The 56,907-nt window shown below is 64.2% G+C and carries 53 protein-coding genes, 1 tRNA gene and 3 pseudogenes (1 of these 57 running past the window's edge); 35 read left to right on the top strand and 22 right to left on the bottom strand.

From position 1 onward, the window contains the following. The first annotated feature begins 184 nt into the window (after positions 1-184). The 5 genes from PGN25_06220 (at position 185) to PGN25_06240 (ending at position 6,675) form a co-directional block, all read left to right on the top strand. Positions 185-922: a c-type cytochrome gene (locus tag PGN25_06220; GenBank protein MEH3117199.1), complete on the top strand. Its 738-nt coding sequence runs from the start codon at positions 185-187 to the stop codon at positions 920-922. A 173-nt stretch (positions 923-1,095) separates the two neighbouring features. Next, positions 1,096-3,009, top strand: a complete 1,914-nt coding sequence (locus tag PGN25_06225) for an extracellular solute-binding protein (protein MEH3117200.1) — start codon at positions 1,096-1,098, stop codon at positions 3,007-3,009. Then, positions 3,006-4,868: an extracellular solute-binding protein gene (locus tag PGN25_06230; protein MEH3117201.1), complete on the top strand. Its 1,863-nt coding sequence runs from the start codon at positions 3,006-3,008 to the stop codon at positions 4,866-4,868. Before PGN25_06225 ends, PGN25_06230 begins: the two co-directional genes overlap by 4 nt. Before the next feature lie 129 nt (positions 4,869-4,997). Next, positions 4,998-6,101, top strand: a complete 1,104-nt coding sequence (locus tag PGN25_06235; protein MEH3117202.1) for a microcin C ABC transporter permease YejB — start codon at positions 4,998-5,000, stop codon at positions 6,099-6,101. Positions 6,102-6,171: 70 nt separating this feature from the next. After that, the gene (locus tag PGN25_06240; protein MEH3117203.1) at positions 6,172-6,675 is read left to right on the top strand and encodes an N-acetyltransferase; all 504 of its coding nucleotides are present in this window, start codon (positions 6,172-6,174) and stop codon (positions 6,673-6,675) included. A 58-nt stretch (positions 6,676-6,733) separates the two neighbouring features. Here PGN25_06240 and bla read toward each other — a convergent pair whose 3' ends face one another. Next, on the bottom strand, positions 6,734-7,591 hold the full coding sequence (gene bla, locus PGN25_06245) for a class A beta-lactamase (protein ID MEH3117204.1): 858 nt from the start codon (positions 7,589-7,591) through the stop codon (positions 6,734-6,736). A 93-nt stretch (positions 7,592-7,684) separates the two neighbouring features. Between bla and PGN25_06250 the strand changes: the two genes are divergently transcribed. The 4 genes from PGN25_06250 to PGN25_06265 all read left to right on the top strand — a co-directional run bounded on the left by PGN25_06250 (position 7,685) and on the right by PGN25_06265 (position 11,410). After that, positions 7,685-9,217, top strand: a complete 1,533-nt coding sequence (locus tag PGN25_06250) for an AMP-binding protein (GenBank protein ID MEH3117205.1) — start codon at positions 7,685-7,687, stop codon at positions 9,215-9,217. 64 nt (positions 9,218-9,281) lie between these two features. Continuing rightward, positions 9,282-10,064, top strand: coding sequence for a glycosyltransferase family 2 protein (locus tag PGN25_06255; protein MEH3117206.1), 783 nt, complete (start codon positions 9,282-9,284; stop codon positions 10,062-10,064). Positions 10,065-10,099: 35 nt separating this feature from the next. Further along, a tRNA-Ser gene (locus PGN25_06260) sits at positions 10,100-10,192 on the top strand. Between the two features lie 264 nt (positions 10,193-10,456). Continuing rightward, complete coding sequence (locus PGN25_06265; GenBank protein MEH3117207.1) at positions 10,457-11,410, top strand: hypothetical protein; 954 nt, start codon at positions 10,457-10,459, stop codon at positions 11,408-11,410. Here PGN25_06265 and PGN25_06270 read toward each other — a convergent pair. After that, positions 11,378-11,803: a hypothetical protein gene (locus tag PGN25_06270; GenBank protein MEH3117208.1), complete on the bottom strand. Its 426-nt coding sequence runs from the start codon at positions 11,801-11,803 to the stop codon at positions 11,378-11,380. The genes PGN25_06265 and PGN25_06270 overlap by 33 nt on opposite strands. An 81-nt stretch (positions 11,804-11,884) precedes the next feature. On the opposite strand from PGN25_06270, the gene PGN25_06275 reads away from it, so the two are divergent. From PGN25_06275 to PGN25_06285, 3 genes are read left to right on the top strand one after another with little or no spacing between them, the layout of a single operon-like run. Beyond that, positions 11,885-12,274, top strand: coding sequence for a transposase (locus PGN25_06275; GenBank protein ID MEH3117209.1), 390 nt, complete (start codon positions 11,885-11,887; stop codon positions 12,272-12,274). Then, a complete protein-coding gene (tnpB, locus tag PGN25_06280; GenBank protein MEH3117210.1) occupies positions 12,271-12,618 on the top strand; it encodes an IS66 family insertion sequence element accessory protein TnpB in 348 nt (115 codons plus the stop codon). Before PGN25_06275 ends, tnpB begins: the two co-directional genes overlap by 4 nt. Before the next feature lie 45 nt (positions 12,619-12,663). After that, entirely contained in the window at positions 12,664-13,998 is a 1,335-nt protein-coding gene (locus tag PGN25_06285; protein MEH3117211.1) for an IS66 family transposase, read from the top strand. Here the strand turns inward: PGN25_06285 and PGN25_06290 are convergent. Continuing rightward, entirely contained in the window at positions 13,908-14,903 is a 996-nt protein-coding gene (locus PGN25_06290) for an IS481 family transposase (GenBank protein MEH3117212.1), read from the bottom strand. The two genes, PGN25_06285 and PGN25_06290, sit on opposite strands and share 91 nt — an antisense overlap. A 138-nt stretch (positions 14,904-15,041) precedes the next feature. Here PGN25_06290 and PGN25_06295 point away from each other — a divergent pair. The 4 genes and pseudogenes from PGN25_06295 to PGN25_06310 all read left to right on the top strand — a co-directional run bounded on the left by PGN25_06295 (position 15,042) and on the right by PGN25_06310 (position 17,055). Further along, positions 15,042-15,825 (top strand): annotated as a pseudogene (locus PGN25_06295) (IS5 family transposase). 134 nt (positions 15,826-15,959) lie between these two features. Continuing rightward, on the top strand, positions 15,960-16,313 hold the full coding sequence (locus tag PGN25_06300) for a DUF6516 family protein (GenBank protein ID MEH3117213.1): 354 nt from the start codon (positions 15,960-15,962) through the stop codon (positions 16,311-16,313). Next, on the top strand, positions 16,310-16,699 hold the full coding sequence (locus PGN25_06305) for a transcriptional regulator (GenBank protein MEH3117214.1): 390 nt from the start codon (positions 16,310-16,312) through the stop codon (positions 16,697-16,699). The genes PGN25_06300 and PGN25_06305 overlap by 4 nt, the downstream gene beginning before the upstream one ends. Before the next feature lie 2 nt (positions 16,700-16,701). Beyond that, positions 16,702-17,055: pseudogene (locus PGN25_06310) on the top strand (recombinase family protein). Here the strand turns inward: PGN25_06310 and PGN25_06315 are convergent. The 7 genes and pseudogenes from PGN25_06315 to traA all read right to left on the bottom strand — a co-directional run bounded on the left by PGN25_06315 (position 17,042) and on the right by traA (position 24,844). Beyond that, positions 17,042-18,679 carry a recombinase family protein gene (locus PGN25_06315; GenBank protein MEH3117215.1) on the bottom strand — a complete coding sequence of 546 codons (1,638 nt, stop codon included), beginning with the start codon at positions 18,677-18,679 and terminating at the stop codon, positions 17,042-17,044. The pseudogene PGN25_06310 and the gene PGN25_06315 overlap by 14 nt on opposite strands. An 18-nt stretch (positions 18,680-18,697) precedes the next feature. Further along, positions 18,698-19,192 carry a GNAT family N-acetyltransferase gene (locus PGN25_06320; protein ID MEH3117216.1) on the bottom strand — a complete coding sequence of 165 codons (495 nt, stop codon included), beginning with the start codon at positions 19,190-19,192 and terminating at the stop codon, positions 18,698-18,700. After that, positions 19,189-19,479: a DUF1778 domain-containing protein gene (locus tag PGN25_06325; GenBank protein MEH3117217.1), complete on the bottom strand. Its 291-nt coding sequence runs from the start codon at positions 19,477-19,479 to the stop codon at positions 19,189-19,191. Before PGN25_06325 ends, PGN25_06320 begins: the two co-directional genes overlap by 4 nt. A 43-nt stretch (positions 19,480-19,522) precedes the next feature. Next, the gene (locus PGN25_06330; GenBank protein ID MEH3117218.1) at positions 19,523-19,759 is read right to left on the bottom strand and encodes a hypothetical protein; all 237 of its coding nucleotides are present in this window, start codon (positions 19,757-19,759) and stop codon (positions 19,523-19,525) included. Next, complete coding sequence (locus tag PGN25_06335; protein MEH3117219.1) at positions 19,746-20,024, bottom strand: AlpA family phage regulatory protein; 279 nt, start codon at positions 20,022-20,024, stop codon at positions 19,746-19,748. Before PGN25_06335 ends, PGN25_06330 begins: the two co-directional genes overlap by 14 nt. Positions 20,025-20,290: 266 nt before the next feature. After that, the gene (locus PGN25_06340) at positions 20,291-21,709 is read right to left on the bottom strand and encodes a hypothetical protein (GenBank protein ID MEH3117220.1); all 1,419 of its coding nucleotides are present in this window, start codon (positions 21,707-21,709) and stop codon (positions 20,291-20,293) included. 132 nt (positions 21,710-21,841) lie between these two features. Then, a pseudogene (traA, locus tag PGN25_06345) lies at positions 21,842-24,844 on the bottom strand (Ti-type conjugative transfer relaxase TraA). A 170-nt stretch (positions 24,845-25,014) separates the two neighbouring features. Between traA and PGN25_06350 the strand changes: the two are divergent. The 7 genes from PGN25_06350 (at position 25,015) to PGN25_06380 (ending at position 34,200) form a co-directional block, all read left to right on the top strand. Beyond that, positions 25,015-25,341, top strand: a complete 327-nt coding sequence (locus PGN25_06350) for a conjugal transfer protein TraD (protein MEH3117221.1) — start codon at positions 25,015-25,017, stop codon at positions 25,339-25,341. 1 nt (position 25,342) lies between these two features. Further along, the gene (locus PGN25_06355) at positions 25,343-25,612 is read left to right on the top strand and encodes a conjugal transfer protein TraD (protein ID MEH3117222.1); all 270 of its coding nucleotides are present in this window, start codon (positions 25,343-25,345) and stop codon (positions 25,610-25,612) included. 230 nt (positions 25,613-25,842) lie between these two features. Continuing rightward, a complete protein-coding gene (locus PGN25_06360; protein MEH3117223.1) occupies positions 25,843-26,553 on the top strand; it encodes a hypothetical protein in 711 nt (236 codons plus the stop codon). Between the two features lie 71 nt (positions 26,554-26,624). Then, positions 26,625-27,833, top strand: a complete 1,209-nt coding sequence (locus tag PGN25_06365) for an XRE family transcriptional regulator (protein ID MEH3117224.1) — start codon at positions 26,625-26,627, stop codon at positions 27,831-27,833. 131 nt (positions 27,834-27,964) lie between these two features. Continuing rightward, positions 27,965-30,658: a DNA methyltransferase gene (locus PGN25_06370; GenBank protein MEH3117225.1), complete on the top strand. Its 2,694-nt coding sequence runs from the start codon at positions 27,965-27,967 to the stop codon at positions 30,656-30,658. Beyond that, entirely contained in the window at positions 30,658-33,792 is a 3,135-nt protein-coding gene (locus tag PGN25_06375; GenBank protein ID MEH3117226.1) for a DEAD/DEAH box helicase family protein, read from the top strand. The genes PGN25_06370 and PGN25_06375 overlap by 1 nt, the downstream gene beginning before the upstream one ends. Positions 33,793-33,915: 123 nt before the next feature. Continuing rightward, positions 33,916-34,200 (top strand): conjugal transfer protein TraD, encoded by a 285-nt coding sequence (locus PGN25_06380; protein ID MEH3117227.1) that lies wholly within the window; start codon positions 33,916-33,918, stop codon positions 34,198-34,200. Positions 34,201-34,479: 279 nt separating this feature from the next. On the opposite strand, the gene PGN25_06385 is transcribed toward PGN25_06380, so the two are convergent. Continuing rightward, a complete protein-coding gene (locus tag PGN25_06385; protein ID MEH3117228.1) occupies positions 34,480-34,941 on the bottom strand; it encodes a MarR family winged helix-turn-helix transcriptional regulator in 462 nt (153 codons plus the stop codon). Between the two features lie 121 nt (positions 34,942-35,062). On the opposite strand from PGN25_06385, the gene PGN25_06390 reads away from it, so the two are divergent. The 4 genes from PGN25_06390 (at position 35,063) to PGN25_06405 (ending at position 38,514) form a co-directional block, all read left to right on the top strand. Next, positions 35,063-36,256 (top strand): MFS transporter, encoded by a 1,194-nt coding sequence (locus PGN25_06390; protein MEH3117229.1) that lies wholly within the window; start codon positions 35,063-35,065, stop codon positions 36,254-36,256. A gap of 106 nt (positions 36,257-36,362) precedes the next feature. Further along, positions 36,363-36,611 (top strand): DUF6499 domain-containing protein, encoded by a 249-nt coding sequence (locus PGN25_06395; GenBank protein MEH3117230.1) that lies wholly within the window; start codon positions 36,363-36,365, stop codon positions 36,609-36,611. Positions 36,612-36,639: 28 nt separating this feature from the next. After that, complete coding sequence (locus PGN25_06400) at positions 36,640-37,173, top strand: DUF2285 domain-containing protein (GenBank protein ID MEH3117231.1); 534 nt, start codon at positions 36,640-36,642, stop codon at positions 37,171-37,173. Positions 37,174-37,206: 33 nt separating this feature from the next. Next, positions 37,207-38,514 carry a recombinase family protein gene (locus PGN25_06405; protein MEH3117232.1) on the top strand — a complete coding sequence of 436 codons (1,308 nt, stop codon included), beginning with the start codon at positions 37,207-37,209 and terminating at the stop codon, positions 38,512-38,514. A 209-nt stretch (positions 38,515-38,723) separates the two neighbouring features. Here the strand turns inward: PGN25_06405 and PGN25_06410 are convergent, their stop codons facing one another. The 5 genes from PGN25_06410 to PGN25_06430 all read right to left on the bottom strand — a co-directional run bounded on the left by PGN25_06410 (position 38,724) and on the right by PGN25_06430 (position 42,560). After that, the gene (locus PGN25_06410) at positions 38,724-39,686 is read right to left on the bottom strand and encodes a hypothetical protein (GenBank protein ID MEH3117233.1); all 963 of its coding nucleotides are present in this window, start codon (positions 39,684-39,686) and stop codon (positions 38,724-38,726) included. Positions 39,687-39,779: 93 nt separating this feature from the next. After that, on the bottom strand, positions 39,780-40,310 hold the full coding sequence (locus PGN25_06415; GenBank protein ID MEH3117234.1) for a hypothetical protein: 531 nt from the start codon (positions 40,308-40,310) through the stop codon (positions 39,780-39,782). Further along, positions 40,280-40,702 (bottom strand): hypothetical protein, encoded by a 423-nt coding sequence (locus PGN25_06420; protein ID MEH3117235.1) that lies wholly within the window; start codon positions 40,700-40,702, stop codon positions 40,280-40,282. The genes PGN25_06415 and PGN25_06420 overlap by 31 nt, the downstream gene beginning before the upstream one ends. Further along, positions 40,699-42,183: an integrase gene (locus PGN25_06425; GenBank protein MEH3117236.1), complete on the bottom strand. Its 1,485-nt coding sequence runs from the start codon at positions 42,181-42,183 to the stop codon at positions 40,699-40,701. Before PGN25_06425 ends, PGN25_06420 begins: the two co-directional genes overlap by 4 nt. A 53-nt stretch (positions 42,184-42,236) precedes the next feature. After that, a complete protein-coding gene (locus PGN25_06430) occupies positions 42,237-42,560 on the bottom strand; it encodes a homeobox domain-containing protein (GenBank protein MEH3117237.1) in 324 nt (107 codons plus the stop codon). A 130-nt stretch (positions 42,561-42,690) separates the two neighbouring features. On the opposite strand from PGN25_06430, the gene PGN25_06435 reads away from it, so the two are divergent. The 3 genes from PGN25_06435 to PGN25_06445 are packed head-to-tail and all read left to right on the top strand — an operon-like array spanning position 42,691 to position 46,030. Beyond that, positions 42,691-44,262 (top strand): recombinase family protein, encoded by a 1,572-nt coding sequence (locus tag PGN25_06435; GenBank protein ID MEH3117238.1) that lies wholly within the window; start codon positions 42,691-42,693, stop codon positions 44,260-44,262. Next, entirely contained in the window at positions 44,259-45,137 is an 879-nt protein-coding gene (locus tag PGN25_06440; protein MEH3117239.1) for a ParB N-terminal domain-containing protein, read from the top strand. The genes PGN25_06435 and PGN25_06440 overlap by 4 nt, the downstream gene beginning before the upstream one ends. Further along, entirely contained in the window at positions 45,137-46,030 is an 894-nt protein-coding gene (locus PGN25_06445; GenBank protein MEH3117240.1) for a ParB N-terminal domain-containing protein, read from the top strand. Before PGN25_06440 ends, PGN25_06445 begins: the two co-directional genes overlap by 1 nt. Before the next feature lie 96 nt (positions 46,031-46,126). Here the strand turns inward: PGN25_06445 and PGN25_06450 are convergent, their stop codons facing one another. From PGN25_06450 to PGN25_06475, 6 genes are all read right to left on the bottom strand, one after another. Continuing rightward, positions 46,127-49,009, bottom strand: coding sequence for a type I restriction endonuclease subunit R (locus tag PGN25_06450; GenBank protein ID MEH3117241.1), 2,883 nt, complete (start codon positions 49,007-49,009; stop codon positions 46,127-46,129). Then, the gene (locus PGN25_06455; GenBank protein MEH3117242.1) at positions 48,993-49,685 is read right to left on the bottom strand and encodes an abortive infection family protein; all 693 of its coding nucleotides are present in this window, start codon (positions 49,683-49,685) and stop codon (positions 48,993-48,995) included. Before PGN25_06455 ends, PGN25_06450 begins: the two co-directional genes overlap by 17 nt. 14 nt (positions 49,686-49,699) lie before the next feature. Then, the gene (locus PGN25_06460) at positions 49,700-50,935 is read right to left on the bottom strand and encodes a restriction endonuclease subunit S (protein ID MEH3117243.1); all 1,236 of its coding nucleotides are present in this window, start codon (positions 50,933-50,935) and stop codon (positions 49,700-49,702) included. Continuing rightward, complete coding sequence (locus PGN25_06465) at positions 50,932-52,518, bottom strand: type I restriction-modification system subunit M (protein MEH3117244.1); 1,587 nt, start codon at positions 52,516-52,518, stop codon at positions 50,932-50,934. The genes PGN25_06460 and PGN25_06465 overlap by 4 nt, the downstream gene beginning before the upstream one ends. Positions 52,519-52,683: 165 nt before the next feature. Beyond that, the gene (locus tag PGN25_06470) at positions 52,684-53,007 is read right to left on the bottom strand and encodes a transcriptional regulator (GenBank protein ID MEH3117245.1); all 324 of its coding nucleotides are present in this window, start codon (positions 53,005-53,007) and stop codon (positions 52,684-52,686) included. 4 nt (positions 53,008-53,011) lie between these two features. Further along, positions 53,012-53,350, bottom strand: coding sequence for a type II toxin-antitoxin system RelE/ParE family toxin (locus PGN25_06475; GenBank protein MEH3117246.1), 339 nt, complete (start codon positions 53,348-53,350; stop codon positions 53,012-53,014). A gap of 284 nt (positions 53,351-53,634) precedes the next feature. Between PGN25_06475 and PGN25_06480 the strand changes: the two genes are divergently transcribed. The 5 genes from PGN25_06480 to PGN25_06500 form a co-directional block, all read left to right on the top strand. After that, the gene (locus tag PGN25_06480; protein ID MEH3117247.1) at positions 53,635-54,303 is read left to right on the top strand and encodes a DNA methyltransferase; all 669 of its coding nucleotides are present in this window, start codon (positions 53,635-53,637) and stop codon (positions 54,301-54,303) included. Between the two features lie 274 nt (positions 54,304-54,577). Next, positions 54,578-54,832 carry a DUF6499 domain-containing protein gene (locus PGN25_06485; GenBank protein MEH3117248.1) on the top strand — a complete coding sequence of 85 codons (255 nt, stop codon included), beginning with the start codon at positions 54,578-54,580 and terminating at the stop codon, positions 54,830-54,832. A gap of 100 nt (positions 54,833-54,932) precedes the next feature. Next, the gene (locus PGN25_06490; GenBank protein ID MEH3117249.1) at positions 54,933-55,373 is read left to right on the top strand and encodes a DUF2285 domain-containing protein; all 441 of its coding nucleotides are present in this window, start codon (positions 54,933-54,935) and stop codon (positions 55,371-55,373) included. 135 nt (positions 55,374-55,508) lie between these two features. After that, complete coding sequence (locus PGN25_06495) at positions 55,509-55,778, top strand: helix-turn-helix domain-containing protein (GenBank protein MEH3117250.1); 270 nt, start codon at positions 55,509-55,511, stop codon at positions 55,776-55,778. Beyond that, positions 55,779-56,907 carry the 5' portion of a replication initiator protein A gene (locus PGN25_06500; GenBank protein ID MEH3117251.1) on the top strand. 41 nt of this gene lie beyond the right edge of the window, so 1,129 of the gene's 1,170 nt are visible here — the first part of the coding sequence; it begins with the start codon at positions 55,779-55,781; its stop codon lies beyond the right edge, outside the window. It abuts the gene before it with no gap.

A 56,907-nucleotide genomic window follows, 5' to 3' on the forward strand; every position in this document is an offset into this window, starting at 1 on the left:
CCATCCCCCGCGCACGTCCAAGCTGTGCGGAAAGGCGCTCTGCGACAGCGCGCTGCGCGTGGGGACCATTGTCAAGGTCGGCCCCGAGCGGCTAATCACCCTTGAAATCCTCCAAAGTCCGGCGTCTGCCCGTCGGGCCCCCATCCGCCGGGTCCTGATCCCCCGCGCGCCGGAGCTGTCGAGCATGGATTCCTTCGAGCTGAACAAGGTCGCCGGCGCGGTTCTCGGCGCACTGCTGTTCGCGGTCGGGTCGGGCTTCGTGGCGGAGCTGATCTATCACCCCAAGCCCGCCGGAAGCGCCGGCTACCCGCTGCCGGAGCCCGAGCCGAAGGGCGCCGGGGCCGAGGCGGCCGCGCCGAAGGCCGAACCCATCGCCGTGCGTCTGGCCAGCGCCGATGCCGACAAGGGCAAGGGCGGCACCAAGGCCTGCCAAGCCTGCCACAGCTTCGAGAAGGGCGGCCCGAACAAGATCGGCCCCGACCTGTGGGAGATCGTCGAGCGCCAGAAGGCGCATCACGAGGGCTTCGACTACTCCGCCGGTCTCAAGGAGAAGGGCGGCACCTGGACCTACGAGGATCTCGACCACTTCCTCGAAAACCCGAAGGGCTACGTGAAGGGCACGAAGATGGCGTTCGCCGGCATCGGCTCCCCGACCGAGCGCGCCAACGTCATCGCCTATCTGCGCACCCTCTCCGACAGCCCGAAGCCGCTGCCGGCCGTCGAGAAGAAGGAAGAGAAGGCGGAGGGTGGCAAGCCCGCCGATACGAAGCCGCCCGAGAGGCCGGTGGAGAGCGCGACCGGCGACAAGACCCCCGAGGCGAAGCCCTCGGGCGACATCCCGACCAAGGCGGACCCCGGCTCCGAGACCCCGCCGGCCACCGAGCCGCCGGCCAAGGCCGATCCCGAGGCGCCCAAGCCGTAGGCCGAAGCGTCGGACGAAGCGTCGGGAAAGCCGGGCCCGCGAAGCCCGGCCTTTTTCCCGATCGATCCGCCGGTCCCGTCCCCTGCGCGCTCGCGGCGGGTTGGCGCCGGACCCGGGCCTGTCCTAGAACGGCGCCCGACGTCCTCTTCACGGGATCGGGAGACCGCGCCGACGTGACAGACAATGCCGTGATCGCACGCCGCAGCTTCCTCGCCGGAGCGCTCGTCGTCCTCGGACTGCGCGGGACCGCCTCCGCTCAGGAACCGGCGGAATCCGCCTCGAAGGTCTCGGCACAGGAGGCACCCGACACGTGGCGCCACGCGCTGACCCTGCTCGGCGAGCCGAAATACGGCCCGGACTTCCCGCATTTCGAGTATGCCGATCCGAAGGCGCCGGTCGGCGGCCTCGTCCGGCTCGGGGCCCAGGGCGGCTTCGACAACCTCAACTTCATCGTCAACGGCCTGAAAGGCGATCTCGAAGGCGGGATCATCCAGATCTACGACACGCTGATGGAGGATTCGGGCGACGAGCCGTTCTCCTCCTACGGGCTGCTCGCCGAAGGCGTGCGGATCGCCGCCGACGGCAAGTCCGTGACCTATCGCCTGCGGGCGAACGCGCGCTGGCACGACGGCAAGCCGGTCACCGTCGAGGACGTGATCTGGTCCTTCGACACGCTGAAGGCCAACAGCCCGTTCTACGCCGCCTACTATCACAGCGTGACGGGGGCCGAGCCCGGCGCGGAGCGCGAGGTCATCTTCCGTTTCGCCGAGGCCGGCAATCGCGAGCTGCCTCAGGTCCTCGGCCAGATGCAGGTTGTGCCCAAGCACTGGTGGACCGGCACGGCCAAGGACGGAAAGCCGCGCAGCGCGACGGAGACGACCCTCGAAATCCCGCTCGGCTCCGGCCCCTACCGCCTCGTCAAGATCGATGCCGGGCGCTCGGCCACCTACGAGCGCGTCGCCGATTACTGGGGCAGGGATCTGCCGGTGAATCGGGGCCGAAACAATTTCGGCACGATCCGCAACGAGTACTTTCGCGACGGGTCGGTGCTTCTGGAGGCGCTGAAGGGCGACCTCTACGACTTCCGCACCGAGAACATCGCCCGGAACTGGGCCACGGCCTACGACGACTTCCCCGCCGTGAAGGAAGGCCGCCTCGTCAAGGAGGAGTTTCCCGGCCGCGGCACCGGCATCATGCAGGCCTTCGTGTTCAACCTGCGCCGGGACAAGTTCAAGGACGAGCGGGTGCGCTGCGCCTTCAACCTCGCCCTGAACTTCGAGGAGATGAACCGGCAGCTCTTCTACAGCCAGTACAGCCGGATCGACTCCTACTTCTACGGCTCGGAACTCGCCTCGTCCGGCCTGCCCGAGGGTGTGGAACGGGTCATCCTGGAGAGCGTGAAGGACAAGCTGCCCGAACGCGTCTTCACCGAGCCCTACACCAACCCCGTCAACGACACCCCGGAAGCCGTGCGGGCCAACCTGCGCAAGGCGGTCGGCCTGCTGCGCGAGGCCGGCTACGAACTCAAGGGCGGAAAGATGGTCGCGAAGGCGACCGGCGAGCCTCTGACGGTCGAGTTCCTCGAATTCCAGAACGTGTTCGAGCGGGTCATCCTGCCCTTCGCCGCGCAGCTCAAGCTGATCGGCATCGAGAGTTCGATCCGGGTGATCGATCAGGCGCAGTACCAGAACCGCCTGCGCGGGTTCGACTTCGACGTCACCACCGCGAACTGGCCGGAATCGCTCTCGCCAGGCAACGAGCAGCGCGAGTTCTGGGGCTCGGCCGCCGCCGACAAGCCGGGCTCGCGCAACATCGCCGGCATCAAGGATGCGGGCATCGACGCACTGATCGAGAAGGTCGTCTTCGCCGAGGATCGCGAGACCCTGGTCGCCGCGACCCGCGCCCTCGACCGTGCCCTGCTCGCCCACAATTTCGTGGTGCCGCAATGGTCCTCGCCGGTGACGCGGACGATTCGCTGGAACCGCTTCGGCCGCCCGGCCGTGCTGCCGAAATACGGCGCCTCCGGCTTCCCCACCACGTGGTGGTACGACGAGGCCCTGGCGGCGCAGACGGGGGCGCCCCGTTGAGCCCGGGCGCGACGCGCCGGGGCATCGTCCTCGGCACCGGGGCGCTGGCCGTCGCGAGCGCCCTGCCCGGTCCTTCGCGCGCCGAGAGCGCCCGCACGAGCCACGGCCTGTCGAGCTTCGGCGAGCTGAAATACGGGCCGGACTTCCACAACTTCGACTACGTGAACCCGATGGCGCCGCGCGGCGGGCGCTTCTCGACGCAGCTCGTCCAGACCTTCGGCAATCAGGCCTTCGACACCTTCGACACGCTCAACCCCTACGTCTTCCGCGGCAACGGCGCGGCGGGCATCAATCTCACCTTCGACAGCCTGATGGTGCGCGCGCTCGACGAGCCCGACGCGCTCTACGGCCTCGTCGCCCGCTCGGTGGAAATCTCTCCCGACGGCCTGACCTATCGCTTCGCGCTGCGCCCGCAGGCGCATTTCCACGACGGCTCGCGCCTGAGCGCGCGGGACGCCGCCTTTTCCCTCGGCATCCTCAGGGAGAAGGGCCACCCGACGATCGCGCAGGTCATCCGCGACCTCGCCGAGGCGACGGCCGATGGCGACGACACCCTCGTCGTCCGCTTCGCGCCGGGGCGGAGCCGCGACCTTCCGCTGATCGTGGCTGGGCTGCCGATCTTTTCCGCCACGTTCTTCGAGGGCCGCGATTTCGAGGCCCAGACCCTCAAGCCGCTCCTCGGCTCCGGCCCCTATCGGGTCGGGCGGATCGAGATCGGCCGCTTCATCGAACTGGAGCGCGTGGCCGACTACTGGGCCGCGGACCTGTCGGCGATGGTCGGCCAGAACAACTTCGGGCAACTCCGCTACGAGTATTTTCGCGACCGGCAGGTCGCCTTCGAGGCGTTCAAGGGCGGGGCCTACGCCTACCGCCAGGAATTCACCTCGCGGATCTGGGCGACGGGCTACGACTTCCCCGCCGTGCGCGAGGGCCACGTGAAGCGCGAGACCCTGCCCGACGCCTCGCCCGCCAGCATCCAGGGCTGGTTCCTCAACACCCGCCGCGAGGTGTTCGAGGACGCCCGCGTGCGCGAGGCGATCGGCCTGTGCTTCGACTTCCCCTGGACCAACCGCACGGCGATGTTCGGGGCCTACAGCCGCACGGTCTCGTTCTTCCAGAAGACCGACCTGATGGCGACGGGCAAGCCCTCGGCCGAGGAACTCGCCCTGCTCGAACCGTTCGGCGGCCGGGTTCCGGCGGAGGTGTTCGGCGAGGCCTGGACCCCGCCGGTTCCCGACGGCTCCGGCCAGGACCGGGCGCTCCTCGCTCGCGCGGTGGCCCTGCTCAAGGAGGCGGGCTGCACCCGCGAGGGCGGCGTGGCGCGGCTGCCGAGCGGCAAGCCGATCGAGTTCGAGTTCCTCGACTCGGACCCGGTCTGGGAGCCGATCGTCCAGCCCTTCATCCGCAATCTCGGACTGATCGGGATCAAGGCGCGCCAGCGGGCGGTCGATGCCGCGCAGTATCAGGCGCGGGTGCGGGACTTCGACTTCGACGTCACCTCCCGTGCATCGTCGGGCGACGCCACGCCCGGACCGGAGCTGCGCGAGGCCTACGGCGCCCGCTCGGCGGCCATCCCCGGCTCGAACAACCTCGCCGGCATCGCGGACCCGGTGGTCGACGCCCTGCTCGACCGGATCGCCGGCGCAGATTCCCGCGCCGGCCTCACGACGGCCTGCCGCGCCCTCGACCGGGTGCTGCGCGCCGGCCGATACTGGATTCCGATGTGGTACTCCCCCGACTACCGCCTCGCGGCCTGGGACATGTTCGGCCGCCCGGCGAGGCTGCCCACATACGGGCTCGGCGTGCCCGGCACGTGGTGGTACGACGAGGACAAGGCGCGCCGGATCGGCCGGGGCTGAGAACGCGAAACCCGTCGGCGACGATCTCGAATCACCGCCGACGGCCCGCGCGACGGCGCGGCGGCGGTCGTCCGCCGGGCGCATGGAGCCCGGCCATCGGTCGGGGTCCATGCAACGTGGTGCAAGAACATGCTCGCCTACATCCTGCGGCGCCTCGCACTGATGATCCCGACGATCTTCGGGATCATGCTGATCACCTTCGCCATCATCCAGTTCGCCCCCGGCGGCCCGGTGGAGCGTGTGCTGGCGCAGTTGCAAGGCCAGCAGGAAGGCTCGCTCTCGCGCATCACCGGCGGCCAGGGCGATCTCGGCGGCGGCGCGGCCCGCAGCGGCGGCGGCAGCGAGAACGCGAAGTATCGCGGTGCGCAGGGGCTCGACCCGGCCTTCATCAAGAAGCTCGAAGCGCAGTTCGGCTTCGACAAGCCGGCCTACAAGCGCTTCGGCAAGATGCTGTGGGACTACCTGCGCTTCGATTTCGGCCGCAGCTACTTTCGCGACGTCTCGGTCTTGGACCTGATCAAGGAGAAGCTCCCGGTCTCGATCTCGCTCGGCCTGTGGATGACGCTGATCTCCTACGCGATCTCGATCCCGCTCGGCATCCGCAAGGCGGTCGCCGACGGCTCGCGCTTCGATGTCTGGACCTCGGCCGTCGTCATCGTCGGCTATGCGATCCCGAGCTTCCTGTTCGGCATCCTGCTGGTGATCCTGTTCGCAGGCGGCTCCTTCGTGCAGATCTTCCCGCTACGCGGCCTCACCTCCGAGAACTTCGATTCCCTGAGCCTGTGGGGCAGGATCGTCGATTACGCATGGCACATGACGCTGCCGCTCGCCGCCCTGGTGCTCGGCGCCTTCGCCACCTCGACCCTGCTCACCAAGAACTCGTTCCTCGACGAGATCCGCAAGCAGTACGTCGTCACCGCCCGGATGAAGGGCCTGACCGAGCGGCGCGTGCTCTACGGCCACGTCTTCCGCAACGCGATGCTGATCGTCATCGCCGGCTTTCCCGGCGCCTTCATCACCGCCTTCTTCACCGGTTCGCTGCTGATCGAGACGATCTTCTCGCTCGACGGACTCGGCCTGCTGTCGTTCTCCTCCATCGTCGGCCGCGACTACCCGGTGGTGTTCGCCACGCTCTACATCTTCTCGCTGCTCGGACTCGCGGTGAACCTGCTCTCCGATCTCACCTACACCTGGATCGATCCGCGCATCGACTTCTCGGCGCGCGCGGCCTGACGCCGGGATCGTTTGCCGGGTGCGGAACGGACTGCTATCGGCGCGCACCCGCCGCCTGCCGGACGCTCCCGTGACCGCCCTCTCCCTCGTCATCCGCCCCGAACATCCGGACGACGCCCCGGCCATCGAGCGGCTGCACGCCCGCGCCTTCGGCCCCGGCCGCTTCGCCCGCACGGCCTACCGCCTGCGCGAGGGCACGGCGCCCTTGCCCGAACTCTGCCTGACGGCCCTGGTCGGAACCTATCTCGTCGGCTCGGTCCGCATCGGCCCGGCGCAAGCCGAGGGCGGGACGCTTCTCGTGCTCGGTCCGCTCACCGTCGATCCGAGCTTCTCGGACCGCGGCATCGGCACCGGCCTGATGCGGGCGAGCCTCGACGCCGCCCGTGCGGCCGGTCACGGCCTCGTCGTCCTCGTCGGCGACGCGCCGTATTACCGCCGCTTCGGCTTCCAGCCGGTGCCCGCCGGCCGGCTCGTCCTGCCGGGACCGGTCGATCCGGCCCGCTTCCTCTGGCTCGAACTCGCGGAAGGAGCGAGCGCCGGCCTCTCCGGCACGGTCCGGCCTTTACGCGCGTAGCGGGCGCGAGAGCATCGTCTTTCCAGACAAGCCGGCAGCCACCTTTCGGGACGAGGCCCTAGGCCGAAACGGCGCGGCCCACGGCGGCGATGGCGGCGTTCCGCTCCTCGAGCGAACGGTCCGATTCCGTGAGGTAGACCGCCACCACGAGCGGGGCAGCTCTCACCGGCCAGATGACGGCGATGTCGTTGGCGGTGCCCCGATCCCCCGTGCCGGTCTTGTCGCCGATCCGCCAGCCGGCCGGTAGGCCGGCGCGCAGCCGCGCCCCGCCCGTGCGGTTGTCGATCATCCAATCGGCGAGCCGCGACCGCGACGCCGCCGACAGGCCGTCGCCGAGAACGAGGCGCCGCAGCACCCCGGCCATCGCCGCCGGGCTCGTCGTGTCGCGCGCATCCCCTGGCCTCGCTTCGTTGAGATCCGGTTCGATCCGGTCGAGCCGCGTCACGGCATCGCCGAGACCGCGGATATAGGCCGTCAATCCCTCCGGCCCACCGATGGCGGCGAGCAGCAGATTGCCCGCGGTGTTGTCGCTGCGGGTGATGGCAGCCTCGCACAGCTCTGCCAGCGTCATTCCGGCACCGCCGACCCTCCGCTCCGTGACCGGCGAGTAAGGCACCAGCATCGGAGTCTCGAAGACCACCCGCCGTTCCAGCCTGTCGGACCCGGAATCGATCCGCGCCAGAACGGCGGCCGCGGCCAGAACCTTGAAGGTGCTGCACATCGGGAAGCGCTCGTGCTCACGGTGGCCGACGAGCCGGTCCGAAGCCGTATCGAGCACGGCGACGCCGAGCCGTCCGCCTGTCCGCGCCTCGATCCCCGCGAAGCCCGCGGCCGAAACCGCTTCGGCCCGGGCCCTTCCCGACAGGCCGGCAAGCGCCAAGAGTCCGCTCGCCGTGACCTGACGTCTGGTGACCATGCCGCGTCTCCTATCGGTGCGTTCCGCGCTTGACGGTCGAGAAGGGGAGGCCGACACCGGAGGCAAACGCCAAGCCGACCGGGGACACGCTCCGTGCCGACCACCGACGACCGTCGTCCCCCTCCCCGTTTCAACGCGGCGCATCACTGTCTGGCGGAGAATGCCCGGCTTCGCGGCGACAAGACGGCGCTGGTCATGGTCGGCGATCACGGGGCCGTCAGCCGCCTGACCTACGCCGAGGCCGACCGTGCGGTGCGCGGCATCGCGGCGGGCCTGCTCGGCCTCGGGCTGAAGCCCGGGGACCGGGTGATGGTCCGCATGGGGAACGAGGCCGATTACGTGCTCGTCTATTTCGGTGCGCTCGCCGCCGGCCTCGTCGCCCTGCCCTCCTCGCCGCAATTGACCGCGGACGAAGCCGCCTTCCTGATGGACAATGCCGGCGTCGCCGCCGTGGTCACCGGCGAAGGTTTTTCGGAGGCCGCCGGCACGGGCCCCGCCATCCGGCTCGACTCCGAAGCGATCGCGGCGATGAAGGCGGGCGCGCCGCTCGCCGACTACGCCGATACCGCCGCCGACGACCCGGCCACCCTGGTCTACACCTCCGGCACCACGAGCCGCCCCAAGGGCGTGCTTCATGCCCACCGCGCCGTCTGGGGCCGGCGGCCGATGCACGCGCACTGGTTGGGCCTGACCGAAGCGGACGTGGTGCTGCATGCCGGAACCATGAACTGGACCTACACGCTCGGCGTCGGCATCACCGACCCCTGGGCCCGCGGCGCGACCGCGGTGCTCTACAACGGCCCGCGCGACCGCGGGATCTGGCCCCGCCTCATCGCCGAGCACGGCGCGACGATCTTCGCCGCGGTGCCGAGCGTCTACCGCCAGATCCTCAAATACGCCGACTTCGCGCGGCACGACCTCTCGCGCCTGCGCCACGGCGTCACCGCGGGCGAGGCGCTCTCCGCCGACCTCCACGCCGCCTGGACCGCGGCCACGGGCAAGCCGCTCTACGAGGCCCTCGGCATGAGCGAGATCTCGACCTACGTGTCGAGCGGCCCCACCATCCCCGTTCGTCCCGGCTCGCCGGGCCGGCCACAGCCGGGCCGGCGCGTCGCGATCCTGCCGGTCGAGGGGCCGCCCGAACCGCTGCCGGCCGGCGCGACGGGCCTGCTCGCGATCCACCGCTCCGACCCCGCCCTGATGCTCGGCTACTGGCGGCGGCCCGAGGAGGAAGCGGCCGTGCTGCGCGGCGAATGGTTCGCCGGCGGCGACCTCGCCAGTCTCGACGCCGAGGGCTACCTCTGGTTCCACGGCCGCAACGACGATCTGATGAACGCCATGGGCTACCGGGTCTCGCCGGTCGAGGTGGAGGGCGTGCTGGCGGCCCATCCCGACATCGCCGAGGCCGGCGTGGCGGAACTGGCCGTGCGCGCCGACCTGCGGGTCATCGCCGCCTTCGTGGTGCTGCGTCCCGGCGCACGGCCCGACGCGGACAGGCTGATCGCCTGGTGCAACGCGCGTCTGGCCGCCTACAAGGCGCCGCGGGCGATCCGCTTCCTCGAAGCGCTGCCGCGCACGGCCAACGGCAAGGTGCAGCGCAAGCGCCTCCCGGACATCGCCGGGTAGCGCCCCGCGCTTGTTCGCCATGCGCCCCGTCGCTACAGCGGGCAGCCCGTTCGTCGCGAAATCCATGTCTCCGCTGCCGCTCTCCGTCTTCATCATCGTCAAGAACGAGGCCGACCGTCTCGGCGCGACGCTTGCCGCGGTGCGCGACCTCGCCGACGACATCGTCGTCGTCGATTCCGGTTCGACCGACGGAACGCAGGATCTCGCCGCCTCTCTCGGTGCCCGGGTGATCCACAACGATTGGCCGGGCTACGGCCGGCAGAAGCGCTTCGCCGAAGGCCAGTGCCGCCACGATTGGGTCCTGAACCTCGACGCCGACGAGGTGATCCCCCCGGATCTGGCCGAGCGGATCCGCGCCGTCTTCGCTCGCGGCGAGCCGGCGCACGCCGCGTGGCGCATCGCCATCGCCGAGATCTTCCCCGGCGAGACGCGGCCCCACCCCTGGGCCTACGTGCTGACGCCGGTGCGGCTCTACCGGAAGAGCCTGAGCACCTACTCGACCTCGCCGGTGCACGACCGTGTCGTGCTGGGCCCCGGCGTCACGGCAGGCCGGATCAGGGGGCGCATCCACCATTTCTCGGTGCGCTCGCTCGGCGACCAGCTCGACAAGCTCAACCGCTACTCCGACCAGCAGGCCGACGACCTCGAAGCCCGCGGCGTGACGATCCCGTCCTGGCGCCTGTTCGTGGAGTTGCCGGGCAACTTCCTGAAGGCCTATTTCGGCCGCCGCCACTTCGTGCGCGGCGCCTACGGCTTCCTGACGGCGATGAACTACGCCATCTCGCGCCATCTGCGCGTGGCCAAGCATTACGAGCGCCGCACGGCAACCCCGCGCAGACCGGGTTGACCCGCCCCGCCGGAGCTTCTACAGCCGAGCGGCGAGGAGACGTGGCCGAGAGGCTGAAGGCACTCGTTTGCTAAATGAGCATACCCCTAATAAGGGTATCGAGGGTTCGAATCCCTCCGTCTCCGCCACTCGCTTTTCGTCGAAAATAGCCGTTCTTTTTCAAAGGCTTGCCGACGACCGCAAATCGATATGCCCCCGATTTGTACCCGCAAGGATGGGCGTTCGATTTCTTGGGGACGGTGCCCGTGCCAGCGACCGGTGCGTAAGACCCACATCGTAAGCCTTGGCTGAGTCGTCGATTGCGGTTCGCTTCCAGCCGAAGGTGCGGGTGATCCTCTGGATGTTCGGCAGGCCACCCTGTCATGCGGCAGGGGCGAGCAAGGAGCCACGTCATGACGCTCAGCATGCCCAAGGCTCGCCTTGTCATGCATGGCATTGTCAGGTCGACCATCGTCACCGCGAAGGACTACGAGCCCAAGAGCGGCCAAGCGCTAAGATGCCTCGATCTTCGGTGCGGTGCCCGTCTCGGACATGTGCAGGCCCATCCACGTAACGGTCGCGATACGAACGCATACTTCCGCCGCGCTCAAGGCTCGGAGCACTCGCCGACGTGTCGTTTCAACGTTGATGGAACGGTCAGGCGTCTGGTTGCGGGCTCGCAAAGCCTCGATAAGTACGCAGGCATCCTCGGAGCCTCTCCGGATGGGCATTCAATCGTCCGCTTGAACATCCTGTTCGATGCGTTGAACGGCCGGATACTTCGCTACCATCCGGACGGAGAGGCCATACCCGGCGACAGAATTGGTGCCGAGTTCGTGACTGGGGACAGGCAACTCTTGCCCTACCTGCGGAGAGCCAGGGCCATCGTTGCCCTTATCGCTCGGCTTGGGGGCGCCGATGAACTACGCGATAACCTCAGGATCAGGTACGAGGGGCACGATTTCCGGTGGGATGATTTCTTTTACGGCCCGGGCGAACTGGATCGGCTGTTTCGGTACCTTCGGCAACGCCACGAGAACGGGCAAGCTCGACATCCAGTAGCCGTTGTCGTTGACCCTCTGACATCATCAGGACGCCTTGAGCGCAATAAAGATATCTTTGTCGGATGTAAATATAAGTCAATCGAAGCATTAACGCAGGGCGACCTCCGCATCTCACCCCTCCTTATATGCAAAAGGCAGTCGCTTGCACAGGATCTCTCTGAGCGCGGCGCCCATCTTGTCTGTGGCATTCCGCGACCAAAGTTGGATGCTTTCGAACTGTTTCCTGGCCGCGGTGAAATTGAAAACGCAAAGATTTACATCATCATCTTTTCACGCAACCAATATGCGCGATGGTCTCATTGAACTGGGAGCGAGGTCTGTAGCACCGTGCTCAATGTCCTCGGGGGTCGGTTCAAAACTGGATGGAAGCAAGATTGCTGTACGTCTGACGCACTCGAAATTCGGTCCGGAAGAGATCATTCCGAGGAGGAACAACCAACCGATGGAAGCGTCCGGCCAAGACTGCGTTTGTTCAAATAAATCTTCATCCCAGTACAAACAGAGATGACCCTCTATCTCGATAAGAACGTCGGAATGGTCCACGAAGAGGCGCTTATTCCTCACAAGGATGGAACGTCCCGTCGCGGCGTATGCCAAAGCCGCTTCGCGTGATGAGAAGACGCCGATAGAGAGGGCGAGCATGTATTTGCCACTACGCCATTCGGTACCGGCTGCAAAGCGGTCCGTGGTACTCATGGCGTACGCATCCGGCGAAGGCCACCTTGTGAGCTGGCCCGTTGAGGCTGAGGTCATAGGAGTAATCCTAGGACCTTGAGCATGACCCAGGCGGGTATCGAACTGGTGAGAGCCGAGCGGCGTCGACGCTGGACGCGGGCGGAGAAGGAGCGGTTGGTTGCCGCTTCGTTTGAACCGGGTGTGTCGACCTCGGATGTCGCCCGCCGGGCCGGTCTCCACGTCAGTCAGCTGTTCCGCTGGCGCAAGTTGCTGTGCGAGCGTGTCGGTGCTCCCACGCCAGCGCTAGTCCCCGTCGTGATCGCTCCCACGCCCGCCGCGATGACGGTCGAGCCTGGTCGAGAGCCCAACCGCGGCCGTCGCTCCGGCGGGGTGATCGAGATCGATCTCGGCAGAGGCCGGCGCGTTCGGGTCGGCTCCGACGTCGATGCCGCGGCGCTTCGGCGGGTGCTCGACGCCCTGGAGGGCCGATGATCCCGCTGCCGGCCAACGTGCGGGTTTGGCTGGCCACTGGCCACACCGACATGCGCAAAGGCTTTTCCAGTTTGGGCCTGATCGTCCAGGAGACGCTCAAGCGCGATCCCCATGGCGGGCATCTGTTCGTGTTCCGCGGACGGCGCGGCGACCTGATCAAGGTGATCTGGCACGATGGCCAGGGCGCGTGTCTCTACACAAAGCGGCTCGACCGCGGCCGTTTCCTGTGGCCCTCGGTGGCGGATGGAGCCGTGACGATCTCGACGGCGCAACTCGGCTACCTGCTCTCGGGTATCGACTGGCGGATGCCGCAGGAGAGCTGGCGTCCGAGCGCTCTCGGCTGAGGATAACGCGTTACAGCGCTTGAAGAATATGCTCTTCTCTCAAGCGTGCCGAACGCGCCCGAGCCCCCGCCGCTTCCCACGGATCTTGCCGCCGCCCACGCCATGATCCTGGCCGAGCGGGCGGCCCGGCTTGCCTCGGAGATCGCGGTCGAACGGCTGAAGCTGGAGGTCGCCCGGCTGCGGCGAGAACGGTTCGGGACCTCCTCGGAGCGCAGCGCCCGGATCGACCAGCTCGAACTCGTCCTGGAGGATCTGGAGGAGACGCTGGCCGAGACCCAAGCGCAGGCGGCCGCCGAGCCCGAAGCACTCTCCGGTGCGGCTTCCTCGCGGCGCAAGCCCGCCCGCCGGCCTCTGCCCGAGCACCTGCCGCGCGAGCGCGTCGTCCATCCCGGCCCGACGACCTGCGCGTGTTGCGGCGGAACGCGCCTTCGTCACCTCGGCGAGGACGTCACCGAGACCCTGGAGCGGATCCCGGCGCGCTGGGTCGTGATCCAGCACGTACGCGAGCGCTTCTCGTGCAGCGACTGCGAGACGATCGCGCAGGCTCCGGCCCCGTTCCATCCGATCCCGCGCGGACGAGCGGGCCCGAACCTCCTCGCCGAGGTGATGATGGCCAAGTTCGGCCTGCACCTGCCGCTGCATCGCCAGAGCCAGCGCTTCGCCCACGAGGGCGTACCGATCGACGTCTCGACGCTGGCCGGCTGGGTCGGAGCGGTGACGACCGCCCTGTCGCCCCTGGTCACCCGGATCGAGGCCCATGTTCGAGGGGCTGAGCGCCTGCATCTCGACGACACGCCCGTACCGGTCCTGGCCAAGGGCAAGACCCGCACGGGGCGGCTCTGGACGGTGGTGCGTGACGACCGACCCTTCGGCGGTCCCGAGCCGCCGGCTGTGGCCTACTTCTACTCCCCCGACCGCTCTGGCGCGCATGCCGAGACCTGGCTGGGCGATTTCCACGGCATCGTGCAGGCGGATGCCTTCTCCGGGTTCGGTCGGCTGTACGAGCCCGGTCGCAAACCAGGCCCGCTCCGCGAGGCGGCTTGCTGGGCGCATGCCCGGCGCAAGTTCTTCGAGCTGGCTGACCTGAGGAAGGCTCCGATCGCCATCGAAGCGGTGGCGCGGATCGACGCGATCTTCGCGCTCGAGCGCACCATCATTGGCCTCGGACCGGACGACCGCCGTGCGCATCGAAGCGCCCGCTCGGCCGCCCTCGTCGCCGAGTTGAAGGCGTGGCTGCTGGCCAACCGTGCCAAGCTCTCGGCCAAGGCTCCGGTGGCGCAAGCGATCGACTACATCTTGTTTGGTCCCGGCATTTGGTGGAGCGGGTTTGACCTGAAGCGGCCGGGCTCAGCGGACCATGCCTTGCAGATGGCTTCGTAGGGCGTGAGGCCGCGCAGGGTCTTCAAACGGCGTGCGAAGTTGTAGGCGCTGACAAAGTCGGCCAAGTGCGCACGGAGTTGCGCGTGGCTGTCGTAATGGTAGCGCTTGACCGTCGCGTCCTTGATCGTGCGGTTCATCCGCTCGACCTGACCGTTCGTCCAGGGGTGGCGCGGTTTGGTCAGCCGATGGTCGATATCGTTGCGGGCGCAGGCAAGTTCGAAGCTGTGGGCTCGGAAGGTCTCGCCGGCTACAATCGCCTCCTTGATGACGGAAGCGGCCGAGGCGACGTTGCCGGGCGTGGTGAAGTGGGTGCCGTTGTCGGTGAGCACCGTGTGCACCTTGTAAGGCACGGCCTCGATGAGATGGCGGAGGAAGTCACCTGCGACCCGCCGCGTGGCCTTCTCGTGGAGCTCAACGAAGGCGAACTTGGTCGTGCGGTCGATAGCGACGAGCAGGTAGAGTCGCCCTTCGGCTGTGTGAACCTCGGCCAGATCGATGTGGAAATAGCCGAGCGGGCAGGTCTTGAAGCGTGACCGCTTGGGCTTGTCACCGTCGACCTCCGGCAGTCGGCTGATGCCGTGGCGCTGCAGGCACCGATGCAGCGACGAACGGGTCAGGTGCGGGATCGTCGCCTGGAGCGCGTAGAGGCAGTCGTCCAACGGCAGGAGCGTATGGCGGCGAAAGGCGACGACGACCGCCTCGTCCTCCTGTGACAGCACCGTCGAGCGGGGATCCTTCGGACCCGTGCGCTGATCGGCGACCGAGGTCCGCTGCCGCCACTTGGCGACCGTCTTCCGGTTGATCCCGTAGCGCTTCGAGAGCGCCCTCAGGCTCGCTTGACTATGCTGGATCGCTCGACGGACTGCCTCCGTCGTGGTGGCGCTGCCGTGAAGAACTTGGCCCATAGCGCGTCCCTCCACTCCAACGTGAAGAGTGCACCATCAAACCCTGGGATCAAACAGCTAGGTCGCGGTGAGGAATGTAAGGGAGTCAGTCTGGGGCAAGTTTGGAATGGGAGGGTTGGCCGATTGAGGAGATCGGCGATGTCAGTTGAGGTAGACGCGCTTCGGGACGATCAGTGGGAGCGCGTGAAGGGCTTCGTGCCCGGCGGGACGAAAGGGAAGCGTGGTCCCCGCACGGACAACCGGCGGTTCCTCGATGCGCTGCTGTGGATGGCCCGCTCAGGCGGGCGCTGGAAGGACTTGCCGAAGCGTTTGGGCGACTACCCGACGGTGAAGCGGCGCTACTACGATTGGATCGCGCGCGGCGTTCTGGATCAGATGCTGGCGGACTTGGCGCGCGAAGCCGATCTGGAATGGCTGATGATCGACTCGACCATCGTGCGCGCGCATCAGCACGCGGCTGGCGCGCGCAGGGAACTGGCGCGCGCAGGGAAAAAGGGGGCCGGATGCCCAGGGCCTGGGTCGGTCGCGCGGCGGGCTGAGTACCAAGATCCATGCGGCCGGCGATGCACTGGGCAACCCGGTGCGCCTGCTTGCCAGTCCGGGCCAGCGCAACGACATCACGCTCGCTCACGATCTGATCGCGGGCTTCGAACCTGACGCTGTTCTGGGCGACAAGGGCTACGATGCCGATCCCCTGGCGGAGGCGATCGAGGCGAGCGGAGCCGAGGCGGTCATCCCGCCCAAGCGCAACCGCAAGAGCCCGCGCGCCTACGACCGCGACCTGTACAAGGAGCGCAACAAGATCGAGCGCTTCTTCAACAAGCTCAAGCAGTTCCGCCGCGTCGCCACCCGTTACGACAAGCTGCTCGTCAACTTCATGGGCTTCGTCAAACTCGCCGCCATCGCCATCTGGCTCAGATAGTTAATTCCTCACCACACTCTAGAAATCTTCGAGCGGTATTTCGGCGACGTGCTCGACCGGCTGTTTGGCCCCACCGACGCCGATCCCGACAATCAGGGCTTGCCACCGTTAACATCAGATGGTAACAGTAAGTCATGAGCGAGGATCGTGACCCGAGCCTCGACACGCTTCTGGACCTCGACGGTCAGGTGCTCGTTGTCGATCCCGAGGGCGGCCATTGGGTGAAGTTCATCATCACCCGCGTTCCGGCATCGCCGGAGAAGCCGCACGGCCTCGATTACTCGCTCACGCTTCACGGGCCTTCGGGCGAACGGCTGGTTGGCTTCGATAACGCCCACCCGGTCGGTCGGGGCAGACGTGGCGAGCCGATGGATCATAGGCACCGCCTCCAGACCGTGAAGCCCTACGCCTACGAGGATGCGGCCACGCTGCTGGCCGACTTCTGGCAGGCGGTGGACGCGGTGTTGAAGGAGCGAGGCGTAACATGACCACCTTGAAAGTCGGGATAGCCGGCTACGACGAGATGAAGGCCCGCACCATGCGGATCGCGCGCGGCGAAGAAAAGCCGGCGGCGGACGATCCGAAGGTGTGGTTCACATCCATGGAATCCTTCGCGCAGCTCCTTTCGAGCGGGAACCGCGAGCTGCTGCGCGTCATCGACGAGCAGTCACCCGGATCGCTGGAAGAACTGTCGCGGATCACAGGGCGGGCAAAGCCCAGCCTGTCCCGAACCCTCAAAAAGATGGCGAGCTACGGCCTGATCCGCATGGACCCCGGCGAGGGCCAGAAGGTCGTTCCCAAAGTGCTGCATGACCGCGTGGAGCTGGAATTGCCGCTGATAGAACGCCGCACGGCGAAAAGAGGCCGGTCGTGAATATGCAAAGTCCCCATGTCGCGCTGCGCGCCGCGCTCTACCTGCGCGTCTCCACGACGCGGCAGGCCGAGCATGACGTCTCGATCCCCGACCAGCGCAAGCAGGGCGAAGCCTATTGCGCGTCGCGCGGCTATCAGCTTGTCGAAACCTTCGTGGAAGCCGACGCGTCCGCCACCAATGACCGCCGCCCCGAGTTTCAACGGATGATCGAGGCCGGCACGTCCAAGCCCGCGCCCTTCGATGTGGTTGTGGTCCATTCGTTCAGCCGCTTCTTCCGCGATCACTTCGAGCTGGAGTTCAACGTCAGGAAGCTCGCCAAGAACGGCGTCAAGCTGGTCTCCATCACGCACAAGATGCCACTGGCGGCATAACTTTGCTGGGGCGCTTGGCCTCCTTCGTGGTGGCGAAGGCGAGGATGCCCATGAGTTCGCCGCGCAGCTCGGCATGGACCTCGCCGCGCTTCGGGCCGGGCGTCAGCACGATCTCGCCGATGAGCGAGCGCAGCGCCTCGGCCGCCTCCCGGCCGCCATCCCGGTCGTTCAGCACCTCGGTGAACCGCTCCACGTTCCGGCGATAGAGGTCGGCGACATTGGGATGCACGTCGGGAACGTCTGACGGGGCCTGCACCCTGCGGGCGGCGATCTCCGCCTTGTCGCGTTCGAGTTCGTCCATGCGCGCCTTCATCGACGGCTGATACAGTCCATCCTCGATCGCCGCCATGATGCCGGCAATCGCCTTGTCGATCTTGGCGAGCGCCTTGTGATCGGCTTCCGCCTGCGCCCGCCTGTCACGGTTCATCCGGTTCGTTTCCTCCGCATAGGCGCGCACGGCTGCCGCGACCGCCTCGGACGACACCAGCTTCTCCTTCAGGCCCGCCAGCACGCGCGCCTCGATGTCGTCGCGCCGGATGGTGCGGCCGTTGTCGCAGACGCCCTTGCGCAGGTGATTGCGGCAGGCGTAGCGGCCGGTCATCACCATGCTGATCCTCCCGCCGCAGCAGCCGCAGGTGAGCAGGCCGGACAGAAGCGTGACGGGACGGTTGGTGAGATGCAGCCTTTTGGCGCGTTCCTCGCGGCTGGCGGCGGCGTGCGGGACGTAGAGGGCGGAGATGCCGCGCTGGCGTTCCCGCACCGCCTGCCACAGCGCATCGTCCACGATCCGCAGGTGCGGCGCTTGCGTCCTGATCCATGCGCTTTCCGGATTGACGCGGGAGACGCGCGTTCCGGTCTCCGGGTTCTTGACGAAGCGCTGCCGGTTCCAGACCAGCACCCCGGCATAGAGTTCGTTGTTGAGGATGCCGGTGCCGGCGGCGGCGTTGCCGCGAATGGTGGCGTCGATCCACGGGCGGTTCCGAAGTCCGGGAACGCCCTCGCGGTTCAACTGGAAGGCGATCTCCTTCGGGCTTCGGCCGCCGGCGTAGTCGCGGAAGATGCGCCGTACGATCTCGGTTTCTTCCTCGACGATGGCGCGCTCGCCCCGGATCGGCTCGCCGCTGGCGTCGAGCTGGTGGATCACGCGATAGCCGTAGGCGGCCCGGCCGCTGCCGCTCTTGCCCGCCTCCACCCGCCCGCGCTGGCCGCGATGCACCTTCATGGCGAGGTCTTTCAGGAACAAAGCGTTCATGGTGCCCTTGAGACCGACGTGAAGCTCGTTGATCTCGCCTTCGGACAGGGTGACGATGGAGACACCTGCGAAGCGCAGGCGCTTGAACACGGCGGCCACGTCCTCCTGATCGCGGCTGATCCGGTCCAGCGCCTCCGACAACACGATATCGAAGCGGCCCGCCTGCGCGTCGGCGAGCAGCGCTTGAATGCCCGCCCGGACCATCGACGCCCCGGAGACCGCCCGGTCGGAATAGGTCTCCACCACGGTCCAGCCCTCGCGCGCCGCCCGCTCGCGGCACTGGCGCAACTGGTCCTCGATCGAGGCGTCACGCTGGTTCTCGGAGGAATAACGGGCGTAAAGGGCAACGCGGGGCATGGTGGCGTCCTTCCGGTGCTAGAGGGTCTTCAAGTCCTTGATGAGCGCGAACAGGTGGAGCGGGTCGGACGGCGACGGCTGGAAGTCGAACCGCTCGTAGAAGGACCGCGCCGCTTCGTTCTTGGCATGGACGACGAGAGCGCGGATGCCGGCGATGTCGGCCGCTTGAAGCGTGCGCAGGACGGCGTCGCGCAACAGGCCTGCGCCGATCCGCTTGCCCTGCCAGGTCTCGGCGACCGCGAGCCGAGCCAGCAGCATGACCGGGACGGGATGGCGCGCCAGTCCCTTGGCCAGCCGCTCGGGCGCATCCTCGTGACGGACCTCGCCGACGACGAGCGTGTAGAACCCCACGACGGCGTCGTCATCCGCGACGCCGACATAGGTCTGCGAGGCGTTCGCCATCTGGCTGGGCAGGGCGAAGCGGACGAGGAAGTGGTTCAGCGCGTCCTCACCGCAATCGAACGTCTCGACGGCGTGACGGCGATGCAGCTTCTCGATCCGCAAGCCCGTCACCGGCGCGCATCGTCCGAAAAGACGCTCGGCTCGCTCAAGAGCTTGCGCAGGCGCGGCAGGTCGCGCGGCGGCGCGTCGAGGGCTGCGGCGAAGGCGCCCCACCGATCCGGAGGAAGCTGGAAGACGCGGCGGTCGGCAAGGGCTTCCTCGGCGCGCCCGAGGGCGCTTTCCAGCACGAACTCGCTCAATGATCGGCGCTGCGCCTGTGCGGCGGCGACGAGGGTGTGCTTGGCCTCTGGCGTGATGCGAAGGTCGAGCTTTTCGGTGCGGTTGGTGCGCGTGGCCATGATGGAGCCTCCTGAACGCACTCTAGTAAGATGGCTGACATTGTCAAGACATTTTGTCGCTGTCATCCAACGGGTTGCCAGAGCGCGGCGCGTTGGCGTTGGCGGCCGCGATGCGTGCGGCGAAGTCCTCGCGCGCCATGCGCCTGCCGATCAGCCGGGCGACCATGAGGACGACATCATCGACCCTGCGGAGCGTCTCAGGGCCGGGACTGCCTGCGTCACCGTTGTCGTTGGCCGCGACGAGAGACTTTTCCTCACCGGGCGGGTTAGCCGGCGTCACGGATGCGAGCCTTCCTGCCGGGATCGTCATTGTCGTTGGAGGGCCGCCATGCGGCAGGGTTTGCGACCCAGCGGGCGATCTCGGATGCGTGCCAGCCCGCACCGGCGATCGTGATCTTGAGCTGGGCGGGGAACGTGCCTTCCCTGATCTTCCGGTAGATGGTGGATCGGGACAGTCCGGTCAGCGATCTGACGGTGTCCATTCGGACGATACGTCTGGTTCGCGCATAGCTCTGCTGCCTCCTGCTGGCTGTTTCCGAGAAGATCAGAGGCAGTCAGAGAGCAGGCTTGCCGTTCTGCAAGAGGTATTTGATGCCCATAGGGCTATAGCGAAGAGACGGCGGCGAAAGGGATGGTTCGAGCATAAACGCCAGCAATAAAGAGGCCCGCGCCCTGCTCGCAGAACTTTCGAGGCGACCAGAGATTCGCAGTGGCACCGGCTTGGATTTATGGCGTGTCTCGCGGATGCGCCGAAGAATTCTACTGGCTCTGATCGTCAGCGATGACGTAATCGACCTATGCGGCGACTGACCTACGGCCCGGCCCGAAATGTGCGCTCGGGAACGAACATGCCGTAGCGATGGGCTTGCCATGAGAATGCTGCCGCGATTTCGTCACCCGTGCATCCCAGTGCGCGCAGAACGTGATATCGCCCCAAGGCGGTGAGATAGCTCAAATACGTCACCATCTCGTGAGCGACATTGCTGGAAAGTTGCAGACCCTGACCATGCGGCAACAGGTTTCGAATGTCGCGAATACGTCGCAAATTCGGATTGCCACGGAAATCGTCATCGCTCCAAAACTGATGGAGGCGTTCAAGACGTTTCAGCAACGAGTAGCTATTGCGCGCGCCGCCACGCAACCGCTCGAACAGCGCACGATCCGCCTCTGAGCCATGTTGCTGAACGACCCGTGCGAGGCTCTGCATGCTGTCGCGGAAATCCGGGTCGGCTCCGCTGCCGAACTGACGGCCGTCGAAGTCTTCCAGGCAACCGATCAGCTCACCATAGCCTTGGGTCAGTGAAAGCTCCTGATCCTCGACGCTTTGAATGACGTTCGCCAAGTAGATGAGTTCGTCGCTGCCGCCGACAACCCGGTTAAGCAGTGCCTCCAGCGAGATCGCCGAGCGGCCTTCGACGGTCAACCGCTGGGATGCGCGTGGCGAAACAGATTTGTTCCTTCCTTTGCGAGCAGGAAGATACCAGAACTCCGCGACGACCTCGCGCGGTTCATCGTTCCACATGCGCGTCCGCGTCGTCGGTAACTGGTAGACAGGGGCCTCTGTTCGGGCACCGATCATGAACTCGAACAGAACGGAAATCCGCCACGTCAGACGGGTGATTGCCTCGTAATCGACCGGCTCGGGAAAGCGCAGGCGCAAAACGGTATATTCGTGCAGCGTCATTGCTTCGCCCTGCGGGGCGCGGGTCGCGCTCGTCACGACGGCTTCGGTTCCGTCTTGCAAGCGAAACGTGCGTTGTCTCGGCGGTTCGACAGCGACGGACAAGGACGGCAAGCCGGCATTTTCGGACCGCGACCAGTCGTGATCGACGAGACGCGGATTGATCCAGGCGTTGATCGCAGGATGCTCGACGACGAGACCGGTGAACATTCGCTCATCGATGTCTTCAAGGAAGACGTTCTTCAGCACCGCATTGACGACGAAGCGATAGGACGCGCGCATCGCGGGCGCATCTACGCTCGCGGTGAACCCGCCGACCGTCTGAATCCAGGGATGGATCAGCGTGGTAGGCCGCTGGTAGTCCAACCAACCCGTCATCGTCCGAGCGTGAAACGTCGGATCGCCAAAGCTATCTGCATCGCCGGCGAAGCGCGCCGTCGTGAGATAGATGCCGTTCTCAAGATCGAAGCTGAGCCGGCCGGGCCAGTGATCGTCATCGCTATGGTTTGCGCGAATCGCAAACCATTCTTCGAAATTATCGAGTTTCATCGAACACCAACGTCTTGGGCAGAGAACTGGAACTTTTGCCTTGAGGAACTCCGGTAAGAATATAAAGCTACAAGGTCTGACGTCGGCGAAACACGGCACCGCGACGGGTAAATCAGTCAGCTATCGGTTTGTTCAGAGGCCCAAGCCCCGTCCTCTCCCCATGTCGATGCCGGCGTGGAAGGCGATCTCGTCGCCGAGACGACGGCCTGATTCGAAGGCGACGCCGAGTTCGCGCTTGCGGTTCGCAAGGAGGGACTCAAGCTGCGGATCGCGTTTCAGGCCGTTCGCCATGTCGCCCATCGCGCGCCGCGTGGATTTGTAGCCGGAAGTGTCGCCGTCCTCATACTGACGCTGGCTGGTCTGGCCGAGCTTCTGCCAGCGCTCCACGAAACGGTCGGCGCGACCGCTCGGGCTGATACCCGCATCCGCATCCCGCCCGGTGCGGATTTCCGTTTCGAGTTGCAGGGCGCGGATCGTGCGCCCGATCCTGCCGGTTCCCGCTTCATGGGCGAGGCTGTTGTCCTTGGAATAGGCGGCTTCCGCATCCTGCCAGCCCTGCGGGCGCACGGCGTCGAACGCCGCGCGCGCCGCGCCGAGTTCGCGCCGCTGCTCGACGGAGGGCGCAAGACCCAGACGCTTTGCCGCGATGATCGCATCGGAGGCGCGGGCATGGCGGACGAGTGCATCGGTGCGGGTCTTGCGCAATGCCGCCTCGGGGGCTGCGGCAAGCGTCCTCTCCCTTTGCGGCTCCACCTCGCCAGCGCCAGACGCGGCCTTGTCGATGGACGCCGCCGGAAGATTGAGTCCATCGAACATGCTGCCGATCCGCTCGCGCACCTGTTCCGGCACGATCTTCCTGACAACCTCGACGACGCGCTCGCGGAAGGTGATGCCGCGCCGCTCGGCATAGACCTCCGCTGGGTCAGCGCGCTCGTAGTCCGACGCCATGTCCTTGGCGCGGTCGCGTGAGAGGACATTGACGAGTTTCTGCTGGCTTGCGAAGTCGTTGTGGCCGTAATGCAGGTCCATGCCGTCGCGATGACGCGACAGCGCGACATAGCTGCCGTGGGCGTCCATGCCCGGCGTTGCCAGAACATGCGTGCGGTCCACCGTCATGCCCTGCGCCTTGTGGATGGTCGCGGCATAGCCGTGATCGATACGGTCGTAGTCCTTGAGGTCGAACGAGATACCGCGCCCGTCATCGGTACGCACGGTCATGCTCTGTGTGCTGACTTCCACGATGGTGCCGAGCGTGCCGTTCTTCACGCCAAGACCGCGCTCGTTTTGCAGGAACATGACTCGATCTCCGGCGGCGAAACTGCGCTCGCCGCGATCGACGGTGACGCGCACATCCTCGCCCAGATCGCCAGCCTCCCGCATCCGCTCGCAGGCAGCCTCGTTGAGTTCGCGCACCTCGGCATTGGTGTGAGTGAGGATGATGCGGCTGCTGTCGGGCGCGGCCTGCCGGTCTCGGTCCCAACGGTCGATCAGATCGCCGCGCGCCTGTTCGCGTGTTTCGGCGGAATGCACCATACCGCTGCGCTCATAGGCGTGGATCGCATTCCCGGTCCTGCCGGTCGCCAGATCGCGTGTGGCGTCGCGCTGCCAGTCCTCACGCTGGCGGCGAACCGCGCTGATTTCGACGCCGCCGTGGCGTTCGTGGATGGAACGGAAGGCCGCGCCCGCCTCGATGGATTGGAGCTGCTGCGGATCGCCGACCAGCACGACCTTCGCGCCGGCCTCGGCGGCATGGGACAGTACCCGCTCCATCTGCCGCGTGCCGACCATCCCGGCCTCGTCGACGACCAGCACGTCGCGGGAAGTCAGAAGCTCGCGACCGTTCTTCCAGCCGTGTTCCAGGCTGGCGATGGTGCGCGACGCAATGCCCGATCCGCCTTCGAGATTCTCGGCCGCGATGCCGGACAAGGCGACGCCCCGCACCTCGTAGCCCGCCGCTTCCCATGCCTCGCGCGCGACGCCCAACATGGCGCTCTTTCCCGTCCCGGCGTAGCCGACGACGACACCGAGGCCGCGCCCCTCCGTGACATGCGCCAGCGCGTCAGCCTGCTCGCCGGACAGGACAAGGCTACGCTGTTCGGCGCGCGCCAGTGCGGCCTCTCTGTCGGCGTCGTTCACGGCGTGGCGCTCCCGCTCGACCATCAGTCCGGCGGCACGATGCAGATGCTGTTCGGCCTCGATCATCGCGCGGGTCGTGAAGCGCTCCTGCCCGCGCCCGTCCTTGCCGAGCTCGATGAGATCCGGCGCGGCGCGCATCGCGCCCATCACCTCGTTGAACTGGTCGATGCCGTCGCTGTGCCGGTGAGCGAACATCGCCATGTCGCGCTGCGTGAAGGTCGATTGCGCATGCGTGATCGCGTCCAGTGCATGCGACGGATCGGCGATGATACGCGCGCCGTTGCCGCGCGCGATCTCGCGGTGCAGTTCGGCGCGATCGGCGGCCTCGATCCCGTCGCCTTCGACACCACGAGTCTCGATGCGTTGCGCGGGGGCGCCAATCTGCGTTTGCGGCTCCAGCGCTATGCCCTGCGCCTCAAGGCTGCGGTGATCAATGCGCGCGTCGATGTCGAGTTCCGCCAGCCGCTCGTTGGCGAACTCGGCCCAGCGTTCGCGCCACCGCTCCACCATCTCCGTGCGGTTCCAGTCGCGCACCTTCGGGCCGAAGCCGTCCTCGTCCACGCTGCGCATGGTCAGCATGACATGGGCGTGGGGCTTCGGCATCCCGTCTTCGCCGGTGTCCCGATGCACGTTGAGGTCGGCGACCATCCCCTGTTCGACGAACTCGGCCTGCACGAAGTCGCGGGCGAGTTCGATGCCCTAGGCCTGCACCATCTCGCGCGGCAGGGCGAACTCGACCTCGCGGGCGAGCTGGGCGTCCTTCCTCACCTCACACGCCTCGACCTCGTTCCATAGACGCTCGCGGTCGCCGAGATGCTCGGGCGCGCCTTCGGGCAGCAGCACCTCGGAATGGACGACGCCGCGCTTGCTGGAAAAGTCGTGGCTGCGCTCGATCCGCTCGTCGCGCAGCCGCGAGGCCGAGCGGTAGGCGGCGGAGGCCACCGCGCTCGACCCGGCCTTGCGGCCGATGACCTTGACGTGAAGATGATAGATCGTCATCGCGATCCAAGCATTCGCACACCCAAGCGCACGTCGGAACGACGTATAAGCGCGCCCTCGAAATGAATTTCTCGGGACTGCCTGCGCCGCGCCACGCTGTCCCGGCAACATTACAGCATTCCGCGCGTCTCTCAAATATCCTGCCGTCACCGACACTGACAGAGGACATGATGCGCAAGCCACGGTACTATGACGCCGAACTGAAGGCGCTCGAAGACAAAGCGCGTGACTTGAAGACGCGCAAGGTTCAGCAACTCGGCGAACTGGTGATCGCCTCCGGTGCCGACACGCTCACCCCTGATGAACTGGCCGGCGCGCTGATCGCGCTGGCAGAGACGAACGATGCCGGGAAGAGGGAGGCGTGGGCGACACGCGGGGCGGCGTTCTTTCGCAGCAAATCGCGGCGATCTGCACCAGCGAATGACCGCGACGACAGCCGCGCTCAGACGCAACCAGGCAGCACGCAACCGCCATCAGGCGACACGGGCGCGAACTGACATGCGAAGCTGGCAGGTCGAACGCCGCAAGCGCACGCGGCACCTCATCGAACTCGGCGGGCTCGTCGTCAAATCCGGCGTCGTCGATCTCACCGGCGACGACCGCGCCATGATCTACGGCGCGTTGCTCTGGATGGCCGACAAATTGAAAAGCGAGGAGGGCAAACGGGCGCGGGAACTCTGGGCCGAGAAAGGCAGGCAGGCATTCACAGCGGAACGTGAAAACGGAACGATAGCCGTCGTGCCGGGCACGTCGCAGGATCAGGCATAACGGATGGCGGGCGGCGCGAAGACCCAGCATCGCAGCGCCGCCCGCCATCATAGCCACCACATAACTGGGTCGTCCGCGTGTTCGTGTCGTGACACTCTGCCCATTCGACATATTCAAGCGATGAGAGCCACGCCTACCTCCCTACTGCCCAACGCAAGGCCATTCGCTTTCCATGTTGCAAAACGCGAAATATGCGGTACAAAATCCTTCAAAGCGATAAGGGGTATCCGATGATCGACATCCGCCGCGCCATACTCGATGCCCTTCCCAAACACCTCCTGCTGGATTTGGAAGACAGGCTGCGGGCAGAAGCGCTCAAGGCGCACGAGGTGGTGCGCAAAGAGTTCTCGCTTAACCCGAAGCGCAGCCGGGAAGCGGAAGGCCAGATTCGGTTTCGCCTTCAGGAGGAAGGCTACGAAGAGGTCGTTCAGCTTCATGGCGGGCACCTACTTGTCGATGGCGTGATGCTCGGCACCGACCTGAAGGTGTTCCAGCCCTTTGCGCGTTTCGCCGGTTCCGAACTGGGCGTGATCCTTGGTTTCGCCGCCATGCCGGAGCAGCGGAAGATCCCCGCCAAGAACATGTCGCGAGCAGCCGGGGTGACGCTTAACGTTCATCTCCAGCCCAGCCTTCTCATCGACGAGAAAAGCCCCCGTCCGACCGACATCTTCGCGCTGTTCTTGACCGCCAGGGATCGTGAGCGCGCAGGAATGATAGAGGAGATCGCCATCGGCGTGATCGGGTCGGATTATAAGGACTTCATCTTCTACGAGTCTCTGGAGAAGTTTCTCGGCGGTTACGCCTCCGATCCGGTTGTTCCTGATGGACCCGCCGGCCCGGATGGCAGCGCCAAGGTCGTGAAGCTGCGTCAAACCCGCAAGCCGTTCCTCGCGCCCGAGACGCAGCCCGACAGCGATACCGAAGACGGAACCGCCGGCTAACCGGAACTCGGTTTCAGACAAGGTGTGGTTGTTCCGTATCCTTGGGGTACGGAGCCGATGGGATTCGAAACATGCGTATTGGCACACCGGGGTTCATACCCGCCCGCTTGAGCGAAGCTCGTGACGCGCGTCGGATTGCGACGAAATCTGCGCTCGCCAAGCGCCTCGGGGTGAGCCCTACCTCGGTGTCGCGGTGGGAGGATCAGGAGGCCGGGCAAAGCCCCGATTATTCCACGCTCGTCCGGCTTGCCGGTGAGTTGGGCGTTCGACCGGAGTTTTTCCTTCGCCCCCCATATCATAGCGAACGTCCGACCTTTCTGCGCTCGTTGGCCAGCACGCTCGTTCGCGATCTAGCCTACCAGAAGGCGCAGATGCACTGGCTTCAGGAAGTCAGCTTCGTGCTGGGGCATTATGTCGATCTGCCCGAGATCGATATTCCCGACGTTCTGGATGGCGCGACCTATGGCGAACTCCGGGATGAAGACATCGAGGATATCGCGTTACGGCTGCGTCGACATTGGAACATGGGCGAAGGCCCATGTGGCGATGTCGTGGCGCTGATGGAGCGGATCGGCATCGTGGTGGCGACGATCCCGATGGGCACGACCAAGCTCGACGGACTTTGCAGTTGGTCTCCGGTCGATGGGCGGCCGCATGTGCTTCTGGCGACCGACAAGATGTCCTTTCCGCGCCGCCAGATGGACGCGGCGCACGAACTCGCGCACGCCGTGCTGCACCAGCAGGTGCCGGAGGAGGAGTTCCAGGATAATCTGCGCATGATCGAACGGCAGGCGTTTCGTTTGGCGAGCGCGCTTCTCATGCCGTCCACGACCTATCCGTACGAGGTGAAATATCCTTCGCTGGCGATGTTCACCAGCCTCAAGGAGCGGTGGCGCGTCTCAATCAAGGCTCAGATCAAGCGCCTCGGTGACTTGGACATCATACCTGAGGAATATGCCCGGCAACTCTACAAGCTTTACTCCGCCAAAGGCTGGTCGAAGGGCGAGCCGCTGGATCAGCATTGGCCGATCGTGGCGCCGAAGGCGCTGCGGGACAGCCTCAACCTGATCGTCGAGAACGGTGTGCGCGGTAAAGCCGACCTTCTGGCGACGGAGTTCACGATTTCAGCGGCCGACGTCGAGAGCCTGTGTGGACTGCCAAGCGGCTGGTTCGAGCGGGAGCCTGCGGAAGTCGTCTCGCTCAAATCGCGCGCCGAAGTCTCGCCCCGCGATGCCTCAGCCGTTGGGGAGGTGATTCCCTTTCCCGACAGGCGGCGATAGGCCGAACCTCGACGTTCGATATCGCCGCGACGCCCTGCCTCGCATTCCGCCGACAATCTCCGGCTACCTAAGCCGCGCTGTGGGCGCTACGCTACCGACAGGAGAATGAATCGAAACGCTTGGGGGATTGCATGGCGGCTGAAGGCGCGGGATCGGCATCTGTTTATAAGCACGAGACGGAGGCTGTTCAGCGCCCGGATGTCGGCGTCGAGGCGCAGTTCTCGAACAAGAAGGCTCCGAAGACATATCGGTACGATTCCAGCCTCGCGCCGGAACTGGCGTGGGACGAGAATGGTGAGCGCGCCTTTGCCGAATGGCTGCTGACCCTGATCGCCGACGCCGCCGACAAGGGCGAGGCCGCCGTGTTCGCCCAGCCGCAGGTGTGGCAGGGAACGGATGAACGCTTCACGTCGCTGTCGCAGTGCGCGGCGCGCCTCCGCAGCCTGACCAAGCCCTTCCTGAACTGGGCCGGGAAGGCCGAGCGCCAGCAGGTCACGGTGCCGACGCTGCCGCTGTTCGTTCACGAGCGCCATTCGACACAGGCCATCCTCGACACCCTGAAGTCGCACAAGGCTACTGGGACGAACCTCGACCTATTCGGCGACATCGACCTCGACGTTGCCGACAAACTGGATGCCTACGAGCACAAGGGGCCGTGGACGAACAGGCTCGTCCTTGGGGATTCGTTGCAGGTGATGAACTCCCTGCTCGAATACGAGGGCATGGGCGGTCAGGTTCAGATGCTCTATTTCGATCCGCCCTACGGCGTGAAATATGGATCGAACTTCCAGCCGTTCGTCCGCAAGAGCCGCGTCAATCACGGCTCCGACGATGAAATGATTCGCGAACCAGAAATGGTGAAAGCCTATCGGGATACATGGGAGTTAGGGCTTCACTCATACCTAACCTATCTGCGTGACCGATTAATGCTGGCACGCGAGCTACTGACCCCATCCGGCTCCATCTTCGTTCAAATTTCCGATGACAACGTGCATCACGTCCGGGAAATTTTGGACGAGGTGTTTCCCGGCGGCTTTGTCTCGCAAATCAGTTTTCAGACGACTTCGGGTTTTGAATCGTCCACGTTGCCAACGGTTGGTGACTTTCTGCTTTGGTATTCCAAGGATAAAAGCAGCGTCCGCTACAACAAGATATTCAAACCGCAGCCCGTTGAGTTGGGCCGAGGCAACGCAAGATGGCTGTTGCTGCCCGACGGATCGTATCGTGGCGTTACAGCCGCCGAAGCTCGCGGCGAGGTGGAGATACCCGAAGGCGCACGCCCCTACAAACCGGGGGATTTGCAGTCCCAAGGTTCTGCGTCCGAACCCCAACCATTTGAATATCAGGGCAGGACCTACAAACCCGGCGCAAGTTCGCATTGGAAGGCGAACTATCCCGAAGGCATGGATCGTCTCGCCAAGGCTGGACGAGTTCATGTAGCCAAGAATAGTATTCAATACGTCCGCTTTGCCGATGATTTTCCTTTCGAACAGACGGGGAATATTTGGACAGACACGATCACAGGAAGTTTTACGGATTCCAAGGTCTATGTTGTTCAGACGGCGACCAAGGTTGTCGAACGGTGCATCCACATGACGACCGAGCCGGGCGATCTTGTGCTGGACATCACTTGCGGCTCCGGCACCACCGCCTGCACCGCCGAACAGTGGGGCCGCCGCTGGATCACCGTCGATACGTCGCGCGTGCCGATTGCACTTGCGCGACAGCGGCTCCTGACCAGCACGTTCCCTTGGTATCGCTTGAAGGAACCAGCGAAGGGACCGGCGGGCGGTTTCATCTATGAGCGTAAGCGGAACAACAAGCGTGAGGAAGTCGGCGGCCTTGTCCCGCGCATCACGCTCAAATCCATCGCCAACGATGAAGACCCGAAGCTTGAAACGATCATCGACCGCGCGGAGGTGAACGACAAGATCACCCGCGTCTGCGGTCCCTTCACTGTCGAAGCTACCATTCAGGCGGCGATGAACATGGAGGAGGATGCCCCGGCGACTCCGCAATCGGCGGCCAGCAATCCACGCGCCTACCTTGATCGCATGATCGAGGTGTTACGTCAGAGCAAGACGCTACGCTTGCCCGGCAATGTCACCCTGGAACTGGAAACGGTCAGCCCGCTCGCCGACCGTGAGTATCTCCATGCGGACGGCGTCGCCCGCAACGGTACGGAAAAGCGCATCGCCATCGTATTCGGCTCAGAAGACGGCGCTATTGGCTCCGAATATGTGTTCAACGCGCATACCGAAGCCTTGCAGCAGGGCTATCAGTCTCTTTTCCTGTTCGGTTTCGCCATCGATGCCAAGGCGCGGGAAATGCTGGCCAAGCTGAAGCTCACCACCACCTACGTTGCCGTCACCCCGGACGTGGTAATGTCCGACCTGCTAAAAACCAGCAAATCGAGCGAGATTTTCTCGATAACCGGCCTGCCGGACGTGCGGCTGGAAGAAGCTGGCAAGGACAAGGACGGAACTGCGCTTCACCGTGTCGTCATCAAGGGCCTCGACATCTTCCGTCCTGACACGATGGAAACCGACGAGGTGAAGGCGGAAAACCTGCCGTGCTGGATGTTGGACGCCAACTATAATGGCATGGCGTTCTTCGCCTCGCAGGTCTTCTTTCCGAAAACCAGCGCTTGGGACAACCTGCAAAAATCTCTGAAGGGGCAGTTCGCCGACAACGTATGGGAGCATCTCGCCGGCACGTCGAGCGAGCCGTTCGCCTTGGGCGACAAGAAGCGCATCGCCGTCAAGGCTATCGACGAACGCGGCAACGAACTGATGGTCGTCAAGACGGCGGGAGCCGATAGCTGATGGCCGCGCCGCAGAAACAGGAGCCGCCGGTCACGGTCGCGGAGGTCGAATCCCCGATCATCAACTCGCCTTTCGTCGAGCCGCAGTGCCATTGGCTCATCGAACGCGGCAAGCCGCCCGTCAGGGCCGATGGTCGGCGGCGGGCGAGCTATTTCTACCGCGTTCCCGAACACGCGGGCTCCGGGCGCCGTAAGCGGGCTCAGACCGAACTGTTCGAGAGTGAGCGTGGCGAGGAAGTCGAGCTTGAGATCGTCAACCTCATCCGAGAGCGGGTGAAGGAGTGGCGAGACGGCGTGCGTTCCGGCGGCGTCGCTTATGACGGCGCGTCGGCGGTGACCAAAGAATTGCTCGACCTGTGGCGCAGCAATGAGCGGATGCAGCGCCTGTTCTTCGCGCAGATCGAGGCGGCGGAGACCATCATCTTTCTGGTCGAGGCTGCCGAGATTTATCGCAAGGGCATTCCCGACGTTCCGAAGGACGAGCCGGGGCTGGAAGCCAAGGCGGCCGGGCTCCGCGCCTTCCTTCGCTATGCGTGCAAGATGGCGACCGGCTCCGGCAAGACGACCGTCATGGGGATGCTCGCATCATGGTCGATCCTCAATCGCGTCGCCGCGCCGAGGGACGAGCGCTTTTCCGATACTGTCCTCATCGTCTGTCCGAACGTCACCATCCGGGAGCGTCTTCAGGAACTGGACCCGGCTTTGGGCGACCTCAGCCTCTATCGCACGCGCCAGCTCGTGCCGCCGCACCGCATGGAAGAGTTGCGGCGCGGCGAGGTGATGATCGCCAACTGGCATCGCCTCGCGAAGAAGGAAACCAACACCGTCAACGGCGACTCCGCCAAGGTCGTGAAGGCCGGCGAGCCTGTCGAGGTGGTGAAGAACGCGGGCAAGGCCAACGAGACGGTCGAGACCAAGTATTTCGAGTCCGACGCCGCATGGTTCAAACGAATCCGCCGCGAGCTTGGCAGCGGAAAGGGGCGAAGCCCGCATTGGCTCATTTTCAACGACGAAGCTCATCACGCCTATCGGCGGGGAGACGTTGCCGAGGGCGAGGAACGCGCACTGGACGAGGATAAGGACCTCGCCAAGAAGAACGCCCGCGAGGCGACCATCTGGATCGAGGGGTTGGATCGCATCCATAAGCTGGCCGGCGGCAGCCGCCGTCGCGGCATCAATCTCTGTGTCGATCTATCGGCAACGCCCTTCTACATTCAGGGATCGGGCAACGAGGTCGGGCAGCCGTTCCCTTGGATCGTGTCGGATTTCGGCCTGCTGGATGCCATCGAGTCCGGCCTCGTGAAGATTCCGCAGCTTCCTTCCCGCGATGTCAGCGGTGCGGAGGAAGCGGCCTACTTCAACATTTGGCGCTGGGTTCAGGCCAAGGCCAAGGAAGACGGGTTCGGCACCAACATCACGCCCGAAATCGTGATGAACTACGCCAGCGCGCCGATCAACCTGCTCGCGGCGGAATGGCACCAACGCTTCGTGGAATGGGAGCAGTTCGCCAAGGCGCAACACCGGCATCCCGTGCCGCCGGTGTTCATCGTCGTATGCCGGGATACGGCCGTTGCGCGCGAGGTTCATAGCTGGCTCGCCAAGGGCAACGACAGCTACGGTGTCTCACCGACATGGTTCCGCAATGCGCCCGGACAGGAAGTGACGGTGCGGATCGACTCCAAGGTGATGGAGGATATCGAGGAAGGCGGCACCAAGGACGAAACCCGCCGCCTCCGGTTCATTCTCGATACTGTCGGCAAGGCGGAATGGACGGGCGGCAAGGTGCCGGACGAATGGGCCGAGCTTGTCCGCAAGCACAATGACAAGGCGGCGAGCGACGATAATGACGGTTCGCTCAAATGGATCGACGAGCGGATTCCGCCGGGCCGCGATGTGCGGTGCATCGTGTCGGTCGCCATGCTGGCGGAAGGCTGGGACGCCAACACCGTCACTCATATCGTCGGGCTGCGCCCGTTCGGCTCGCAGCTTTTGTGCGAGCAGGTCGTCGGCCGCGCGCTCCGGCGCAAGAGCTATGCGCTGAACGAGGACACGCAGATGTTCGCGGAAGAGACCGCAAAGGTCTTCGGCGTTCCGTTCGAGCTGATACCGTTCAAGATCTCGCCGCCCGGCGAGACGCCGCCGCAGCCCGATCCGCATCACATCTACTCGGTGCCGGAAAAGGCCGAGTTCGAAATCACCTTCCCGATCGTCAGCGGCTATCACCAGTCCGGGCAGTTCGACGTGTTCGTGGATTGGGAGCAGGTGGCGAAAGTCACCATCGATCCAATGAGGATACCGCAAACCGTCGAGCTGAGTCCGCTCACGACGCCGGACGGAACCCTGTCTGCCTATGGTCCTGGAGAAAAGCCGGTTCTGTCCCTTAAGGACTGGCGCGCATTGTTCCGGGAGCAGCAAGTTGCGTTCCGCTTGGCGAAGGAAATTTGCACCCGGTGGGCGGCCGACAACGGGGCGGCTGCCGTGCCGATGCAGGTGCTGTTTCCCAAGGTCGCCTTCGCGGCCAAACGCTTCCTTGCGGAGAAGCTTGATCGCAAGGGCGACAGCCAGCCGTGCGACATCCTCTTGGTCGGCGAGTATATGCAGGCCGCCGTGGGCGCGCTCATGGAGGCGATCAAGAAAGGCTCTTCGACCTCTGACGCGGAAGTGGCTGTGATTCCTCAAGGCGCAGCCGGGCGAGGAAGTACGCTGTATGTGGACTTCCACACCACCAAGCCGATCTATCCCGTCACGCGGTGCCATCTCAATGCGATGGTCGCCGACACGAAGAAGTGGGAGCAGAGCGCCGGCTTCCTCATCGACACCCATCTCGGCGTCGATCGCTGGGTCAAGAACGATCGGTTGGGCTTCTTCATCCCCTACCGCAATCGCGGCGTTCCCGCCCGCTACATTCCCGATTTCATAGTCGTGACCGACAAGGGGCTAAACGTTATCGTCGAAACGAAGGGGCAGGTGACGGACAGCGCAGACGCCAAAGCGAAGGCGGCGACACGCTGGGTCGATGGAGTCAATCGACTCGGTACGTTTGGGGAATGGGCTTACTTGTTCGTGACCGATCCGAGCAGCGTCGCTGAGAAGCTGAACACCTTTACCTCGGCGAAAAGCAGCCCTGGCGCATGAAGCTCACGAGATAGCTTCATGCGCCATCATCGGAAGTCTAATCCAATCGCTCCTCAGAGAGGGCTATTGCGTAGACGTAGTTATCATCACTATCGGTCGCGGCCCGGCGATCTGCTTCGGCACATGACGGCGACGACAGCCACGCTCATCCGCAACCGGGCGGCTTGCAACCGGCATCAGGCACAACGGGCGCGGCATGACATGCGGTCGTGGCAAGTCGAGCGTCGCAAGCGCACACGCCACCTGATCGAACTCGGCGGGCTCGTCGTCAAGGCGGGCGTCGCCCAGCTCGCGCGCGATGACCGCGTGATGATCTACGGCGCGCTGCTCTGGATGGCCGACAAGCTCAACAGCGAGGACGGCGAACGGGCGCGGGAACTCTGGACGAGGATGGGAAGGCTAGACTAGCGTTCGAGGCGGAGCGCTCGGCAGGCGCAGAGGACGGGGCGCAGTCGCCGCAGAACGGAGCGTGACCGATGGCGGGCGGTGCGGAGACCTCACATATCGCAGCGCCGACCGCCATCGCGCGGCGACTCGATGTGCTGCCGCCACCAGGGGCATCGGCAATCGTAATTGAGTGCAAGCGGCTATGGGCTGCCCATTGGGCGACTCCATGCCACTCGCCGGGCGGGACACGGCTTGCGAGATCGCGTGGGCAATCAAAAACAAGACGACAAGCGATGCCGCTTACTTTTCGGGGCGATCTACCATCGTGTGATGGTCGTAGAGCTTTCCGAGAAGCTTACCGAGTTCGGTACGCTCGTCCGGAGATAGCGGCTTCATCGCCGCCTCCTGTGCCATCTCGATCCGCTCGTCGAGGTCCCTGAAATAGTCTCTGCCGTCCGCGTGCAGCGAGACGATGTTCTGCCGTCGGCTGGCCGGATCGACGCTCCGGCCGACGATTTTCCGGCCTTCCAGCGCGTTCAGCGCCGCGTTCATGTCGCTGCGGTCGATACCGGTTCGACGGCAGAGTTCAGCCTGCGTCAGTGACCCGAAGGCATCGAGGGTCGCCAGGACCGAGAACTGGTGCCGGTTGGCTCCCGCCTCGGCGAGTGCGTCGATCGTATGCTGCCCCGTGAGGGCGGCGACCTGTCCCAACATGCGGGTGGGCAGCGTCCTCAGTCGCGGCGCGGTCGTGGTGTCTTTCATGGCGTCCCGCCGAACCTCATCCGGTTAAACGGTTACACCCATCGCACAAGTTCGTTGACTCCACCAACAATCGAATGGAATGTTGGTTACACCAACAGTTCTGTGCGCCGGGCTCATGCCGATGACGAATGCGTCCCCCTTCACCCATCTCCGCAGCCTCGCGCTGCTCATGGTGGCGACCCTCACCGTTCTCTCGAACGCCACGATCAGCCCGGCCCTGCCGGGACTGGAGGCCGCGTTCGCCGACACGCCGAATGCGGCCTTTGTCACTCGGCTTCTCGTGACCGCGCCTTCGCTGACCGTCGCTCTCCTCGCGCCAATCGCTGGCCTCTTGGTCGATCGCCTCGGCGGGCGACGTCTGTTGATCCTGGGCGTGCTCGTCTATGCCTTGGCCGGCACGGCAGGCTTCTGGCTCGGCGACCTGCACGCGATTCTCGCCAGCCGCTTCGTTCTCGGTCTGGCCGTCGCGCTCACCATGACATCCCAGACCGCTCTGATCGGGCACTACTTTGCGGGCGAGCAGCGTGCGCAGTTCATGGGCTATCAGCTCGCAGCGACCAATTTTTCGGGGTTTCTCTTCGTCGGCGCCGCCGGCTTCATCGCGGGGTACTCGCCGCAGTGGCCGTTCCTGATCTACGGCATCGCGCTTCTTTACCTCCCGCTCATCTGGGCGTCCGTGAAGGATCCCGAACGACCCGTGCCCGGCGGTGACATCGGTCATGGCGGTTCGCCCGAGACCGCGTGGAAGGGGCAGCTCGCTTTCGTCGCCATGCTGGCGACGAGCACCTTCATCTTGTTCTATATCGTGCCGACGCAACTGCCCTTCCATCTGGCAGACATCGGGCTCCCCGATCCGGCCGTCTCCGGGCAGGTCATTGCCATCCTGACGCTCGTCGGCGGCGTGACCGCACTGCTGTTCGGGCGGATCAGGGTACGTCTCGGAACCGCTTGGACGCCGGCTGCCGGATACGCAGCCATGGCGATCGGATTCCTCGTTTTCCAAGCCAGCTCCTCCGTGCCCGCATTCCTGCTGGGAGGCGCGATCAGCGGGCTTGGTGTCGGTCTCGTCATGCCGAACTTTGCGACCCTCGCGCTCCAGGCTGTGCCGGCCGAACGCCGGGGTATCGCAGGCGGCGTCCTGACCACCGCAATCTTCCTCGGCCAGTTCCTCTCGCCCGTCCTGAGTCAGCCCCTGCTCGGGCTTGTCGGCTTTCCCCAGCTCTTCGGCGTCGCGTCGCTGGTGCTCGTCGGCCTATCGGTCGTCACATGGTCCGTTCTGCGGTTCGCCTTCAATAGCAGGGAAGCCCGTCAATGATCGGGTGGAGCGATCGAGATATCTCGAAACTCGGTATTTCCAACCACGAAGGTTCCACAAGAGCTGGCTCACCAGCGAAATTGAACGGAGCAGCAGGGAGGTAGACATGATCGAGATCGATTGGCGTTCGGCATCGGGCTATCGATATGCGAAGACGATTCCGGCCGCCGGATTCGCCTGGGAATATCTGCGACGACATGCCGAGTATCGGCAGGATGCGAAGCGCCTGACCGAACCCGATCCGCCCGAACCTTGCGAGTTGGACCGGTTTACCGAGCGCTGGGGGTTGCGATTTCCCGCACGATCCCGACAGGACCCGCGGCGACAAGCCCGTCATCTGGACCCCACGGCATAGACCGCACGCGATCCGGCTGGAGTCCGCGATGCCGACCGACACCGCCGAGCCGATTGCGGTCAGTCTTCCCGCGCTCGATGGTCTGGAACTGCGAAAAGCTCATGATGGCTGGCACGGCATCTGGACCGCCGATGGCGTTGCGCATCAGCTCTGGCTTCCCGACGCTGACCCCGACGAAACGGCCCTGCTTGCCGTCTGTCTTCCGATCGACCGGTTCATGGACCTTCGGCTTCATGCCGTTCGCCGCTTCTGGCGGTGCGTTCGCGACCGCTCGCCCGGGCCACCGTTCGGCGTGCTGCCGGCTCAGTTGCTAAAATGGCATATCCTGTCGCTGCGCGCACTGGACGCCAAGCTGCGCGACGAGAGCTATCGCACCGTCGCTGAGGTGCTTCTCGGCTTTCGCGGGACGAAGGAGGATTTCGAGATCGATCCGCGGAAGAACCGAGCGCGCCGGCTTGTCCAGCACGGGCTAGCGATGATGCGTGGTGGGTACCGTCTGCTGCTACATTATCCCGTCAAGGGGACGGACGGTCCTGAGCGGCCGCTCACACGGGTACGGTGATCGATTTGTGCTGGAAGTGCGATCTGGCAGGAAATGGGCGACGACCCCATGCACGTCATGATGCGGCAGATCATGGCGCTGTTCGACGAGTACCAGTCGAAGGAGAACGGCAAGCACGTCATCCGGGCGTTGAAGGAGAATGCACGACAAGGCTTCTGGAACGGTTCCTTGCCGCCTATCGGCTACCGCGTCGTCGAGGCCGAGCAGCGCGGCGCGAAGATGAAGAAAAAGCTGGAGATCGACCCGCTCCATGCCGACACCGTGCGGCTGATCTTCCGGCTTGCGTTGGAGGGCGACGGCACGTCCGGCCCCATGGGCGTCAAGAACATCGTCAGCTACCTCAACAGGAGCCGCATGTTCACCCGCAGCGGCGGGCGTTGGGGCATCGGCCAGCTTCACCGCATCCTGACACGCCGCACCTATATCGGCGAACATCGGTTCAATCGCCGCTCCAAGAAGGGTGAGGTGAAGCCCGAGGAAGAAATCGTTACCGTTCCCGTGCCGCCGCTTATCGACCTCGAAACCTTCGAGGCGGTGCAGGCGCGGTTGCAGGTCAACAATCCGAAGGTAACGCCGCCGCGCGTCGTCAGCGGCCCGAATCTGCTGACCGGCATTTGCCATTGCGGCAATTGCGGAGGCGCGATGACACTGCGCACCGGCAAGAACGGCCGCTATCGCTACTATGCCTGCTCGATCCGGGCGCGGCAGGGCGAGACAGGCTGCAAGGGCCGGGCAATCCCTATGGACAAGCTCGACCGCATCGTGGTCAGCCACATCGAGGAAAGGCTGCTCGACCCCGAGCGGATCGAAGATGTGCTCGCCTCGCTTCTGGATCGCCGGCAGGAAAGCGTCGAGCGGCGCAGCCAGCACATCGCCGAATTGAACCAGCGTGCGGCCGAGGCAGACATGCGCCTCAAACGGCTCTACGACGCTATCGAAGCCGGTTCGCTAGACCCGGCCGAGTCTGCCCTTGGCGAACGCATCGCGGGCCTTACCGCGCTACGGGATCAGGCGAGGGCCGACGCCGAGAGGACCGAGGCCATGCTGAAAAGCTCGGCCCATCAGGGTCTCACAGGCGCGGCGGTGCGGGAAATGGCAAGCGAAGCCCGCACCCGGCTCCGGCTCGGAACGGGCGACTATCGGCGGGAACACGTCCGGGCTTTCGCCCAACACGTCGAGGTCGCGGACGACGCGATCTACATCAAAGGCAGCAAAAACACCCTGCTGAGGACGCTGGTAGCCACGAAAGGAGGGAAATCGGTGGGAATCGGCGTTCCCGGTTTTATACCGAAGTGGCGGAGAGGGGGGGATTCCGCCGTACGATCCAGAAATTTGTTCTGAGGCAATGACTTAGCTGATCCGCCCTGACGGCGTGTGTACCACCACAATGGCCATCGGAATGCGTCTCGGCAAGCGCTGAAGGCCCGCTCGGCGCAAGGGCCTGGGGATGATCTCGCGCGTCCCCTTGAGCGTCGGAGGATTGGGCGTTGGATCCATCGGTTCGACGCCCCGGGAACTGCTCTCGCGAGGGCGAAACGGCTTGGCTTGGATCAGGACGGCATCGTGATCGGGGTGAGGTTCGGGTCGGGCTGAACACCACGGACGGCGAGCACCCAATCGTCGAACTGCTCCTGCCCGTACTTGTTCTTCGCGAGGTTGCAGGCGAGGTGCGTGATCTGGACGTTGGCGGCGTCGTAGGAGCCGTTGGCGCTGTCGATGCGGTCGGCGGACGCCTTGAGCATCAGGTTGCTGGTGGAGGCGACCAGGGGGCCTCTGCACAGGGCGCACTTGCCTCGTTGCACGTCCAGCCAAAGCCGCAGGATCAGGGCGTTCATCTCCGCGAACGGAGGGGCGAACCGTTGCGGGTTGATCCGTACGTTCTGCTCGCCTCCCCTGCTGACCCGCTCGCAGATCAGTTGGGTCATCCGTGATGCCTCCTGCCGGATCGTCTTGTCGATCGCGGGGCTCGTGCTCTCCCTGAGGCCGATGTATGCGGCGACACCCTCCCGCAGCGTGAGCGTCAGCGGTTTGATCTCAAGCGCCATGATGGCCGCCCGTTCGCCGGGGTGGGCCTCGATGACGTTGCCGCGGTTACCGATCTCGGAGAAGGACCGGTACGACTTCGGCATCACCCTCCGCGCCTCGGGATAGGGCGGCCCCACGATGTCCGCGGCGCGGATCGCGGCCATGGCGTGGGGCCACCGGTCCCCATGATGCTCGATTGAGTTGTTCCAGCTCTCGACCGGGACGATCTTCTTCGTCTCCAGGATCTGGTTCGGCTCGATGACCACGGCCGAGAGCAGGCAGCTCCGGTGATCGGGATTTTCCGTGGAGGCCGGGCTCCTGGTGCCGACGTAGACGAGCACGTCGCGCCCGGGCACGAACTCTCTTCGAAGCCATGCCCCGACCGACGGCTTGGTGAAGGAGACGCACGGCCAGTAGTCGTTGATCGGCCCCCACTCCGACTTCAGGAACACGCGCCCGGACGGCTGCATCATGTCGGAGATCAGCATGCCTGCCTCGTGGCGAGCCTTCCAAGCGATCCTGATACATGAAGGCCGCGCCCTGCGCGGCTGATCCGTCCGCCCCTGCGGCCCCGCATCACGTCACCCCGCGGCCGAATTCCCTTCCAGCCTCCAATCGAACGCTTCCGAGAACAGCAACTCGGCATAGTCGCCGACCGGGGCATTGCCCGTCCGGATCACCCCGCGACGACGCAGCTCGGCCATCACCTCGCCGTAGGTCGTCAGCAGCTCCTTCACGGTCGCTTTGGCCATTGGACCGTTCATCGGCGCCGCATCGACGCCGACCTGGGGCATCCCGCCTATGCCATCGTCTCGCCGGCATGGGGGCTTGCCCGTGGTTTCGGTGCTGGCCTGATGGTCCGAGTTCGCCTTTGACCCGAGCAACGACGCATAGGCTCTCAAGGCGGAGCCGCAATTGCTGGCGCTCTTGTCCGCGGCTCCTGCAGCGCGCAGTCGCAGGATGAGGCTCCGTATTCCATCCGGCCCCAGCTCGCAGCTGTCCAGGTCCACCGCAAGCTTGCCCTCGACCTGCCGACAGTATGCGACGTAGCTGTCGATTGATCGGGCGCCGAGGCGCCCGATCAGGAAGCGTCTGAACTCGGCCTCGCGCATGATCGGCTACTCGGACGCCGCGGTTGGGCATCGTAGGTGCGGTTCACGTAGGCCTTCCCGACCGCCCCGAAGGCCAGCGAATGCGCGCCGATCTCGTGGCGCTCCGCCTCGTCGAGTTCCCAGGTCGTCTGTAGGAATTGGAAGGCCGGATCCCATTCTCGGGGATGGCGGTCGCGCGGGAAATCCTTCCTCATCGTCAGCGCCTTGCGACCGCCCTCCGGGTTCAGCGTCGCCAGGGCGAGCAGGATGTTGGACTTCCCGCTCTCGTTTCGGCCGACCAGCGCGGTGACGCTTCGGTCCTGGCCCCGATCGGTTTTCGAGAAGGCGAGGTTGACCTCGCCGCTGTCCCGGATGGAGCGGAACTGCCGGACACGGAACGAAAGCAACTTCAAGGCGCTGTTCCCGCGACAAGGTTGAGGCCAGGGCGTAGAAGCTGCGCCGTGCCGCTTTTGTTCCCGCGGAGACTGCGGAGATTCGATGAGGCTTCCTTCGATCGGTCGGGCCGAGGCCGGCTGGCACGACATGTCCGCCCACGTCGTGCACGTGGTTCGCGGCGCTTCTTGTCGATTTCCGGCTTGAGGGCGGTGGGCAAGAAACCTCCGTACTCCTCGCCTTCCGTCCGCGGGGCATGGCCCTGGATGGCATCTAGCTTGGCGGAGTCGAGGCCGGCACCTCGTCCGACGGTTTTGAAGCGATGCCTCCAACCATGGTTCGGCTGAACGTTCGTGTCGGTCACGCCGATGGCCCGCACCCATTCGGCAAGCTTTCCGCCGACCTTGACGTAAGGCGGGTTAGCGGCCGAGCCACGCCGCCGCGGGTCTATCTTGTAAAACAGCGGACCGGCGCCCTTAGAACGTACGAAGTCGAGGAAGCCCTGCTCGATTAGGTGACCGTGCAGGGGCACTTCCCGCTCCTCGGAAGTCTTCTGCGTGCCCGCATCAGGGGTGACCTTCATGACCCAGATGCCTTCGCTCAGGCAAACGTCCTGCTTGCGGAGCTGCGTGATCTCGTTCACCCGCGCCCCGGAATACGCGCACAGCCAGGGTACCCAACGCCGGGCATCCTTGAGCCCTTGCGAGGAGAGATCGTTCTGTGGTGCCAGCGACGCCGGCAGGATCGCGTTGGCCTCTTCTAATGAGAACCCGAGCCTGCGGACCTTCTTCTTCCTCTTGCCGACCCTGACGGTGACGCCGGCGGCAGGATTGGCGCCGATCCTGGCTAGGTCGGACGCGAACCCAAGTAGCGCCTTCGGGGCGGCCAGGTAAACGTCACGGACCGTCAGCGGGCTCACCCCCGACCCCTCGGCCAGCATCCTGTCGCGCCACCTGATCACGTCGGCCTGCGTGATGCGGCGGAGGTCGTCGACGCCGACGAAGGCGACGAACTTTTTGAGGATCGGCTCCCAGCGCTTCACGGTCGCGGGCTTGAGCTCGCTCTGGAGCTGGTACTCCCTCCATACCGGCGCGAGCCTGACCGGCCCCGCGGCCGACGTCGGCGGCGGGAAACGGCTGGCGTTGGCGTCCGGCGAGTAGTCACCTTGGGCGTTCCTCAGGAGGCTCTCGTGCGCCTGCTGGGCCGCCAGGGCCGCGGCGAAGGTGACCCGGCGGCGCTCCGCCTCCGAGACGACCATCCCATTCTTGGCGAGGAGTTCGTCGACGGCCTTGCCGTGACGCGCCCTGATGAGGGCCTCAGCCTCCGACCAGCCCGTCGCGAGCCGCAGCGCCGAGGGCTTGCGTCCCAGCCGCTGCTGGATGTCCCGCAGGCGGCGGTCGGCCTCGGCGAGGCGGCGCCAAGTGTCCGGCGGGCCCGGATCGTCCGAATGCTTCGCGACCTTGGCGCGGTAGATCTCGCCTGCCAGGGCCTGGACCTGCACCTCCGTCAGGGACTGCTGGGCCGCGCCAGACCCGGATGAGCACTATGTCTACGCTATAGCCCTCTAAATCCCTCTTCGTGACCATCTAACAGGCCGTCCAAGGTGGTGACGGCCTCGGCAAGTCGTGCCTTCGCCTCGGACACGTCGATCACTCGGAGAAGGTCGTCGCGGTCCGCGTGGCGGAGGACAAGCCGCAGCACCTGATCGGAATGGCGCATCAACGTGATGAGGCACTCGCCGCTGGGGCCGTTGCGCGCCTGGAACCAATTCTTGACGGTGCGCTCGTTGCAACCTGTGATTCGAGCGACCTCTTTCACCTTATGCGGGCGGTCGCCAAATTCGACGGCGAGCGCGGCAGCGATCTCGCGCGCGAACATCGCGGCATCAAACGTTGAATGTGACACCCTGTCATGGTGGGGCTGAAAAGTTCGCGCCTTCATGGACCAAGACATCCCCTCTTGCACGGGATACGGCTGACCCAATTGAACACAGCAGAGCTACATTCTCGTGGCAGCAGCGGAGCGGTCTGAAGGTTTTGATAGTGCGCCGCCGGCCAGGACACGGGCCGCGCGCTACGTCCGCATGTCCACCGATCATCAACGATACTCGACCGAGAACCAGGCGGACGCGATCAGCGAATATGCAGCGCGGCGTGGCTTCGACATCGTGCGGACCTATGCCGACGAGGGGCGCAGCGGCCTCAACATCGCTGGCCGCGAATCCCTGAAGTCGCTTATCGACGATGTTCGCAACGGCCGCACCGACTTTACGGCGATCCTCGTCTACGACATCAGTCGCTGGGGTCGTTTTCAGGATGCCGACGAGAGCGGCTATTACGAGTTCGTGTGCCGCGAGGCGGGCATCACCGTCCACTACTGCGCCGAGCCGTTCGAGAATGACGGAAGTCCCAGCTCGACGATCATGAAGAGCGTGCGCCGCGTCATGGCCGGGGAGTTCAGCCGCGACCTCTCCACGAAGGTTTTCGCCGGCCAATGCCGCCTCGTCACGCTGGGCTATCGTCAAGGCGGACCTGCCGGATATGGATTGCGTCGGCAACTCGTCGACGAGAAGGGGCAGCCGAAGACGAAGCTTCGAGCCGGCGAGCAGAAGAGCCTCCAGACCGATCGCGTCGTACTCGTGCCGGGGCCGGCGGAAGAAGTAGAGACGGTCCGCCGAATCTACCGCCTGTTCGTCGAGGAGCGTCGTTCCGAGCGCGAGATCGCTGTGATCCTCAACGAAGAGGGGAAGCGAACGGATCTCGGTAGACCGTGGACGCGGAGTGCCGTTCACCAGATTCTGAGCAACGAAAAATATGTCGGCAACAACGTCTACAATCGCGTCTCCTTCAAGTTGAAGAAGAAGCGGGTAGTGAACCCGCCGGACATGTGGATCAGGGGGGATGGGGCGTTCGAAGCCATCGTCGATCCATCATGGTTTCAGGCGGCCGCGCTGATTTTAGAGGAGCGCGCACGGCGCTTCTCGGACGGCGACATGCTGCGGATGCTATCCGATCTGCTGGCGTCGCGCGGCCTGCTATCAGGTCTCGTAATCGACGAGATTGATGAGATGCCCTCAGCCGCCAGCTATCGCCATCGCTTCGGCAGCCTGCTGCGTGCGTACCAGCTCGTCGGCTACGCCCCTGACCGCGACTATCGCTACATCGAGACCAATCGCCATCTCCGCCTGCTGCATCCAGAGATCGTCAGCGAGGTCACGCAAGGCATCGAGGCCACGGGCGGCGCGGTAGGGATCGATCCGGCGACTGATTTGCTGACCGTGCATGGCGAGTTGACGGTGTCGATTGTGGTCGTCCGCTGCCACGCGACACCGGCCGGCACGCTTCGGTGGAAGCTGCGCCTCGACACGGGTCTGCGGCCGGACCTTACGATCGTCGCGCGGCTGGACGCCGATAACAGGCGTCCAAAGGACTTCTACATCCTGCCCTGGATCGATGTCGGCTCGCGCGAAACCCTGAAGATGGCCGAATTAAACGGCCTGCACCTCGATGCTTACCGGGCCGACGATCTCGCCCCGCTTTACCACCTGCTGCGCCGCAGCCCAATGCCGAGGGCCGCATGACCGAAGTCGCAACCGACATCGTTTCGATCCCGCTGGCCACGATCGAGGTGCTCAATCCGCGCATCCGCAACCGTCGCATCTTCGAAGAACTTGTCGAGAGCATCCGTGCAGTCGGGCTGAAGAAGCCGATCACCGTTACGCGCAAGTCGAACGGGGATGGCTACGAACTGGTCTGTGGCCAGGGTCGCATGGAGGCTTTCATCGCCCTCGGACAGATGGAGATTCCGGCGGTTGTCATCGAGGCGTCGCGCGAAGACTGCTATGTCATGAGCCTGATCGAGAACCTCGCTCGTCGCAACCACACGCCCCTCGAACTGATCCGGGAGGTCGGGGCGATGCGTGAACGTGGCTACGATTATGCGCAGATCGCCGCGAAGATCGGGGTCAGTCCCGAATATGCGTGGTCGATCTGCTTCCTGCTCGAACGTGGCGAGGAACGGCTACTCGACGCAGTCGAGCGTGGCGTCGTACCGCACACCATTGCCGTGGAGATCGCCCGGGCAAACGACGCCGAGGTGCAACGTGCGTTGACGGAAGCTTATGAAACGAAGGCACTGCCGGGCGACCAGGTACTCGCGATCCGCCGGATCGTCGAAGAACGTAATCAGATCGGCAAGGGCGTGAAATCAATCGGCCGGCCTCAGAAGTCCACGAAGACCACGGCTGCCGCCCTCGTGCGCAGCTATCGGCGAGAGATCGATCGGCAGAAGCTGATCGTGAAGAAGGCGGCGCTGGCGCAGGGACGCCTGATTTTTATCGTCAACGCGCTGCGCCGGCTTCTGGAAGAGGAGCATTTCGTGACCCTCCTGCGTGCGGAGTCGATCGGCACGCTTCCGCAGCCCCTCGCAGAACGGATCGGCATACAGGAGGCGTGATGGCCGAACAGGTTCATATCGGGTTCGAGCGGCAGGTGCTCGTCATCCGGCTGGCCGACATCCTGCCCCTCCGCCGGCTGGCACCGAATGTCGCCCGTTCCAAACGCTATGCACGCATAGCGACGTCGATCGCGGAAGTCGGTGTCATCGAACCGCTCCCGGTCTCAAAGGCGAACGCCGAGGGAAAGCATCTGCTGCTGGATGGCCATCTTCGCTATCATGCCCTGTGCGAGCGCGGCGAGGAAAGCGTCCGCTGTGTCATCGAGGACGATGACGAGAGCTTCACCTACAACAAGCGGGTGAACCGCCTTGCGACGGTGCAGGAGCATTACATGATTGAGCGCGCGCTCGAACGCGGTGCTTCCGCCGAGAAGATCGCGCGCACACTCGGCATGGACGTGAAATCTCTGACCAAGCGGCGCACGATGCTCGACGGGATCGCTCCGGACGTGATCGACCTGCTCAAGGATCGAACCGTCAGCAAGGCGATCTTCGACGCGTTGCGAAAGATGAAGCCCCTGCGCCAATACGAGGCCGCCGACCTCATGATTCAAGCCGGCAATCTCACCACCGGCTACGCAAAGGCTTTGCTCGCCGGCACCAAGCAAGGCGATCTCGTCGCGCCGGAGAAGCCGAAGCGGCTGAATGGGCTATCGCCCGAGCAGATGGCGCGGATGGAGCGCGAGCTTGAAGTGGTCAGCCGTGATTTCAAGGCGGTGGAGCGGACGTTCGGCGACGACGTGCTCCATCTTGTCCTTGCGTCGCGGTATGTCGGGCGTTTGATGGCGAACGATAGCGTGGTTGCGTACCTTGAGAAGCGGCACTGTGACATGCTGGTCGAGCTTCGAAGCATCGTGGCCGCCACATCGCTGGAACAAGGTACGGCGGCTTAGGGCGGGCACGTGAAATGGCGGCAATCGATGGCTTTTGCGTAGCCACGCGGGCAATACCGGGAAAGCGGCGGTAGGCTACGCCACTCTCCATAGCAACTATACTTCGCCCATGTCATCCTCAAACGTGCGGATAAAGCCAATCAGCCGCTCCAGAATCCGATTGACCACTTTCCGTCGCTCAAGAATTTTCGGCTGCACCTTTAGCGCTGCAACGACATCATCACGTAAAGGATTCTGACCACTGAAATTGAAGTGATCGACCAGCTTGTCAAATTTCGCCCGGTCCAGCCCCTCTTCCGCACATATGGCAGTTAGTGTGACTTCCTTCTCCTGATCCCAATATGCCTTGAACGCCCCCCCAACATCATCGCCGGGCTTAAGCTTCGGCATGTTCTGATGAATGAACTTCTCGATCAGATCGCGCTTGCTTCGAAGCTGCGCGTCGGACGCCACCATGTCCATGATATCGGCAACGCGCTTCTCCGGAGCTTGGACCGGGCTGGCGTCCGCGCTCTCGTCGGCCTTGATCTCGCGGAGCAGGTTTAGAATGTAGGCGACGTTGATGCGATCCGTTCGGACCAGCTCGATCTCGAAATCGACGTCGTTGACGATCGAAGCCGTTCCCTCTTCGCGAGATTTGCGCGTCGATTCGTAGATATCGAGATACTTGCTCTTAAAGTCATCGAACGTCTGATTGTCGAGCTTGAGCTGTCCCCAGTCGAACTCGGCAAAGACACTCAGTATATTGCGCAGCCGTGCCAACTCTCGGAAGGTACGGACGAACGCCAGTTTGGCATTTTCATCTTGCAGCGTGTCGACGGCATCAACCGTCGGCGTCAGGGCGCGTAGCATCGCCGCTGCCTCATTGAACCGCGCGACGTAGCTTTCGTAGGGATCGATCAGGATCGTCTCGTTCGCACCCTTGTCGGCGAACAAGGCGATCGCCTCGTCCGTGGCATTTTTCAGATTGCGGAATGCGACGATATTTCCCTGCGACTTGACCTCGTTGAGAATGCGGTTGGTGCGGGAATAGGCTTGGATCAGGCCATGCTGTTTGAGGTTCTTGTCGACGTACAGCGTGTTGACCTTCTTCGCGTCGAAGCCCGTGAGGAACATCGCCACGACGAGCAGGATGTCCACCCGGTCGGCATCCTTGGCGTTTTCCCGTTCGCGTTCCTTGATCCGTTTCGCGATGTCCTTGTAGTAGCTGTAGAAGCTCAGGCTGTCCTTCGTAGAGAAAGCGGTGCCGTACATCGCGTTATAATCGGCGATGAAGCGATCCAGCTTGTCGCGACTATGTGCGTTGACCGGCGTGTCGCGGGCGATGTCGAATTCCGGCTCGCTGATGAGGCCGTTGGCGTCCCTGTCGTCCTCGTTGGTGCCGTAGGTGAAGATGGTCGCCACGCGCAGGTCGTGCAGACCGGCCGCTTTCTTGCGCGCGAAAGCCTCGTAATACTGGATCAGCGCGTCGACACTTCCGACAGCCATGATCGCTGTGAAGTCGCGGCTATGCGTCTTCCGCCCGTGATTGGCGATGATCCAATCCACGACGCTTTCGATCCGGTCCGGGTTCTCGAAAAACTCCCGCGTGTCGATCCCGGCGACCTTTTCGTCGATCAGGCTGCCGTCACGCCTGCGCAGCTTGCCCCAGTATTCGACCGAGAAGCGCAACACGTTCTGGTCCCGGATCGCGTCGGTGATGACATAGCGGTGCAGGCATTCGCCGAACAAATCCTTGGTCGTTCGCGCGATGGCTTCGCTCTTGTTGGCATTATCCTTGAAGATGGGCGTGCCGGTGAAGCCGAACATCTGGTAGTTCGTGAAAAAGCTGGTGATGCGCTTGTGCGTGTCGCCGAACTGAGACCGGTGGCATTCGTCGAAGATGAAGACGATCCGCCTGCCCTTCAACGGCTCCATCTGGTCGAGGAACTGCTGCTTGGAAATCGCGGCGTTCAGCTTCTGGATGGTCGTCACGATCAATCGCGTTGGATCGGTAAACTGACGGACCAGCTTGTGAGTGTTGTGCGTTCCATCGACGCTGCCGTCGCTGTAGGCGTTGAACTCGCGCGTCGTCTGGTAGTCGAGGTCGGCGCGGTCCACAACGAACACGACCTTGTCGACCTCCGGCATTTCCGTGAGGATTTGTGACGCCTTGAAGCTGGTAAGCGTCTTCCCAGACCCGGTGGTATGCCAGATGTAGCCGCCGTGGACGCTATTCTTCACCCGGTCCACCAGCGCCTCGACGGCATAAAACTGATAAGGCCGCAGCACCATCAGCTGCCGGTCGCCCTCGTGCAGAACCGTATATTTCGCGATCATCTTCGACACATGACATTTGTCAAGGAAGGCGTCGGCGAAATCCGCGAGCGGGTTGATCGCGACGTTGTTCACGTCGCTCCAGGTGAACGTCTGCTTGAAGCTCTGCTTTCGGTTGTTCGCGTAATAGCGGGTATCGACCCCGTTCGAGATTACGAAAAGCTGCACATACTGGAACAGCCCGCGCCCGGCGGTATAGCTGTGCCGGTGGTAACGGTTGACCTGATTGAACGCTTCCTTGATCTCCAGACCGCGCCGCTTCAACTCGATCTGGATCAGGGGCAAACCGTTGACCAGCAGGGTTACGTCATAGCGGTTCTGGTACGAACCCTCCTGCGCGATCTGGCTCGCGACCTGATAGCGGTTGTGACACCATTCGCGGGTGTTCATGAATTCGATGTAGAGCCGTGTACCGTCCTCGCGGGTCAGATCGTAGCGGTCGCGCAGCGTCTTCGCTCGCTCGAACACGTTGCCCCGGTCGAGGTGGTTTAGCACCCGTGCAAATTCCGCGTCGGTCAGCGTGACGGCGTTATGCACTTCCAGTTCGGCCTTGAGGTTGGCCAGCAACGTCGCTTCGTCCGCAATCACGACACGCGACCATCCACGCGCGACCAGCCGGTCGATCAGATCGCTTTCAAGCTGGGCTTCAGTCTGCGTCGCCATTGCCACCCCCTTCGGCGAGAGTGCCGGCGTCGCGTTCCGCGTTCAATGCCTCCTGCTCATCCGCATAATCCTTCAACTGAATGACGTAATCCTCCGGATACTGGGCGTGTAAGGCGCGACTATAGCTAAGCTTGCCGGGAAGATCAGTATTCGCATCGAGGTATGTATTGAATGCTTCGTTGTCATCATAGGGCGGAACGAACGCTCGCTCAGGCTGCAACGCAAAGAAGCTGCCCAGCATGTAGCGGGCGATCGCCTCTGTCAGGTTCAGCACCAGCCGCGCAAGGCTGCGGTCGCTCTGCAATTCCTTTGGCACCGCGCGACCGTGGCTGATATCACCACGCTGGTTGCGCAATTCCCCAATGATCTGGACCAAACTCCCAGCCCGGCGTGGGAAATCGATCTCGATTATGTCATCACCGGCAGCAAGGCATTTGAGCGCATCACGCACCTGGGACTGCACGGAGGAGTTCGCGAATGCCTTCGCATCCTCTGGAGGATTGAGTCGATTGACGATCGTCTTAGAAATTCCCTGAAACAGCGCCGTGCAGCACTCGATTGTGATATCAGGATGTAAAACTTCGTTCGCTTCTGCTTCGTCGATATGCTTGATATAATAACGAAATTCGCTATTTTCCTCGCTGTGGCGTTCAATCAGTTCACGAAGTGTTTGCATCCTATTCAAACCCTTCAAACGAACATCTGCTGCAATAGGCCCTTTTTGAAAGTCTCCATTTGAGCAACCTTTGCTGAAGCCGCAGCAATTTTGTCATCAATGGCACCAAGGAAAGCAGCCACTTTCCGCTGTTCGTCGAGATGGGGCAGGCATATCTTCAACTTGGACAGGTTGGGCCTCGATATACCCAATACCGAGATGCCTTGAGCAATCCGCATAATCTGTTCACGCAGCGCTTGGCTTTGAAATAGATAGGCAGAGAATCCTAAAGCAAGAACACCTGCCTTTGGGCGAGCGATATAGGTGTGAAGTCCAGCAACCAATGACATGGGCGCGACTTCAATTACCTCAACAGCCTTTCCTATATCAGCATAATCTTCAGATGCGTCGACGATAATCACGTCGCCGGGTTTGCAAAATGCGTCTTTCCGAATATTCGAAGGAAGCGCGTCGTTTTTGATAAATGGGACAGACTCGGCACTTTGCCGAAAGCGGGCGGAAAACTTTCCGTGGATGTCGCCATAGTGGATGTTCTGAACTTCACCCTTCTCGTAGGTCAGCATTTCGCGCGACAGGCTGTTTGTCGCCACCCAATCGAAAACCGAGCCAAGTTCACAAGCGGTCCAATCCGGAAAGGCGGTGGCATCGTCGCGGGTGAAACGGAGGGATCGGTCGAAGAGGCGCTGCATAACGCCCTTCTTATATCGAGCAAGGGCAACACGCTGCCGATGCAACAATTTGATACGCTCATCCACCAAACCAAGAAAATGGGCGATTTTGCGCTGTTCGGCCGCCATGGGAAGTACCATCGGCACCCTAGCAAAATCTCGCGCGTATAGTCTAAGCCGGTCGCTAGTCAGACCATAAGAATACGCCCAGAGCAGATATACGGAACGCTTGCGCTTGAACCAGTGATCGAAGAATGCAGTAACCGTATCGGGCTTCGGCTGGAGCACGACATAGGCGGGACTGACCATGCAGTCCTCGGGTGCGCGACCCACAGCACCCTGCCACATCCGCATCATGTTATAGACGTGATCGTCCTTGAAGACCCGGAGATTGGCCTCATCCGGCGCGTTGCTTGCGAACTCTCGTTCCAGCGAGTCACGGCGTACCATTCCTTGGTCCATCGTGACCGAGTAAAGCGGCAGACCTTCTATCGCGCGCTGGCGACGGCTCCTGAACGCATCGTCTCCATGCCTGGGCTGCCAAGCATCTTTAAATTCAGGAAAGCGCAGGCTCGGCGTCACAACGGGGCCTCGATGCCCAATTCCTTGCAGAAACCGGCAATCAGCTGGTCCACATCGGCCATGCCTTCATTGATCGTCTTCAACTCCGTCAACACCGCGTCCAGATTGACGGGAGCCTCTTCTTCGAACGTATCGACGTAACGGGGAATATTGAGATTCCAGTCGTTCTCCTCGATTTCGCCCATCGTCGCGACATGGCTGTAACGGTCGATCGCCGTCCGGTCGCGATAGGTGGAGATAATCCTTTCCACGTCACCGTCACGCAGGGTGTTCTGGTTCTTTTCCTTCTTGAAGTTTTCAGGGCCGCTTGCGTCGATGAACAGGATATCGTCCGGGTTCTCGCGGCACTTCTTGAACACCATGATGCAGGTCGGAATCGCGGTGCCATAAAATATGTTCGCGGGCAGGCCAATGACGGCATCCAGCCAGTTGCGCTCCGCAATCAGGATCTTGCGGATTGCCCCCTCGCTTCCGCCCCTGAACAATGCGCCGTGCGGAAGGATGACCGCCATCGTGCCATTATCTGCCAGATGATGCAGCATGTGCAGGACGAAGGCGTAGTCAGCCTTCGAGGAGGGCGGCAATCTGCCGAACGTGCTGAACCGGTCGTCGGTGGTGAAGCTGGGGTCCGCGCTCCAGTCCGCCGAAAATGGCGGATTGGCCACGACAGCCTCGAACTGCCGCCCCTCATGTTCGTCGCGCCTTAGGGTATCTTCCTGCTTCAGGTTGAATTGCCGGTAGTTCACCCCGTGCAAGATCATGTTCATGCGCGCGAGATTGTAGGTCGTGCGGTTCAGTTCCTGCCCGAAAAAACCCTTCGCAATGTTACGGATGCCTATCTCGCGCGCCACGCGCAGCAACAGGGAACCAGACCCGCACGTCGGATCGTACACGCTGTCGAGCCGCGTCTTGCCGTTGGTGACGATGCGGGCAAGGATGGTCGATACCTGTTGCGGGGTATAGAACTCTCCCGCCTTCTTGCCCGCGCCGCTGGCGAACTGGGCAATGAGATACTCATAGGCATCGCCCAGCACGTCGCTTTCGGCGTTGTTGAGCTGGAAATCGATCCTGTTCTTGTCGCTAAGGCGCCCCATGACCTTTGCGACGAGTTCGTTGCGGTCGGCCACGGTGCGGCCAAGCTTGGTCGAACCGAGATCCATATCCTCGAACAGGTGGTCGAAATCCTCCTCGCTCTCCGTCCCCATCGTAGACTTCTGGATGTTGGTGAGGATGCGGCTAAGATCGTCGAGGATGAAGTTGTTGCCCTTCTGCGCGCCCTTTGCCGCAACCGCCTCGAACAGTTCGGACGGACGCAGGAAATAGCCCAGCTCCTCCACCGCCTCCGCGCGGATAGCATCAAGATACTCCTCCCCCTCGTCGGTGCCTTCCCGAAGATCGCCGTAGGTGATGCCGTCTGCTGCCAGAATATCGTTGGCGTACATGTGCATCCGCTCGGACAGGTAGCGGAAGAAGATGAAGCCGAGGATGTAGTCCCGGAATTCGTCGGCATCCATCTTACCGCGCAGGTCGTTCGCAATCTTCCACAACGCATCCCGCAGTAGCCGTTTCTGCTCCTCAGTCATGCGTCGGTCGTATCCCTTTGGTCGGTTCGCCACCCTCTATCGGCGATCGGCGAGAGGCGCACGCCCTTTCCGTGCTCGCGGACAGGAAAGGCGTCGAAACAAGAGGATGTGCTGCTGCGATCCAGCGACCGTAGCGTCATTCTCGGCATGGACTGCCCTTGCATGTCACGCTGCCTCGACCGCATGCGCTTCGATCGAGACGCCGAGACGCTTACGCACGGCGCCGAAAATCGCAGCAAGATTGTCCATGCTGGGATTGCCTTTCTCCGACAGCATCCGGTGAAGGCTCTTGCTTGGCTTTCTCGTCTCCTCCGCGAGCGCCTCGAACCCAACCGACGCATTGACGAGATCGCGCAGGATCAGGCGCGCCGTGTGTGGCTCACCGTTTAAGAACAGCGTCGCCGCTTCGTCGAGTAGCGCCTTCGAGAAAGCGGGATCGCGCGCCATGCGTTCCTTTACCGTTTCCCTGAACTCGCGTGTCAGCGTCATCGCATCACCTCTTCGCTTTCCTGGCCGCCGCCTTGCGCGCTTTGTATTCCGCGAGCAGCACCTGCGCCCGCTCGATGTCCGCCTGCTGCCGCTTCTTTGTCCCGCCCGCGAACAGGACGATCAGCGCATCGCCGTCCTGCGCGAGATAGATGCGGTAGCCCGGTCCCCAGTCGATCCGGTACTCGCCGAGACCACCACCGATCCATTTAACGTTCGACGTGTTGCCCGCCTCCAGCCGGATAGTCGCAGTCGTCACCTTTGCGGCAGCAAGCGCGTCAAGATCGTCAAACCACAGCCTGAACGGGCTGCTACCGTCCTCCCGGGTGTATTCCTCGACGATCATAACAGCCACTTGAGTAACATATAGGTTACCGTCCGTCTAGCGACGGGCTGCCGTTCGGCAGGGCCACTAGGGGCGCTGCCCCACGCGCGGGTCAAGGGATCGCTGTCGCTCGTCCGGGCCGGTATCCCCGGCCTTCCTCCACGTCGTTCCTCCGTTCCGTGCAGGCCGGGCGATCCCCCTCCGGCCCGGACGCCCTTGCCCCTTGCTACCCCCGCTCTCGCCGAGGGGCAGGAGGTCAGACGCGGCGCTGCGCTGCGCTGACCTCCAGACCGAAGGACAAGGCCATGACCGACACCGCCCAGGCTCCCCGCAACATGATCTTCAACGGCGATTGCATCGACGTAATGCAGGTGTTCGATACCGGCAACATCGACTTCATCCTGACCGATCCGCCCTACGTCACCCACTACCGCGACCGGCAGGGACGCAGCGTGAAGAACGACGACAACGGGCGCTGGCTCAAGCCGGCGTTCGCGGAGATGCACCGGGTGCTCAAGGACGGCGGCTTCGCGGTCAGCTTCTACGGCTGGAACAAGGTGGACCTGTTCATGGAGGCATGGCGCGGGGCGGGCTTCCGCATCGTCGGGCATCTGGTGTTCCGCAAGCGGTATGCGTCGTCGTCGCGGTTCCTGCGCTACGAACACGAGCAGGCGTATCTTCTCGCCAAGGGCAATCCCCGGATGCCGGCGCGCGTCATCCCCGACGTGATCGACTTCCCTTACAGCGGCAACCGGCTACACCCGACGCAGAAGCCGGTCGAGGCGTTGCGCCCGCTGGTAGAGGCGTTCAGCCGGCCGGGGGAACTGGTGCTGGACCCGTTCAGCGGTTCGGGATCGACGCTGGTGGCGGCGCAGGCGCTGGGGCGCGATTGGGTCGGCATCGAACTGGACAACGGCCACTATCACACCGCGACCAGCCGGCTGGCGGAGGCGCACCGCAGGGCAGCCGCATAGGCTGCCCCACCATCGCGAGCATCGCCCGCCGACCACCTGCCGGCGGGCGGCCATGCCTCCCACAGGTCGGCATGGCCGCGTATGGCGCGCTCGCCGGGCTGCGCCCGGCTCGCCAAGACTTGATTAAATACATCCGATATGGAAGAAGTTGTTTACCAATATCGATCGCGCAACGCGATCTACATATCTGCAAATACCATCTGCAAACTTCAATCGAACTAATCGACGCTTCCTCTTTCCAGCGATGCTGCGCTGGCAGGAAAGAGGGGACGCCATGCCGAATACCGATTGGCGCACGCCGGCTACCTACGCCCATGCTCGAAACATCTCGACCGCCGGCTTCGCGTGGGAATTCCTCCGCCGCGATCCCGACTATCGCCGCGACTTCCGGCACGTGAAGGCGTCGCCGCGCGGGGCGGTCGAGGTGCAGGCGGCGTTCACCGACCGATGGGGGTTGCGATTTCCCAGCGGACCCGGACCGGCCTGCCGACGAAGCACCCCCGTTCTGGTCGCCCTGGCTGCTGCCTGACGCCTTCGAGCTGCGACGCGCGGTTCTACCACCGGACGATCCGGCCGCCGCTTTACCGATCCGCCTCTCCGAACTGTCCGGCCTCGACGTGCGCCTATCCGTGGACGGAACGTGGCACGGCGTATGGCGCACGATCGGCGCCGCCCATCGCTTCCACCTTGCTATCCCGCCGCCAAGCGACGCCGCAACCTACGTCGTCGTCCTGCCGCTGGACCGGTTGCTCGAACTGCGCGCCGACGCCGTCGTGCGTTTCTGGCTCGCCCTGCAAGGTCGCCCACCCGGCGACCGGCGGCACGACCTGCCGGCGCAGACCCGCGCCCGCCTAATCCTCGTCCTCCGGGCTTTGGACGGCCGGCTGACCGGCGCCAGCTACCGCGACATCGCGAAGGTGCTGCTCGGCTTTCGCGGCGGCAAGGCCGATTGGGACAGCGATCCGCGCAAGAACCAGGCCCGCCGCCTCGTCGCCGATGGGCTGCGCATCATGCGGGGCGGTTATCGCGACCTGCTCGTCTATCCGGTCCGGCTGCCGCACCGCCGCTGACCGCCTCCGCGCCGGGGTGCCGGAATCGCACCCCTCCGATTCCGACACGCTGCACGCCGCCGGTTCTCCGCCACGGTTCGCCATAGCCCGCTGCCGCCCACCGGCAGCCCGCCACGCACCGCCGGAGACCCGACCATGCTCGATCCCAAGACGGGGTTGCCGCCCCGCTACCTGCGCGCGCCCGATGCCGCGCGCTTCCTCGGCATCTCGATCCGCACGCTGGAGAAGCACCGGACCTACGGCACCGGCCCGACCTATCGCAAGATCGGCGGGCGTGTCCTCTATTCGGTGGAGGATCTCCAGGCGTGGACCGCCATCGGCGCACGCAAATCCGCCTCCGAGCAGACCGCCACCCGCGTCTTTCCCGCCCGCCCGCTGACCGCGGCCGAGAAGGCGTCACTCTGAATGTCGGGCGATGTCACCCGGAGCGAACGCCGGCAGCTCGACCCATTCGTCGTTGCGATCGGCGATGCGCCCCCACGCGACCAGCGCGACCTCATGGAGCGGCCGTTCTTCTCCCTCGCCAAGGCCAAGCGCATCGCACCGATCCTCTACGAGGCCGGCGGCCAGCACGTCGAGGTCCACGCCATGCCCGAGCACGGCATGGCGACGATCTGGGACGCCGACGTGCTGATCTGGGCGGCGAGCCAGATCGTCGATGCCGCCAACCACGGCCTGCGCACCTCCCGCTTTCTGCGCTTTACACCCTACCAGATGCTGATCGCGATCGACCGCGCCACCGGCGCGCGCGAGTACCGGCTGCTGAAGGGCGCGCTTGCCCGCCTGCAATCGACCGTGATCCGCACCACCATCCGTCACGGCGAGCATTGGCGGCGGCACCAGTTCTCCTGGATCAACGAGTGGGAAGAGTTGACCACCAGTGACGGCCGCGTCGAGGGCATGGAGTTCGTCCTGCCCGACTGGTTCTACCGCGGCGTCGTCGACCGCTCGCTCGTCCTGACGATCGACCCGGCCTATTTCCGGCTGACCGGTGGCATCGAGCGCTGGCTCTACCGCGTCGCCCGCAAGCACGCCGGCCACCAGCCGCGCGGCTGGACGTTCGAGGTCGCGCACCTCCACCAGAAGTCCGGCAGCCTCGCGCGGGTCTCCGACTTCGCGCTCGACCTGCGCCGCATCGTCGGGCGCCAGCCGCTGCCCGGCTACCGGCTCGACATGGCGCGCGACGGGCGGCGCGAGCTGCTCCGCATCCGCCCGGTTTCGCCATCCACAGTGCCTGTTAACGGACCTGTGGAAACGCTCGTGACTTCGGGCGCAAACGGTATCGGGATTTCGGGCGCAGCCCTATCGGGACTTCGGGCGCACGAACCGCAGCTAAGTCTCTGGCCGCGAACGCCAAATCCCGCCCGTAACTTAGAGTCTAATATACTGACTCTAACTTGTTGTTGTGAGTCAGTGGACTGTGGAGACAACGCGTCTCCTTTTCAGTCTGCCATCGGCGGACTGATCCGTAAAGCCGCTCTTGCCTGCGAAGACGCCGCCGCTCGCCCGCCAGGACGCGCGAGCGCCGCCGTTT

The organism is Methylorubrum populi, assembly GCA_036946625.1.
GTDB lineage: Bacteria > Pseudomonadota > Alphaproteobacteria > Rhizobiales > Beijerinckiaceae > Methylobacterium > Methylobacterium populi_C.

Bases quoted from the DNA above. Each gene is read 5' to 3' on its own strand.
- PGN25_06365 (MEH3117224.1), top strand. From the start codon at position 26,625: ATGCGTATTGGCACACCGGGGTTCATACCCGCCCGCTTGAGCGAAGCT.
- PGN25_06445 (MEH3117240.1), top strand. From the start codon at position 45,137: ATGGCCGAACAGGTTCATATCGGGTTCGAGCGGCAGGTGCTCGTCATC.
- PGN25_06410 (MEH3117233.1), bottom strand. From the start codon at position 39,686: ATGCTGATCTCCGACATGATGCAGCCGTCCGGGCGCGTGTTCCTGAAG.
- PGN25_06440 (MEH3117239.1), top strand. From the start codon at position 44,259: ATGACCGAAGTCGCAACCGACATCGTTTCGATCCCGCTGGCCACGATC.
- PGN25_06430 (MEH3117237.1), bottom strand. From the start codon at position 42,560: ATGTTCGCGCGCGAGATCGCTGCCGCGCTCGCCGTCGAATTTGGCGAC.
- PGN25_06270 (MEH3117208.1), bottom strand. From the start codon at position 11,803: ATGAGTACCACGGACCGCTTTGCAGCCGGTACCGAATGGCGTAGTGGC.
- PGN25_06450 (MEH3117241.1), bottom strand. From the start codon at position 49,009: ATGGCGACGCAGACTGAAGCCCAGCTTGAAAGCGATCTGATCGACCGG.
- PGN25_06350 (MEH3117221.1), top strand. From the start codon at position 25,015: ATGCGCAAGCCACGGTACTATGACGCCGAACTGAAGGCGCTCGAAGAC.
- PGN25_06375 (MEH3117226.1), top strand. From the start codon at position 30,658: ATGGCCGCGCCGCAGAAACAGGAGCCGCCGGTCACGGTCGCGGAGGTC.
- PGN25_06385 (MEH3117228.1), bottom strand. From the start codon at position 34,941: ATGAAAGACACCACGACCGCGCCGCGACTGAGGACGCTGCCCACCCGC.
- PGN25_06470 (MEH3117245.1), bottom strand. From the start codon at position 53,007: ATGACGCTGACACGCGAGTTCAGGGAAACGGTAAAGGAACGCATGGCG.
- PGN25_06255 (MEH3117206.1), top strand. From the start codon at position 9,282: ATGTCTCCGCTGCCGCTCTCCGTCTTCATCATCGTCAAGAACGAGGCC.
- PGN25_06400 (MEH3117231.1), top strand. From the start codon at position 36,640: ATGCCGACCGACACCGCCGAGCCGATTGCGGTCAGTCTTCCCGCGCTC.
- PGN25_06305 (MEH3117214.1), top strand. From the start codon at position 16,310: ATGACCACCTTGAAAGTCGGGATAGCCGGCTACGACGAGATGAAGGCC.
- PGN25_06465 (MEH3117244.1), bottom strand. From the start codon at position 52,518: ATGACTGAGGAGCAGAAACGGCTACTGCGGGATGCGTTGTGGAAGATT.
- PGN25_06360 (MEH3117223.1), top strand. From the start codon at position 25,843: ATGATCGACATCCGCCGCGCCATACTCGATGCCCTTCCCAAACACCTC.
- PGN25_06475 (MEH3117246.1), bottom strand. From the start codon at position 53,350: ATGATCGTCGAGGAATACACCCGGGAGGACGGTAGCAGCCCGTTCAGG.
- PGN25_06405 (MEH3117232.1), top strand. From the start codon at position 37,207: ATGGGCGACGACCCCATGCACGTCATGATGCGGCAGATCATGGCGCTG.
- PGN25_06265 (MEH3117207.1), top strand. From the start codon at position 10,457: ATGACGCTCAGCATGCCCAAGGCTCGCCTTGTCATGCATGGCATTGTC.
- PGN25_06220 (MEH3117199.1), top strand. From the start codon at position 185: ATGGATTCCTTCGAGCTGAACAAGGTCGCCGGCGCGGTTCTCGGCGCA.
- PGN25_06415 (MEH3117234.1), bottom strand. From the start codon at position 40,310: ATGCGCGAGGCCGAGTTCAGACGCTTCCTGATCGGGCGCCTCGGCGCC.
- PGN25_06395 (MEH3117230.1), top strand. From the start codon at position 36,363: ATGATCGAGATCGATTGGCGTTCGGCATCGGGCTATCGATATGCGAAG.
- PGN25_06300 (MEH3117213.1), top strand. From the start codon at position 15,960: ATGAGCGAGGATCGTGACCCGAGCCTCGACACGCTTCTGGACCTCGAC.
- PGN25_06480 (MEH3117247.1), top strand. From the start codon at position 53,635: ATGACCGACACCGCCCAGGCTCCCCGCAACATGATCTTCAACGGCGAT.
- PGN25_06370 (MEH3117225.1), top strand. From the start codon at position 27,965: ATGGCGGCTGAAGGCGCGGGATCGGCATCTGTTTATAAGCACGAGACG.
- PGN25_06380 (MEH3117227.1), top strand. From the start codon at position 33,916: ATGACGGCGACGACAGCCACGCTCATCCGCAACCGGGCGGCTTGCAAC.
- tnpB (MEH3117210.1), top strand. From the start codon at position 12,271: ATGATCCCGCTGCCGGCCAACGTGCGGGTTTGGCTGGCCACTGGCCAC.
- PGN25_06340 (MEH3117220.1), bottom strand. From the start codon at position 21,709: ATGAAACTCGATAATTTCGAAGAATGGTTTGCGATTCGCGCAAACCAT.
- PGN25_06495 (MEH3117250.1), top strand. From the start codon at position 55,509: ATGCTCGATCCCAAGACGGGGTTGCCGCCCCGCTACCTGCGCGCGCCC.
- bla (MEH3117204.1), bottom strand. From the start codon at position 7,591: ATGGTCACCAGACGTCAGGTCACGGCGAGCGGACTCTTGGCGCTTGCC.
- PGN25_06235 (MEH3117202.1), top strand. From the start codon at position 4,998: ATGCTCGCCTACATCCTGCGGCGCCTCGCACTGATGATCCCGACGATC.
- PGN25_06485 (MEH3117248.1), top strand. From the start codon at position 54,578: ATGCCGAATACCGATTGGCGCACGCCGGCTACCTACGCCCATGCTCGA.
- PGN25_06390 (MEH3117229.1), top strand. From the start codon at position 35,063: ATGACGAATGCGTCCCCCTTCACCCATCTCCGCAGCCTCGCGCTGCTC.
- PGN25_06275 (MEH3117209.1), top strand. From the start codon at position 11,885: ATGACCCAGGCGGGTATCGAACTGGTGAGAGCCGAGCGGCGTCGACGC.
- PGN25_06325 (MEH3117217.1), bottom strand. From the start codon at position 19,479: ATGGCCACGCGCACCAACCGCACCGAAAAGCTCGACCTTCGCATCACG.
- PGN25_06290 (MEH3117212.1), bottom strand. From the start codon at position 14,903: ATGGGCCAAGTTCTTCACGGCAGCGCCACCACGACGGAGGCAGTCCGT.
- PGN25_06355 (MEH3117222.1), top strand. From the start codon at position 25,343: ATGCGAAGCTGGCAGGTCGAACGCCGCAAGCGCACGCGGCACCTCATC.
- PGN25_06315 (MEH3117215.1), bottom strand. From the start codon at position 18,679: ATGCCCCGCGTTGCCCTTTACGCCCGTTATTCCTCCGAGAACCAGCGT.
- PGN25_06455 (MEH3117242.1), bottom strand. From the start codon at position 49,685: ATGCAAACACTTCGTGAACTGATTGAACGCCACAGCGAGGAAAATAGC.